54 protein-coding genes are annotated in these 55997 nt (G+C 69.4%); 20 read left to right on the top strand and 34 right to left on the bottom strand.

Annotation, left to right across the window (positions count from 1 at the left end; all coding sequences use genetic code 11):
- Positions 1–173 precede the first annotated feature (173 nt).
- Positions 174–497 carry a hypothetical protein gene (locus tag ACFYR3_RS31660; RefSeq protein ID WP_389285351.1) on the bottom strand — a complete coding sequence of 108 codons (324 nt, stop codon included), beginning with the start codon at positions 495–497 and terminating at the stop codon, positions 174–176.
- 47 nt (positions 498–544) lie between these two features.
- A complete protein-coding gene (locus ACFYR3_RS31655) occupies positions 545–739 on the bottom strand; it encodes a winged helix-turn-helix domain-containing protein (RefSeq protein WP_355843126.1) in 195 nt (64 codons plus the stop codon).
- Positions 740–906: 167 nt separating this feature from the next.
- Here ACFYR3_RS31655 and ACFYR3_RS31650 point away from each other — a divergent pair, with 167 nt between their 5' ends.
- From ACFYR3_RS31650 to ACFYR3_RS31640, 3 genes are all read left to right on the top strand, one after another.
- A complete protein-coding gene (locus tag ACFYR3_RS31650; RefSeq protein WP_355843129.1) occupies positions 907–1218 on the top strand; it encodes a hypothetical protein in 312 nt (103 codons plus the stop codon).
- Entirely contained in the window at positions 1206–1580 is a 375-nt protein-coding gene (locus tag ACFYR3_RS31645) for a hypothetical protein (protein WP_355843132.1), read from the top strand. Before ACFYR3_RS31650 ends, ACFYR3_RS31645 begins: the two co-directional genes overlap by 13 nt.
- Before the next feature lie 478 nt (positions 1581–2058).
- Entirely contained in the window at positions 2059–2553 is a 495-nt protein-coding gene (locus tag ACFYR3_RS31640) for a tetratricopeptide repeat protein (RefSeq protein WP_389285349.1), read from the top strand.
- Positions 2554–2704: 151 nt separating this feature from the next.
- Here the strand turns inward: ACFYR3_RS31640 and ACFYR3_RS31635 are convergent, their stop codons facing one another.
- Together ACFYR3_RS31635 and ACFYR3_RS31630 are read right to left on the bottom strand one after the other, a co-directional pair.
- The gene (locus tag ACFYR3_RS31635) at positions 2705–3448 is read right to left on the bottom strand and encodes a methyltransferase domain-containing protein (protein ID WP_355843138.1); all 744 of its coding nucleotides are present in this window, start codon (positions 3446–3448) and stop codon (positions 2705–2707) included.
- Positions 3449–3768: 320 nt separating this feature from the next.
- Positions 3769–4227, bottom strand: coding sequence for a DUF6924 domain-containing protein (locus tag ACFYR3_RS31630; RefSeq protein WP_389285347.1), 459 nt, complete (start codon positions 4225–4227; stop codon positions 3769–3771).
- A 675-nt stretch (positions 4228–4902) separates the two neighbouring features.
- Here ACFYR3_RS31630 and ACFYR3_RS31625 point away from each other — a divergent pair.
- Positions 4903–5589, top strand: coding sequence for a hypothetical protein (locus ACFYR3_RS31625; protein ID WP_389285345.1), 687 nt, complete (start codon positions 4903–4905; stop codon positions 5587–5589).
- Between the two features lie 167 nt (positions 5590–5756).
- On the opposite strand, the gene ACFYR3_RS31620 is transcribed toward ACFYR3_RS31625, so the two are convergent.
- The 12 genes from ACFYR3_RS31620 to ACFYR3_RS31565 form a co-directional block, all read right to left on the bottom strand.
- Positions 5757–6761 carry a patatin-like phospholipase family protein gene (locus ACFYR3_RS31620; protein ID WP_389285343.1) on the bottom strand — a complete coding sequence of 335 codons (1005 nt, stop codon included), beginning with the start codon at positions 6759–6761 and terminating at the stop codon, positions 5757–5759.
- Positions 6762–7181: 420 nt separating this feature from the next.
- Positions 7182–7784, bottom strand: coding sequence for a TetR family transcriptional regulator (locus ACFYR3_RS31615; RefSeq protein WP_355843150.1), 603 nt, complete (start codon positions 7782–7784; stop codon positions 7182–7184).
- A gap of 759 nt (positions 7785–8543) precedes the next feature.
- Positions 8544–9347, bottom strand: coding sequence for an SAM-dependent methyltransferase (locus tag ACFYR3_RS31610; RefSeq protein ID WP_389285415.1), 804 nt, complete (start codon positions 9345–9347; stop codon positions 8544–8546).
- Between the two features lie 77 nt (positions 9348–9424).
- Entirely contained in the window at positions 9425–9655 is a 231-nt protein-coding gene (locus ACFYR3_RS31605) for a DUF397 domain-containing protein (RefSeq protein ID WP_355843156.1), read from the bottom strand.
- A gap of 623 nt (positions 9656–10278) precedes the next feature.
- Entirely contained in the window at positions 10279–11256 is a 978-nt protein-coding gene (locus ACFYR3_RS31600) for an ACP S-malonyltransferase (protein ID WP_355843159.1), read from the bottom strand.
- A 456-nt stretch (positions 11257–11712) separates the two neighbouring features.
- Complete coding sequence (locus ACFYR3_RS31595; protein ID WP_355843484.1) at positions 11713–12426, bottom strand: alpha/beta hydrolase-fold protein; 714 nt, start codon at positions 12424–12426, stop codon at positions 11713–11715.
- Between the two features lie 5 nt (positions 12427–12431).
- Entirely contained in the window at positions 12432–13745 is a 1314-nt protein-coding gene (locus ACFYR3_RS31590) for a beta-ketoacyl-[acyl-carrier-protein] synthase family protein (RefSeq protein ID WP_356780118.1), read from the bottom strand.
- Positions 13742–15034 carry a beta-ketoacyl synthase N-terminal-like domain-containing protein gene (locus tag ACFYR3_RS31585; protein ID WP_355843165.1) on the bottom strand — a complete coding sequence of 431 codons (1293 nt, stop codon included), beginning with the start codon at positions 15032–15034 and terminating at the stop codon, positions 13742–13744. Before ACFYR3_RS31585 ends, ACFYR3_RS31590 begins: the two co-directional genes overlap by 4 nt.
- On the bottom strand, positions 15024–15830 hold the full coding sequence (locus ACFYR3_RS31580; protein WP_356780116.1) for an SDR family NAD(P)-dependent oxidoreductase: 807 nt from the start codon (positions 15828–15830) through the stop codon (positions 15024–15026). Before ACFYR3_RS31580 ends, ACFYR3_RS31585 begins: the two co-directional genes overlap by 11 nt.
- A complete protein-coding gene (locus ACFYR3_RS31575) occupies positions 15830–16303 on the bottom strand; it encodes a MaoC family dehydratase (RefSeq protein WP_355843171.1) in 474 nt (157 codons plus the stop codon). The genes ACFYR3_RS31580 and ACFYR3_RS31575 overlap by 1 nt, the downstream gene beginning before the upstream one ends.
- A gap of 25 nt (positions 16304–16328) precedes the next feature.
- Positions 16329–17096 carry a 3-oxoacyl-ACP reductase family protein gene (locus ACFYR3_RS31570; protein WP_355843174.1) on the bottom strand — a complete coding sequence of 256 codons (768 nt, stop codon included), beginning with the start codon at positions 17094–17096 and terminating at the stop codon, positions 16329–16331.
- Complete coding sequence (locus ACFYR3_RS31565; protein WP_389285339.1) at positions 17089–17358, bottom strand: phosphopantetheine-binding protein; 270 nt, start codon at positions 17356–17358, stop codon at positions 17089–17091. Before ACFYR3_RS31565 ends, ACFYR3_RS31570 begins: the two co-directional genes overlap by 8 nt.
- 440 nt (positions 17359–17798) lie before the next feature.
- On the opposite strand from ACFYR3_RS31565, the gene ACFYR3_RS31560 reads away from it, so the two are divergent.
- Positions 17799–18413 (top strand): helix-turn-helix domain-containing protein, encoded by a 615-nt coding sequence (locus ACFYR3_RS31560; RefSeq protein WP_389285337.1) that lies wholly within the window; start codon positions 17799–17801, stop codon positions 18411–18413.
- A gap of 201 nt (positions 18414–18614) precedes the next feature.
- Here ACFYR3_RS31560 and ACFYR3_RS31555 read toward each other — a convergent pair whose 3' ends face one another.
- Both ACFYR3_RS31555 and ACFYR3_RS31550 read right to left on the bottom strand, forming a co-directional pair.
- Entirely contained in the window at positions 18615–19931 is a 1317-nt protein-coding gene (locus ACFYR3_RS31555; protein ID WP_389285335.1) for an alpha-amylase family glycosyl hydrolase, read from the bottom strand.
- A gap of 11 nt (positions 19932–19942) precedes the next feature.
- Positions 19943–20446: a MarR family transcriptional regulator gene (locus ACFYR3_RS31550; RefSeq protein ID WP_355843182.1), complete on the bottom strand. Its 504-nt coding sequence runs from the start codon at positions 20444–20446 to the stop codon at positions 19943–19945.
- Between the two features lie 144 nt (positions 20447–20590).
- Here ACFYR3_RS31550 and ACFYR3_RS31545 point away from each other — a divergent pair, with 144 nt between their 5' ends.
- Positions 20591–22159 (top strand): FUSC family protein, encoded by a 1569-nt coding sequence (locus ACFYR3_RS31545; protein WP_355843185.1) that lies wholly within the window; start codon positions 20591–20593, stop codon positions 22157–22159.
- A gap of 346 nt (positions 22160–22505) precedes the next feature.
- On the opposite strand, the gene ACFYR3_RS31540 is transcribed toward ACFYR3_RS31545, so the two are convergent.
- Positions 22506–23585, bottom strand: coding sequence for a protein kinase family protein (locus tag ACFYR3_RS31540; protein WP_389285333.1), 1080 nt, complete (start codon positions 23583–23585; stop codon positions 22506–22508).
- Positions 23586–23955: 370 nt separating this feature from the next.
- Between ACFYR3_RS31540 and ACFYR3_RS31535 the strand changes: the two genes are divergently transcribed.
- From ACFYR3_RS31535 to ACFYR3_RS31525, 3 genes are all read left to right on the top strand, one after another.
- Positions 23956–24630, top strand: coding sequence for an alpha/beta hydrolase family protein (locus tag ACFYR3_RS31535; RefSeq protein WP_355843191.1), 675 nt, complete (start codon positions 23956–23958; stop codon positions 24628–24630).
- A gap of 8 nt (positions 24631–24638) precedes the next feature.
- Entirely contained in the window at positions 24639–24953 is a 315-nt protein-coding gene (locus ACFYR3_RS31530) for a hypothetical protein (protein WP_355843194.1), read from the top strand.
- A gap of 235 nt (positions 24954–25188) precedes the next feature.
- Entirely contained in the window at positions 25189–25908 is a 720-nt protein-coding gene (locus ACFYR3_RS31525) for a hypothetical protein (RefSeq protein ID WP_389285332.1), read from the top strand.
- Positions 25909–26236: 328 nt separating this feature from the next.
- On the opposite strand, the gene ACFYR3_RS31520 is transcribed toward ACFYR3_RS31525, so the two are convergent.
- Both ACFYR3_RS31520 and ACFYR3_RS31515 read right to left on the bottom strand, forming a co-directional pair.
- Positions 26237–28159, bottom strand: a complete 1923-nt coding sequence (locus ACFYR3_RS31520; protein WP_389285331.1) for a glycoside hydrolase family 5 protein — start codon at positions 28157–28159, stop codon at positions 26237–26239.
- Positions 28160–28907: 748 nt separating this feature from the next.
- Complete coding sequence (locus ACFYR3_RS31515; protein ID WP_389285330.1) at positions 28908–29303, bottom strand: TetR/AcrR family transcriptional regulator C-terminal domain-containing protein; 396 nt, start codon at positions 29301–29303, stop codon at positions 28908–28910.
- Between ACFYR3_RS31515 and ACFYR3_RS31510 the strand changes: the two genes are divergently transcribed.
- Positions 29296–30297, top strand: a complete 1002-nt coding sequence (locus tag ACFYR3_RS31510; RefSeq protein ID WP_389285329.1) for a hypothetical protein — start codon at positions 29296–29298, stop codon at positions 30295–30297. The two genes, ACFYR3_RS31515 and ACFYR3_RS31510, sit on opposite strands and share 8 nt — an antisense overlap.
- 224 nt (positions 30298–30521) lie before the next feature.
- On the opposite strand, the gene ACFYR3_RS31505 is transcribed toward ACFYR3_RS31510, so the two are convergent.
- The 3 genes from ACFYR3_RS31505 to ACFYR3_RS31495 all read right to left on the bottom strand — a co-directional run bounded on the left by ACFYR3_RS31505 (position 30522) and on the right by ACFYR3_RS31495 (position 33703).
- The gene (locus ACFYR3_RS31505; protein ID WP_355843206.1) at positions 30522–32108 is read right to left on the bottom strand and encodes a peptidoglycan-binding protein; all 1587 of its coding nucleotides are present in this window, start codon (positions 32106–32108) and stop codon (positions 30522–30524) included.
- Between the two features lie 729 nt (positions 32109–32837).
- The gene (locus ACFYR3_RS31500; RefSeq protein WP_389285328.1) at positions 32838–33101 is read right to left on the bottom strand and encodes a hypothetical protein; all 264 of its coding nucleotides are present in this window, start codon (positions 33099–33101) and stop codon (positions 32838–32840) included.
- 290 nt (positions 33102–33391) lie between these two features.
- Complete coding sequence (locus ACFYR3_RS31495; protein WP_355843212.1) at positions 33392–33703, bottom strand: WhiB family transcriptional regulator; 312 nt, start codon at positions 33701–33703, stop codon at positions 33392–33394.
- Between the two features lie 255 nt (positions 33704–33958).
- Between ACFYR3_RS31495 and ACFYR3_RS31490 the strand changes: the two genes are divergently transcribed.
- Complete coding sequence (locus tag ACFYR3_RS31490) at positions 33959–34324, top strand: nuclear transport factor 2 family protein (protein WP_355843215.1); 366 nt, start codon at positions 33959–33961, stop codon at positions 34322–34324.
- Between the two features lie 58 nt (positions 34325–34382).
- On the opposite strand, the gene ACFYR3_RS31485 is transcribed toward ACFYR3_RS31490, so the two are convergent.
- A complete protein-coding gene (locus tag ACFYR3_RS31485) occupies positions 34383–35282 on the bottom strand; it encodes a LysR substrate-binding domain-containing protein (RefSeq protein WP_355843218.1) in 900 nt (299 codons plus the stop codon).
- A gap of 140 nt (positions 35283–35422) precedes the next feature.
- Between ACFYR3_RS31485 and ACFYR3_RS31480 the strand changes: the two genes are divergently transcribed.
- A complete protein-coding gene (locus tag ACFYR3_RS31480) occupies positions 35423–36433 on the top strand; it encodes an aldo/keto reductase (RefSeq protein ID WP_355843221.1) in 1011 nt (336 codons plus the stop codon).
- Positions 36434–36507: 74 nt separating this feature from the next.
- On the top strand, positions 36508–36939 hold the full coding sequence (locus ACFYR3_RS31475; RefSeq protein WP_389285327.1) for an SRPBCC family protein: 432 nt from the start codon (positions 36508–36510) through the stop codon (positions 36937–36939).
- A 51-nt stretch (positions 36940–36990) separates the two neighbouring features.
- Here the strand turns inward: ACFYR3_RS31475 and ACFYR3_RS31470 are convergent, their stop codons facing one another.
- Positions 36991–38001: an Lrp/AsnC family transcriptional regulator gene (locus tag ACFYR3_RS31470; protein ID WP_389285326.1), complete on the bottom strand. Its 1011-nt coding sequence runs from the start codon at positions 37999–38001 to the stop codon at positions 36991–36993.
- Positions 38002–38173: 172 nt separating this feature from the next.
- Between ACFYR3_RS31470 and ACFYR3_RS31465 the strand changes: the two genes are divergently transcribed.
- Positions 38174–39604: an MFS transporter gene (locus ACFYR3_RS31465; RefSeq protein ID WP_389285325.1), complete on the top strand. Its 1431-nt coding sequence runs from the start codon at positions 38174–38176 to the stop codon at positions 39602–39604.
- A gap of 593 nt (positions 39605–40197) precedes the next feature.
- Here ACFYR3_RS31465 and msrA read toward each other — a convergent pair.
- The gene (msrA, locus tag ACFYR3_RS31460; protein ID WP_351864515.1) at positions 40198–40710 is read right to left on the bottom strand and encodes a peptide-methionine (S)-S-oxide reductase MsrA; all 513 of its coding nucleotides are present in this window, start codon (positions 40708–40710) and stop codon (positions 40198–40200) included.
- A gap of 317 nt (positions 40711–41027) precedes the next feature.
- On the opposite strand from msrA, the gene ACFYR3_RS31455 reads away from it, so the two are divergent.
- A complete protein-coding gene (locus ACFYR3_RS31455; RefSeq protein WP_356780076.1) occupies positions 41028–41993 on the top strand; it encodes an MHYT domain-containing protein in 966 nt (321 codons plus the stop codon).
- Between the two features lie 583 nt (positions 41994–42576).
- Here ACFYR3_RS31455 and ACFYR3_RS31450 read toward each other — a convergent pair.
- Entirely contained in the window at positions 42577–43191 is a 615-nt protein-coding gene (locus tag ACFYR3_RS31450) for an ATP-binding protein (protein WP_389285324.1), read from the bottom strand.
- Positions 43192–43433: 242 nt separating this feature from the next.
- On the opposite strand from ACFYR3_RS31450, the gene ACFYR3_RS31445 reads away from it, so the two are divergent.
- Positions 43434–44030: a TetR/AcrR family transcriptional regulator gene (locus tag ACFYR3_RS31445; protein ID WP_356780072.1), complete on the top strand. Its 597-nt coding sequence runs from the start codon at positions 43434–43436 to the stop codon at positions 44028–44030.
- A gap of 92 nt (positions 44031–44122) precedes the next feature.
- On the opposite strand, the gene ACFYR3_RS31440 is transcribed toward ACFYR3_RS31445, so the two are convergent.
- Positions 44123–45760: a sigma-70 family RNA polymerase sigma factor gene (locus ACFYR3_RS31440; protein ID WP_389285323.1), complete on the bottom strand. Its 1638-nt coding sequence runs from the start codon at positions 45758–45760 to the stop codon at positions 44123–44125.
- A 323-nt stretch (positions 45761–46083) separates the two neighbouring features.
- Between ACFYR3_RS31440 and ACFYR3_RS31435 the strand changes: the two genes are divergently transcribed.
- Entirely contained in the window at positions 46084–47502 is a 1419-nt protein-coding gene (locus ACFYR3_RS31435; RefSeq protein WP_389285322.1) for a DEAD/DEAH box helicase, read from the top strand.
- Positions 47503–47697: 195 nt separating this feature from the next.
- On the opposite strand, the gene ACFYR3_RS31430 is transcribed toward ACFYR3_RS31435, so the two are convergent.
- Positions 47698–48150 (bottom strand): iron chaperone, encoded by a 453-nt coding sequence (locus ACFYR3_RS31430; RefSeq protein ID WP_389285321.1) that lies wholly within the window; start codon positions 48148–48150, stop codon positions 47698–47700.
- A 277-nt stretch (positions 48151–48427) separates the two neighbouring features.
- A complete protein-coding gene (locus ACFYR3_RS31425) occupies positions 48428–49447 on the bottom strand; it encodes an aldo/keto reductase (RefSeq protein ID WP_389285320.1) in 1020 nt (339 codons plus the stop codon).
- A 210-nt stretch (positions 49448–49657) separates the two neighbouring features.
- Between ACFYR3_RS31425 and ACFYR3_RS31420 the strand changes: the two genes are divergently transcribed.
- On the top strand, positions 49658–50251 hold the full coding sequence (locus tag ACFYR3_RS31420; RefSeq protein ID WP_389285319.1) for a TetR/AcrR family transcriptional regulator: 594 nt from the start codon (positions 49658–49660) through the stop codon (positions 50249–50251).
- 75 nt (positions 50252–50326) lie between these two features.
- On the opposite strand, the gene ACFYR3_RS31415 is transcribed toward ACFYR3_RS31420, so the two are convergent.
- A complete protein-coding gene (locus ACFYR3_RS31415) occupies positions 50327–51085 on the bottom strand; it encodes an ABC transporter permease (protein ID WP_389285318.1) in 759 nt (252 codons plus the stop codon).
- Positions 51075–51953 carry an ABC transporter ATP-binding protein gene (locus ACFYR3_RS31410; protein ID WP_389285317.1) on the bottom strand — a complete coding sequence of 293 codons (879 nt, stop codon included), beginning with the start codon at positions 51951–51953 and terminating at the stop codon, positions 51075–51077. Before ACFYR3_RS31410 ends, ACFYR3_RS31415 begins: the two co-directional genes overlap by 11 nt.
- 61 nt (positions 51954–52014) lie before the next feature.
- Here ACFYR3_RS31410 and ACFYR3_RS31405 point away from each other — a divergent pair, with 61 nt between their 5' ends.
- Positions 52015–52647: a TetR/AcrR family transcriptional regulator gene (locus ACFYR3_RS31405; RefSeq protein WP_356780056.1), complete on the top strand. Its 633-nt coding sequence runs from the start codon at positions 52015–52017 to the stop codon at positions 52645–52647.
- A gap of 87 nt (positions 52648–52734) precedes the next feature.
- Here ACFYR3_RS31405 and ACFYR3_RS31400 read toward each other — a convergent pair whose 3' ends face one another.
- Complete coding sequence (locus ACFYR3_RS31400; RefSeq protein ID WP_389285316.1) at positions 52735–54195, bottom strand: PucR family transcriptional regulator; 1461 nt, start codon at positions 54193–54195, stop codon at positions 52735–52737.
- Between the two features lie 100 nt (positions 54196–54295).
- Here ACFYR3_RS31400 and ACFYR3_RS31395 point away from each other — a divergent pair, with 100 nt between their 5' ends.
- On the top strand, positions 54296–55831 hold the full coding sequence (locus ACFYR3_RS31395) for a cytosine permease (RefSeq protein WP_356780052.1): 1536 nt from the start codon (positions 54296–54298) through the stop codon (positions 55829–55831).
- Positions 55832–55997: the final 166 nt, after the last annotated feature.

Here is a 55997-nt window from a genome sequence, read left to right as displayed (position 1 = left end):
TGCCATCCCCCGTCTTGGCCCTGTCCGTGAATCTTTCGATCAGCCGAAGCGTAGGGGGTGATGATCGCTTGCGGCATGAATCCGGCCGCTCGGCGACTGTTCCCCGGTGCGTCCCGGCGTCGTTCCCACGCCCGGAGGTGATCACTGGAGCCGGTACGGTAACTCTCGGAATTTCAGGGGTAGATGACGACCTGACGGGTGGAGTTCGCCATCGAGGTTCTCAAGACGGTTCCGGTCGGCGCTGGTGACCCAGAAGCGTGGACCGTGGTGGCGGTGCGGAACTGGACCGGCACGATGCTGCCCGCGGCCGTGCGGCGGACCAGGTCGTCGAACAGGACACACTGCTTCGGGGTGGCGCGCGCCTTGCCGCAGCGGCGGCGCTTCGGCAAGTGGGCGCGTGAGTCGGCGACCGGAGCGTTCTGTTCCGACGGCGCAGGTGAGGCGGCTGGCCTTGCTGCCGTGGAGACGCGTTTGGTGCCTGCGGCGGTGCCCCGCACGATGGGTGTGTGGTCTCGGCGCCCCCAGGTTCGGCCCTTCGGCGACCTCAGGCCCTGGCCTGCTTCGTCCTCGAAGCAGGCCAGGCGCCCAGGTCCGCCGCCGTCTTTATGACGGGCCACTCCTCGTCCTTCCAAGCGGCGATCTTCGCCTCATCCCGCTCGGCGGCCTTGTGGGAAGAGACCTGCACGCTCCAGCCGATGCGGTGCAGCAGCAGGTCCAGCCCGGCCAGGGTGTACTCCACCGCGAACCAGCGGCGAGCTTGCAGCGGGCGCCGCCAGGGCCCTGGGATTCATGGCCTGCCGACCGCCGGACGCCAACGCCCGCCGCCAGCGGTCCGCCGACATCTGGGTCACCCTGAACCGAACCGCAATCCCAAACGCCCCACCCATTAAAGGAGTTGTCCACAAAATGACACACGAGCAGCACTCCGAGGGCGAATTCCACCTGCTGTGGCACGCCCGGCACCTCGCCGTGGAAGAGGACGGGCGAATCATCCATCAGGACCCTGATGGAAGCATGCACTTGGATGAAGAGGAGTGGAGAGTCATCGGCATCTACACCACCACGGCGGCCGCGGAGACGCAGAGAGAAGCTTCGAAGGATTTGCCTGGGTTCCGACGTGAGCCCGATTGCTTCGAAATCTCTCCCCTGGTTCTCGACGAGGATCTATGGACCGACGGCTTCGTCACAGAATATCCGGACGGAACATGGCAGGACTGAACCATCCCGTTCCCCGTTCAACCGGCAGACGAAAGCTTGAAATGACCCGGACCGTATATCTTCTGGTGCACAGGCACCACTTCTCCATCGAACCCGGCGATGTCGCCGCAGACTTCCTGGAAGACGGGGAACCGCTCTTCTGGGATGACAGCGAGGACAGCTTGATCGTTCTTGGGCTCTATTCGAGCAGACAACTGGCTGAACAACGCGCAGAGCGGGCGCGATCCCTACCCGGGTTCAGACGCTTCCCGGAGGATTTCTTCGTGCACGAATACACGCTGGACGACACTCGTTGGCCCGACGGTTTCCGCGTCGGCGAAGATGCCGAAGCGGGTGAACAGACCGAAGGGCACGACCGGTAGTTCATTGACCCCGGTCATAGAGAGCGAGAGCCGTGTCCGGCGCGGCCCCGGGCCGAACCCGAATCGCGTTCGTAGCGGCGTGAAGCCTGCTGGCTCCTGTGAGCCAGGGACATGGTGCGTGCCAGAACCCAGCGGTGTCGCCCCAGGCTGTCTGGGGTATCGACGCCAGGCGGGCTGCGCGAGGTGCCTTACCCGACTGTCAATGACATCGAACGCGGCACCCCCGAAATCCCGGATGCTGCACAACTACCTGACGGTAGCGTCGCAGGAGTCAACCAGCAGCGGGAGGGACAAACGATGCGGGAGCAGGACCGGATCGAACGGGCGCGGGAAATCTATGAGTTGGCAATGTTCTAGGGTCCTGTTCGAGCGTGCGGCCGAGCTGTACCACTGCCTGGGTGACCCGAGCGGTGGGGCCGACGCCTTGTTCTGGATCGGTTGCTGGCACCAGGTGGTATGCGACGACAGTGCCACTGGCATGCCGTACTTCGAAACGTCGTATGCGCTGGCGCAGTCCGTCGGTGACCGGAAGACCATGTCCTACTCGGTGCGCCATCTCGGCTTCACAGAGAAGGAGGCGGGACGGTTCGACCGAGCCCGCGCACAGCTGACCGAATCGGTGAGCCTGCGACGGGAGATCGGGTTTTTGCCCGGAGTGGCGGCGGGTCTGGTGGCGCTTGGTTACCTGTCAGCTGAGACCGGCGACCGCGAGGCGGCCATCGGATACCTCGACGAGGCGCGGACCACCGCCGAACAGTGCGGCGCCAAGGGCGTGCTGGGATGGGACGAGCGAGCGCGCTCGCAAATCTCAACCGAGTGCCGTCGCAGCGCCGCGCCGCGACGGCATGTCTGCAGTCTTGATCACCAGCCGAGGTCGGCACGAGTATGCGTTGGCGGTGCGCCGTCCTGGTCGAGAGCGACGACGACGCGGGTTCGGAACGCCCGCCTTCGAAGGGGGCTCCAACGGTCGTGATGCAGACGGTGTTGCCGACCACTTCACCGGCCGACCGACCGACGGTAGATGCACCTCGTGCACCCAGAATCCTCGTCCCCCGTGCCTACTGATTGTGGGCTCGTGATGTCCGCACTACGAGCCCGCTCTTCGCCCGAGTCCTGGCGCCAGGTCAGGCGTCTGTCACCAATAGTCGATAGCCGACGTCGATGGTGCCGAGCGCGAGCAGATCAGCGTGACGATGGTTCCAATCGCCGGTCGCGAGGTCCTCGGTGAGTGTTGCCAGGCCGGGAGCGAGGGCGTCTTCTCCGGTCTGGGCGAACATGGAGATTCCGGCGCGCACCTGTGGGTCGAGGTAGGCGTGAGGGCGGCGCCAGTACGCTGCGCCGAACCCGTCCGTGCAGTCGTGCGGAACATGGACAGGCTCCTGGCGGGCCCCGCCAAGGAGAGCGGCCAGCCGGTCGATCGGGATGGCACGGGTGTCGTCGAAAGCTGCGGCCTGGGGGAGGTACTCACGTACGAGCCAGAACGTCTCGCGGAAGATCTGCTGGTCCCAGGTCAGGATCACGATGCGGCGGCGCGCGACCCGGCGGAGTTCGGCAATGCCGGCGGCGAGGTCACTCCAGTGATGGACGGTCAGCAGTGCCATGACGGCGTCGGCAGCGTTGTCGCCCACCGGAAGGTGCTCGGCGACCGCGCGCACGGCGGGCGCGGACCGGCGTGGGCGCTGAGCGATCATGATCTGGCTCGGCTCGACTGCGAGAACCGTCTGTGGTGGCTCGTAGGAACCAGTACCCGCTCCTACATTGATCACATCCGAGGCGTCCCCGAGCGCGGCGTGAATCTGCGCTGCGATACGCGGATCTGGCTGCCGGGTCCGGCCGTACGTCGCGCCGAGCGTGTCATAGATGGCCATGCCTACCAGTATGCGAAGAAGCAGCCACGCCTGGGCCCGGTCCGCGCAGGCGGACCGGTGGCCTTGTAGAGATGGGGAACTGTCCTCTGCGTCGGTGACTGAGGTGAGATCTCCGCGTTGGTAGGTGTACCGGGTGGTGGCACGGAGGGCGTCCGTGAGCCGTCCCGGCTTGGCTTTGGCACCCGGAGGAAACCGTCACTATGCTGCCTTCGAGGCCTACTTCGTACCCCCGTCCACGGGGAAGGCAGCCCTCTCCCCCATCCCGGGCAGCCCTTGCCACACAGACCAGATCACTCAAGTCCCTGTCAGCATCCGGCTGTTCAGAAGGATCGGTAGATTCTCTCCGGATCTTCGTGGGCCCGTGCCGCGTACTCCTCGAAGCCCAGGTTGCCGATACTCAAGTTCGCGTGAACGTCGTGGACTCCTGCGGGGGTGATACGGAACGTGCTTCCGAACTCGGTCAGTTGCTCGTAGTCCTCATCGTCCACGCACTCCTCCCGCGTCAGCGTGGTGACGGCCAGCAGCGCGTGAGATTCGCTTTGCATGGAGGTCCTGTCGGCGAGGAACACAACAGCCAGGTCCTCGTCGGCGCGGACCACCGTCAGCACTTCGTCAACGGACGCCTCTGCCCAAGCCAAATCGTCGATGAAGTGGACGTGAGCCTCGTGCTGCGTCAACGCCGCCGCCACGTGCTGCCATCCTTCGTCGTCCAGGTAATCGGTCCTGACGACCAGTGCGTCGAACTCGTCACGGCCGGTGACAGCGGGCAACACTCTCATGGATCCTCCTCCTCGGTAATGATCGGCAAGCCGTGCCGAGACTGTCCCTCATGGCCTCCGTAGCTCTGCGACCGGGGGGTCGCCGGGTCCACGGGACGCGGAGTTCGTGGTGATCGGCGGGCATTGTCCAGCGACCGCCATCCTCATGGGAGCCGACGACGTTGTACGACTTCCGTCGTATCGGCCACCTTCGGACCGGCGCGATGACCGGTCGGCCGACGGGGACGTGTCGCCGGCGACGGTGACTGTGACGTTGACGGCGGCACGTGAGTACGTGGTGCGGTTGCCGCCTCCGGCCGCCCGGATCCCCCTGCGCATCAGGGCGGTGATCGTCCGCCCGCTCCGCTTGGCCACTCGGCTGGATCCCCGGCCCGGCGGGCCGTTCACGGGAATGGCGAAGTCTCGTGACCGAGTACGACACATACGGCAACGGGCGGGGCCGTTCGTCTTCACACAGTTGTGAGGGGGTTCGGCGGCGTCTGGCTTCGACGGGGAGGCCGGGGCATGCTGCGGATCCGTGCCGCACCGGACAACTTTCGCCCTCGGCCAGTTGAGAGTCGGCCCCGGCCCGTTCCGCAGCCGGGAGTGTCAGTGGGCGGTGCAATGCTGACACCGACAACTACGCTCGTTGTGGCCGAAAGGGATCCCATGTCTGGTGAACGATCAGGGTCCGACTTGTCCTCTGTCGGTTTCGACTCCGCATGGTGCGCCACCGATCTGGGTGAGTACCGGACCTGTCGCCACACCTACGAGTACTACGCTTACGAGAGTCTGCCACCTGTCGACTCCACGCAGTTCACGGGTGCCTTTCAATGGCTCGGTGACAACGGCGAGCCGCTTCCCGAGCAGGTCACGGCGATCAACGGCTTGGCAGCGGACCTGACGGCCAGAAACCTGACGCTGCCGCGGGACTTCGTCACCTTCCAGACCGACTCGAAGCTGCACTACGCGCTGGACGAGGTCTCAGTGACAAGTTGCTGGACTCACGTCTCACAGCCTCTGCCCAGTCCGGTCGAGCCCGGGGCCTTCCTCGTGCGGTTCCTGCGAGACCAACAGGACTGTGTCATCTGGTACCTCTACCTCCGCCCTTCGGGCGAGGTGTTCGTGGTGCAGTCCTATCTCGACTACGAGTACGAGTACGAGGCACGGCGCGATGGCGAGGAGACGGAGACCGATCTCGACGATCTGGAAGAGCAACGGGCCGCGATCGTCTGGTGTGCGCCTACGTTCGAGGAGTTCGCCTATCGGTTCTGGGTCGAGAACCGAATCTGGCGCACCCTCAACAGCGATGATCCGTCCGGACTCGAGCCTCGGTTGCGTGACTATCTGAACCACTACGCACCGGCCGGCATACCCACATGAAGCGTCGCTCGGCAATGAGACGAGCGCGGCGAACGGCACATGGACCCGAGCAGGAGCACGACGCCCGGTTCCCGGCATGAGCAAGTCGCCTTGTCGCGTCGGGCGACTACTGACGGATGCAAGCGAGTTGCGGCAGGCCGTCGCTCCGTCCGGCGAGGGTCCGTGAATCAGTCAGTGGCCGCGCTGGGCGTTCGGGCTCCGTACAGGTGGCCATAGGCGTCGTGCACGGCGGCGCGCCCGGCTTCCAGTGCGGTTTCGAGGAGGTCGCCCTCGCGCGCCAGACGGCCGACCTGCGGCGAGTCGTGGGCGGGGCGGATCGAGACGATGGCCGAGTGGTCGGTCAGGCAGGCGTCGTCCTCGGCCAGACGTGCTTCGCGGTCGAGGAACACCTTGCGCAAGGCTATGGGTTCACGGCGCAGCACCGTCCTGGCGATGAGAGGCGCGGAGCGTGACGGCCGCGCGACGTCGATGGCACGCCGGGATCGCAGCACCATGACATGGGTCGCGCCTTGAGCCAGCGCGGTTCGGTAAGGCACGGATTCGGAGACGCCCGCGTCGTAAAACCGGCGCCCGCGCATCGTCACCGGGTCGCCCGCCAGGAGCGGCAGGGCGGCGCTGGCCCGCAGCGCGAGGCGCAACTCCGCGGCGTCGCCTATGAAGGGCCGCAGGTCGGTGGATTCCCCGGTCTCGGCGTCAGTGGCCAGCGGGTGGTACTCGACATCGCTGGCCAGGATCGAGGCGAAGTCCATCGGCGCACAGTCCTGGTCGCCGTAGCGGTACAGCACCTCGTAGAAGGCGTGCAGGTCCACGAGCGGCCGACCGCGCAGCGGGTTCGAGCGCCGGATCAGCGTTCTGGCGTACTTGGGGACCGCCCAGAAGCGCAGCGATTGCGGGCTCGTGCTCAGGAGCCACGCACCCGAGGCGGCACCGGCCGAGGCGCCGTAGACGGCGTCGAAGCTGTTGGTCAGTCCGAGTTCGTGGAGCGCCAGAGCCATCCCGCCGGCGATGATGCCGCGCATCCCGCCGCCCTCGATGGCCAGTGCGACGCGGTGCCCATCGGCGCGTGCGCCGGGCCGGCTGCCGACCCGCGCGCGCTCGGTCAGCACATTCCAGACCGCGTGCGGCCGCTCGGGCTCGGGCGTCGCGGCAGGGGTGGTGGCGGTCGTCGTCATCGCGGTCAGGGCTCCAGGGGACTGCTCAGGGGTGGTATCTGCGCGCAGGGGTTGAGGGCGGCGCGGCGCGAGCGCCTGCCACCCCGGATCATCGCTTGGCTGCTGGCGGGCGGCGGGGCCGAACCGGGGAGATCGCGGTGCTGAACAAGTACGACCACCATCGCCCTTCCGCCTTTCGATCTCACCGATCCGCCGATCCGCCGATCCGCCGATCCGCCGATCCGCCGATCCGCCGATCACTTTACCAGTGAACAGCCACTCACTAGCCGATGGCTAGCGAAATATGCGCCACGCCGAGGAGGAGATCCAACGACTACAGAGGGTGCCCAGTCGTCGGGTGGGGCGGAAACACCGGGCCAGGCCATTCCCTCTGCCGCGGCCGTCAGCCGTCAGCGGTTGCCGGCCATCACCGGCGTCGGCTTACACCTCGCCGGCCGGCGCCGCGCCCGGCACGGCGAGGAGACCGCGGACGGTCAGGAGAAGCGTGGCCCTCAGCTCGTCGTCCGAGAGGTCGGACAGTTCGCCGAGCCCTTCCAGCATCCACACGCACATCACATAGGCCATGCGTTCCGCCGGCGTGGGCGAGGTGCCGAACAGCACCCGCAGGACGCGTCGCCTTCGTCCGTCGTTCTCGGCGTAGATGCTGGCGGCTCGAATCTCGGGATCGTGCAAGAGCATCGTTCCGAGTTCACGGTTGCGCACCAGGAAGTCGACCCAGCCGACCGCGTACGCGTCCAGCTTCTCCTGGCGTGACGTCATACCCGCCAACTCGTCCAGAAGCACGGTCATTTCCTCCACAGCCGGATCGAGCGAGGCCTGAAGGATCTGCGCCTTGGTTCGGAAGTGGTAGTAGACCGCGGCCTTGGTGAGGCCCATTTCGTTCGCGATGGCCTGCAACGAGGTCACTTGGTAGCCACGGGCAGCGAAGAGTCGCTGGGCCGTCTCGACGATCTGCTGCCGCGTCGCCGCGGCCTGGGCGGATCGACTGACCACCGGAACGTCCGGCTGTCGCTCGCTGGGCACGCTCGCCTGCTCCTGTATCGGTCTTACGTTCATGGGTCCCTGCTAGCCAAATACTGAGCGTCCACTTTACCTGCACTGTCCGTCGCCCAGCCACCGGCTAGTCACTCCGGCCGCCGGTCGTCGGCAGGCAAAGGCCATGCACGGATGGGCGGCTCCGTCGGTGGAGGAGGTGGAGGACGACCTGGCATCGGGCCCCGTCGCCCCGTTTGCCCTCATGGCGTTGCAACACCTGCGCGGCTTCGGCGCCTGCCGGGATCCGGGCCGTCCCGACGTCCTGTGCCATGGGACAACAGGCGAGAGCCCCGGTCCAGGCCTGGTGGCCATCCGCCGTGTGGCCCTTTGTGCAGGCAGGCCCCTCGCTGCAGGTCGTCCGACCACACTCAAATCGGCCCCCTTGCTCCATTCCCTTGCCCGGAGAGGCGCCCTTCACCAAGGATGCCTCGCATGAGCGTCAGCGGTGCTTGGGAGCACATCGAGACGTGGCTGCGGGACAACGCTCCCGTCCGGAGATGGTCGAGCAGTTGCCTTCTCCGTCGGGTTCGGCGATGTCGGGCGGCTCGTCGGTGAGGCGTTGGCGCCGCCATGACGCGGCGGCAGCCGAATGCGTAGAGCGCTGGTTCGACGAACCAGCGGCAGAAGCCGGGGCCGGGTCGTAGAGCGCTGGTTCGACGAACCGGCGGCAGAAGCCGGGGCCGGGTCGTTCACCGCTGCGGCCGTCAACGGGGAACAGCGACCCGGCCCGTCAGTCCGACGTGACCTCTACGGCACCCGCGCCACGCCCACGTACAGGGGGATCTGTTCACCTTCGGCGTGCTGATGCTCTCCCTCGGGGTGCCAGTTCGCGGCGAGTTCGATGCCGGGGTCGAGGAGCTCAAGTCCGTTGAAGAACCTGGTGAATTCACTGCGCGATCGGACTTGCGCCGATGTTCCGCCCTTGCGGTAGACCTCGACAACTCGCTCCCACGCTTCAGGGTCGAAGTCCCCCGTCGCGTGGGAAAGCGCCAAGTGGCTTCCGGGGGCAAGCGACTTGAGCAGTTCCGCCACGATGCCGTAGGGGTTGTCCTCGTCCCCCACCAGGTGCAGAAGGGCCACCATGGAAAGGGCGATCGGCTGATCGAAGTCAAGGGTCTCTCTGGCCGCCGCCAGGATCTTCGCCGGTTCCTGCACGTCGGCCTGGATGTAGGCGGTACGCCCCTGCGGGGTGCTGTGCAGAAGTGCCTCTGCGTGCCTGAGGACGATCGGGTCGTTGTCGGCGTACACCACGCGGGCCGCAGGGGTAATGGTCTGGACGATCTGGTGGAGGTTCGGCTCGGTCGGAATTCCGGTGCCGATGTCGAGGAACTGACGGATGCCCCGCCGTGCCAGCAGACGAGCGGCACGATGCATGAAGTCCCGGTTGGTCCGGGCCATTTCCTTGACAGCGGGGAAGAAGGATATGACCTGTTCGGCAGCCTCCCAGTCGACGCGATAGTTGTCCTTGCCGTCGAGGAAGTAGTCGTACATGCGCGCCGACTGGGGTTTGCTGGTGTCGATGTCGTCGGCACCTGTTCCTGCGTCTGTCAATTCAGCCCTCCGCCGCTGCGGCGTGATCATAGGAGTTGATTCGGTGGTGCTGGAGACTGCCGACAAGGGGCCGCGTCTCAGGTGATGAGGAAGTCGGCCCGTCCCTCCTTGGCGGCGCCGACGAACTCGGCGATGACCGAGGAGGCGCAGATGAGGGCCGGGCCGTCGGGATCCGTCGACTGCCTGACCGCCACGATGCCGCCGCCGAGCTTCTTCATTTCGACGCAACTGCCGTTGTCGCCGGCGCTCCAGGGCTTGCGCCACCCATGGAATCCCAGCTCTTCGGCGGCGTTCATGGCGTGCTTCATCGTTCTGTCTCCTCGCGGACGTCTGCCAGGGACTTCCCTGGTACGTCGTCTGGGCATGGCTCTCGGGCACTCATCCGGTCGAACAGCTCGCGGTACAAAGCGACTTCCCCGCGGGTCCCCACGGTCCTCGCAGCACAAGGAGACATCCCCACAGGCCTCGGGGTGCAGGCGACTTCCCGCGGTCCCACGGTCCTCGTGGTACAGGGCGTTGCGGAGGCTGTCCGTGCCGACGATGTCCGGGAACTGCATGGGGTGCGTAGCCGCGATGCTCCATCCGGATGACCGTGGTGTGCGCCTGCCGCAGCCTTCCACCGACGTCCTGGGCCGAGACGCCCTTCGCCCGCCGCAGTTGCTGCAGCCGTCTGCGCAGCACCATCTAAGGAACGGTCGGAGCAGACCGCGGTGCGCTCACGTCTCACGCCTCATCGACCCCCTGGACGCCGAGCAGTCTGCCATGACCCTCCCCCTCACGGACAGGTTTGGTGATCCCCACAGCGCGCAGGCACGGTGGCGGTATAGGCAAGCAGGCAGGCAGACCCTCCGAGCGGTGACGGTGTTTGTAGTAACGGTGACGTAGTAGACGTCGGTCTCTGCGCGTCCTCGGCGTCGGCCCCGAGGCCCAGTCAGTGCCACCACTCGGCAACAAGGGCCTCCACCTGCACCGGAGTCGCGACGGAGCGGACCGGGATCTCCTCGGGCAGGACTCTTCGGGCGAGGTTGGCCAGCGTGGAGCCGGGGCCGACTTCGACAAGGCGGAGCCGGCCGCGTGCCACGGCGGTGAGGGTGCGCATGGAGCCTGCCCAACGCACCGGCATGACGAGCTGACGGAGCATCATCGCTCGCCATCGCTCGTGATGGTGAAGGTGAGCGCGCGCGTCGACGTTCGCGATCACCGGGCAGTGTGCGGGGTGAAGGGGAGTGCGGTCGATGGCCTCGGCCAGGCGCGGGCCGGCCGGAGCCATCAACGGTGTGTGGAAGGCACCACCGACCGGAATACTGATCGCCCGCGCTCCGCCGCGAGTGGCCTCCGCCGCCAGCGTCGCCACGGCCTCGACGGCTCCGGAGATCACGACCTGTTCGGCGCCGTTGATGTTGGCGACCCACACCTGGGCCCGCCGCACGGCACGCATACGGGCGGCGAGTCTTTGGGCCCGCGGCACGATGTCGGTTCCGACGAGTACCGCCATGGTGCCGGGCGTGAGCCGGTTCGCCTCCTCCATGGCCGCCCCGCGCTCGGCGACCAGCCGTGCGCCGTCCTCCGGGTCGAGTACCCCGGCGGCGGTCAGCGCGGCGTACTCGCCGAGGCTGTGCCCGGCACACGCCGCGGGCCGCAGGTCGCCCACCGCTGTGCGCAAGGCGTCGAGCACCACCATCTCCAGCGCGAAGGTGGCCAGTTGCGCGGTGTCGGTGCGGGTCAGCTGCTCTGCTCCCGTGTGCAGCAACAGCCGGTCGAGGTCCCTTCCACAGACCTCTGAGAGACGCGCGACGACCTTCCAATGCGGGGTGTCGCGCCAAGGCTCGCCCATTCCGGGCCGCTGGGCTCCCTGACCGGGGAAGAGCAGGCCGACGCCGAACGGCTCGGCCTCCGGGTGGTCAGCCACCCTCAGGGGTGACACCTGCGACACCTGCGACACCTTTGACACCGGTGATGCTTGAGAAGCCTGTGGCATCAGTGCAGACAACTTTCCAGTCCCTTCGGGGTGCAGCTACGGGTACGGCCTCGTGTCCACCCGGGCCGCGGCACGGCAGACGGCGAGCCGTCGGCGGCGAGATGACGCACAGGACTCCGCCGGTCTCGATCCATCGACGGCTGTGGGACCGGAGCGGAAACCGTCCGGCGCGAACCGTCTACTCGGGACCGAGCAACGGGGTGCCGACCCGAGCCCGATGACGAGGACGAGGACGAGGACGAGGACGAGGACGAGGACGAACCCCTCAACGGGACCGCGCCGGGTCGGGCCAGTCCCGATATGAACGAGCCCCGGGCTTCCGGAACCGGGAGAGGGATACCGGTTCCGGAAGCCCGGGAGGTGCGGGGCGCTTGCCGGGATCCCCGCTCAACGCGCCCGAGCTGCCGGTCCTGACCCGGGGACCTGCGGCACGTGGACGTCCAGGACGTCACTGAGGTAGGCGGGCAGCGAGGCCCGTACTCCGGCGAACGGCTCGTGTCCGCCGGGATAGCGCTGCCACGTCACCGGGTGTCCCCAGCTGGTGAGCAGGTCTCTCAGTCCCGCACCACTGCGTTCGGGGACGACCCAGTCCCGTGCCCCGTGGCCGATCCACACCGGCAGGCCGCTGTTGGCGGACGACGGCCGGCCGGCCGGGAGCAGTGCGGGCAGATCGGGAGGCATGAAGGGCGCGTAGAGGGCCACGCCCGCCAACCGTTCGGTGTACGTCAGTGCCAGCGTCAGGGCGACCGTGGCACCCTGGGAGAAGCCCGCCAGCACGATCCGACCGGCGCCGATCCGGTCCGCTTCCACCTCCAGCAGCTTCGAGAGCGGCCGGTGCACCGCCAGGAGGCCCTCGACGTCGATCCGGTCGATCGCGAGGAGGTTCTGCGGGAACCAGCACGGCACCGACAGCCCGCTCAGCAGGCTCGGGGCCGCGACGGGCGCGCGCGGGAACACCCCGCGCACCCCCGCCTCGGTGAGCCGGAACCGCTGGGTCACGGCCATCAGATCGCCCGGTGCCTGGCCGATGCCGTGCAGCCACACGACGGTGCCACGGTGCGGTCCGGCGGGGTCGGTCGTCTCGTATTCCAGCCGGTCCATCGCGCTCACACCGGCTGGGGTGCCGGCCGTGGCGTAGCCGGACGGCGGAAGAGCATCGACGCGTACTGGCCGCCGAAGCCGAAGGAGTTCTTCAGCACGGTGCCGACCGGTCGCCGGACCGGGGTGAGGGAGGTGCGCACGGCGCAGGCGGGGTCGGGCTCGGTGCAGGTCGTGACGGGCGGGATGATTCCCCGGCACATCGTGAGGGCCGCCACCGCCGTTTCCACCACACCGGACGCCGCCGATCCGTGCCCGGTCAGCGACTTCACGGCGCTGACGTCGAGGTCCGCCATCCGCTCGCCGAACAGCCGGTGCAACGCGCGGGCCTCGGTGACGTCGTTGAGGCGGGTGGAGGTGCCGTGGGCATTGATGGTGTCGACGTCGTCCGGGTGCGCGTCGGCCTGTTCGAGAGCGGTGCGCATGACCCGCTCGATCATCTCCACGCTGGGAGCGGTCATGTGGCGGGTGTCCACCGCCAGCCCCCAGCCACCGATCACGGCATACGCCTGCGCCATGCCGCGCCGGGCGGCGTGCTCGGCCGTCTCCAGGACGAGCGCGCCCGCCGACTCGTTGATGACCATGCCCGTACGGCGTTTGTCGAAGGGCATGGAGGCCTGGGCGGGGTCGCCCTTCCAGCGCGACAGCGCCATGAGCTGGCCGTACTGGGAGAGGACGTACGGCGTGTTCCGGGAGACGGCCGCCGACACCACCGCGTACTGCGCGCGTCCCGAACGCAGGAGCCGGGCGGCTTCCGCGATGGCACGCAGGCCACCTGAACAGGTGGCTTCCAGTCGTACGGGGATGACGGGCGTCCCGAGACGTTCGGTGATCTCGGTCGGATAGGCGGACAAGTCGCGTGTCTCGGGCGGGAGATGCTTGCCCCGCAGGTGTGCCAGGACGGCCGAGGGTTCGTTGCCGATCCTGTCGTAGCGTTCGGCGAGGTCTTCCATATGCGTGACGTAGTCCTGCGGGAACGATCCTGTGGGGCCCGGCCACACTCGCGCGTAGACCAGGGCGGCCGGACCTTCCTCCGCGGGCAGTTCGCTGAAGCGGGCGTCTCCGAGGGCCTGGTCCACCGCGGCGAGCATGAGGGAGTCGCCCCAGGACCGGTCGGGTGCGCCGTAGTCGGCGGCGACCTTCGCCTTGACGTCTTCCGGGATCAGCCCGGCCGTCCAGCCGCAGGGCAGTCCGCCGGTGTCCATCCGTTCTTCCAGGACCACTCCGGAGCGGCCTTCGAGGTTGGCCGACCAGAAAGTCTCGACGTCTCCGCCGATGGGGGTGATCACCCCCATGCCGGTGATGACGATGTCGCCGCTCATGTGCGTGCCTTCCCGTCGTCGGCCGAAGCCCCGTGCGTCGATGCGATGACGAGGGCTCCCGCCGCCGTCGAGTGGTGTCCCTGGTTGAACGCCGTGATCAGCGCTGTCGGCGCCGGGCCCAGGGGACGGGTCTCCCCCATGACCGGATCGAGACCGCCGAGTCCGGGATCGGGGCGACGCAGCAGGCCCACGGGGGGAAGCTCGCCGCGGCCGAGGCTCTCGACGACCAGTGCGGTGTCGATGAGCGCCGAGCACTCGAAGGCGTTGCCGATGGTGCCCTTCGAGCCGGTGACGGGGAGGCTGCCCGCGCGCGGCAGTACGGCCTGGGTCTCCACGCGGTCGAGGCGGGCCGAGCCGGCGCCGTGGGCCCACCACACGGTGGGCGTGGTGTCCGCGTCGGCGAGCACGGAGTCGACGACGAGTCCCGCCGAGGCAGCGACGTCGGCGGCGACCAGCACCTCACAGCCGACGAGCCGGGCCCGAGCCGTTCCGCGCGCGGTGTCGGCACGCTCCAGCAGGACGGCGGCCGCACCCTGGCCGACCAGGGTCCCGGACCTGTCGGCGTCGAAGGGTCCGGCACCGGCCGTGGCGCGTGTGCCGAGCGGTTCGTCCTGGTCGAAGGCGGCCATCGCGGTGATCGTCAGCGGCGCTCCGACGCCCACGACGAGCATCCGGTCGAGTTCGCCGCTCTCCAACAGCCTTACGGCCAGGGCGAGTGCGCCCGTGCCACCCGCCGCCGCCTCGCCGTAGGCCGCGACGTTCGACCCCCGGAATCCGCTGGCCATGGAGACGAACTGGCCCAGCTGGGAGGGGATTCCGCGTATGTAGGAGTAGTCGGGCACCTCGTCGTGGAGGAACTTCGCGAGGGGCCTGGGGTCGTTGCGGAAGCGGGAGGCGAGCTGGGGGATGACGTCGCTCAGTTCGTCGCTGCTGCTGCCCACGGCCATCACGGTTCCGCCGCGTACGTCCTCCGTGTCACCGGTGATCCCGGCCTGTTCCAGGGCCTGCCGCGCGACGGCGACGGCCCAACGGGCCGACTGGTTGGCGTACTTGCCGGCGTTGGCCCAGTCACGGCCGGCGGGCCAGGTGATCTCCGCGGTGTCGACGGCGGCCGACGGCCACGGCAGCGCGGGGGCCGGTCCGTCCTGGCCGCTGGTGTCGAAGAATGTCTTGCCGGCGGCCATGGCCTCCCACAGCCGGGCCGCGCCGATGCCCGCCGGGGAGATCACACCGATGCCGGTGACCACGATCTCGGGACGGTCCTGCCGCCCGCCGCGTTCACTCGGCACGCCGGCCTCCACCGCTGATGCCGCCCCACAGGCGGTATCCGCCGTCCACCGTGATGGTCTGCCCGGCGATCCAGGACGCCTCCTCCAGGCAGAGCAGGGCCACCACGTCGGCGCTGTTCTCCGGCGTCGTCATGCGGTCGCCCGGCCACGGGGAGACGGACAGTTCCTTGGTGACACCATGGGCGAAGTCGGGACGGACCTTGAAGACACCGGTCTGTACGAGTCCGGGACGCACGCAGTTCGCGACGATGCCGTAGGGCGCCAGTTCGTAGGAGAGGTAGTCGGTCAGCGCTTCGAGTCCCGCCTTGGCCGCGGCGAAGAGACCCGCACGCGGGATGATGCGCGTGGTCGTGGAGTTGGTGATGGTGATGAAGCGGGCTCCCGCTCGGTCCCGCATCAACGGGAGCGCGTACTTGGCGAGCAGCCAGGTGGCCCGGGAGTTGGTGTCCTGCACGAACTGCCAGTCACCGAGGGAGGCTTCCGCGAGCCGGGCGAACTTGGTGGCGGCCGCGTTCTGCACGAGGATGTGGAGGTCCTGGTGGATCTCGCCGATCTCCGTGATCAGGTTCTCGATCTCCGCGGGCTCGCTCAAGTCGGCGCGGTGCAGGGTCACTTCCGTACCTTGCTCGCCGAGTTCCGCGGCGAGTTCCTTGGCCGGGCCCTCCCGGTCGACGTAGTTGATGGCCAGGGTCGCTCCCCAGGCCGCGAGTTTGCGGGTGATGCCCGCGCCGATGCCCCGCGAGCCGCCGGTCACCAGGGCCACCCGCCCCTTGAGCGGCTGATACTGACTGTCCATCACTGAACCCTTCCTGCCGCTGCGGTCCGCTGCGCGGCGTGCCGCAGGAGTACGACGCTCATGCGTCCGATGGCGTACGTCCGGTCGTTCTCGTCGAACACCCGGCGTGTGGTCTCGACCAGGCCGAGCCGGTCGTCGATCTCCTCCGCCCGGTCGGTGGCGGTGGTGAACCAGAACGGGGTGTCGGGGTACAGCGGCCTGACGAAGTCCCAGCTCAGCCTTCGCATACCGACGATGGCGGCCGGGGAGCCGTGCTGGACCACCCAGCCCGAGGTGATGGAGTGGATGAAGCCTCCGGGCACGATGCGCTTCCGGCGGTCGGTGCCCTGGGCGAAGTCGTCGCTGTCGTGCACCGGGTGCTTCTCCCCCATCAGATCGAGGAGTTGGTCAAGGAGCGCGCCGCCGAAAACCACCGGCCCGAACCGGCGCACCGGTGCGTGCGCCAGGTCCTCCCAGTACTTCACTGCCCCCACGGCTGTGCCTCCGTTCGCCCCGGGTTCACCGGGATCGCCGACCCGGGCTGCGCATGATCATGCGGCCGCCGTCCACCGTGAACGTCTGGCCCTGGATGTAGTCCGCCTCGTCACGGGCGAGGAAGGCGATCAGTCCGCTGATGTCCTCGGGGAGCCCCCAGCGGGTGCCGTCACTGTCCGAGCCGAGCTGATCGGCGACGGCCGCGGTCATCTCGGTGCGGACCTTGCCGGGTGCCACGCAGTTGACCCGGATGCCCTTGCGTCCGACCTCCACGGCCAGGGCGCGGGTGAGTGCCTCGATGCCGCCCTTGGACGCCGCGTAGGCGCTCTGCCCCGGGCCGGGGGTACGCGCCGAGTTGGAGGAGATGTTGATGATGCGGCCCCAGCCCTGGTCGAGCATGGCCGGCAGAACCGCCCTGCTGGTCAGGAAGGGGCCGGTGAGATTGGTCCGCAGCACGTTCTCCCAGCGGTCGGTACGGGTCACCGCGAGAAGCTGGTCGTCGATCACCGCCGCGTTGTTGACCAGGACGTGCAGGGCGCCCTCCTGCGCGGTCACCTCCTCCACCAAGTCCTCGACCTGGGCCTCGTCGCCGACATCCGCCTGGTGCAGGACGGCGCGGCCGCCGGCGGCCTCGATCTCCTTCACCACGCGACGTCCGGCGTCGAGGGCGCTGCGGCAGACGAGGTGCACGGTGAGTCCGTCGTCGGCGAGCCGGTGGGAGACAGCGGCACCGATCCCCCGCGAACCACCCGTGACCAGAGCGACGCGCGTGGTCGCAGCCGGCTCAGGCACGGCTGCCGGCGGCTACGAGGGCCACGATCGAGGCGATGCTCCGGTGGTGCTCGTCGGCCTCGGCGTTCCACTGGTCGAGGTCGAACTCGACGCCGAAGTGCCGGTTGATGCGACGGGCGAGCTGCAGCAGGTCCAGCGAGTCGAGGCCCAGGTCCTCGACCACGGAGTGTCCCGGCTCGACCGTCTGATCGGCTATGCCCGGTTTGACTTCCTTGATCAGTTCGATGATTTCACCGAGAGCGGCGTTGGACACGGTTGTCATTGCATTCCTCCGCAGATTCGACAGGAGCAGGAGTGGCCGGCGCCTCTGGCCGGGCAATCCATGTCAGCAGAGCGGCGAATGAGCCAGCAAGGCCGTTATGCAGCAGGATTCTGGACACCCACTGGGGCGCTTAGGCGGCGCCCGCACAAAACCCCATGTGGCCGCACGGATCCCATCACTCCACTTCTCGGACAAAATGAACCAAACATCCACCGAAAGGAAAGGGATCCCCATGCAGAGTAAAGTAAAGTAAAGCCTCCTTGACTCTTCATCGAGGCCGTCCATAGCGTCGATATAAGCGAGCCCAAGTAAAGACCAAAACGGGCCCTCCTGGCGGTACGCAATCCTCGGGCCCCGGCATCGACCGAATCAGCGGGCGGCGTCGATCGACATACCATCGGACGCATCACGCATCCGGCAGTCTCGACATCCAGGGGGCAGTGGTGGGGCGGAGCAGAACGCCGATCCCGCAATCCGCGCAGTGCTACGAACTGGCTCAATGGCTACGCTCGCTGCGCCACCGGTCCGGACTCACCTACCGGCAGATGGCGGAGCTGACCGAGGGGCTCCGGATCGCGGATCCGGCGTGTTCGGCCGTCACCCTGTCCCGGGCCGACCGCGGCACCTTCCTGCCCCGTCGCCATGTCGTGGAAGCGTATGCGCAGGTCTGCGGTGCCACACGACGCGAGGCCCGACTGCGCTGGGAGCAGGCGGCGCGGCAATCCGGCCACACTCCCGACGGCCGCGAGGTTCCCTCCGCACCACGCGCCGGGCGCAAGCTCGAACTCGTATACCACCCGGCTCATCTGCTGGAGGCGATGCACCAGGCACGTCTCGCCGCCGGCCAGCCGTCCCTGCGCGAGATGGAGAAGAAGGCCCGCGACCTCGGGGCGGGACCATTGCCGCGCAGCACGGTTGCCGACATTCTGGCCGGTTTCCGCATGCCGTCGGAGGAACTCCTCGTCGCCTATGTTCAAGCATGCGGACAGCACGGGCGCCGGCTTACGCTCTGGCGCAATGCATGGGCTCGCGCATTCAGTGCCGACGCCGCGTGATCCGGGTGTCTTGAATCGACTTCCGAGAGAATTTCAACAATGTGAAAATTACCAGTCCATTAACACGTCGGAAGCGTTTTCCGACAGTACAGATTTGGTACATCGACAGTTTCCGCGCGCCCTGACGTCATGGCGAAATCACCGCCCTCGGCCCTTGCCCCGGCCAATGTCCGGAAAATCGAGGGCGGGGGCGGCGAGGAATCAATTGTGACCGCCGGATGTCGTGGCAATGAACCAGCCCATCGGTGGAAGCGAGACGGAACCGGTGCCGGAATCCATGCAAGCGTCACCCGCGACAGGTACCCAGGGAGCGGCCGGAAGGCCGGCGGTGGCCGGGGCGGGCCCGAAGTTGAGGGCGACCGCGAGGGTGGAGCCGGCGTCGGGCGCGACCAGGGTGTAGCTGAGGACGGTGTTGTCGAGCGAGTGGATCCGGGTCTGGGCGCGTACGAGCCAGGGGTGGCGGCGACGCATACCCACCAGGGTCTGGTGAAGCCGCTGGACGGCGAGCCCGTCGGGGCCGAGGTCCGACGGGCAGACGGGAAACGCGGGACGGACGGCATCGTCCCCGCCCGCGCGGTCCTCCTTGACGCCCTCCCGGGCACGCTCGTCTCCCGCGTAGATGGAAGGTGTCCCCCCGACGGTGAACAGCACGGTGAGCGCGTGCGCCAGGTGACGGGGCTCGCCCAGCCGGCTGGCGACGCGCGTCACGTCGTGGTTGCCGACGAATGTCTGTGGCGCAAAGGTGTCGATCATGGCGTTGTGGCGTTTGAGTGCCCAGGCCAGTTCGTGCGGGTTGCTGTCGTTCAGCGAGCTCCAGATCGCCTTCCACAGTTCGTACTGCGTCACGGTGTCCAGGCCGCCCTCGATGACGTACGCCGCGTAGTCACCATGGATCACCTCACCGCTGAACCACACGCCGGGGTGGCGGGCCCTGACCCGGTCCGTGACGGTACGCCAGAAGGGCCGCGGAACCGCGTAGGCGGCATCCAGCCGCCAGCCGGCGATGCCGCGGTCGAGCCAGTGGTCGAGGACCTCGACGACATGGTCGGCGACCGCGGGGGACGCGTGGTTCAGGGCGACGAGGTGACGGTGGCCCTCGAAAGTCCGGAAGTCGTCACCCTCGGGGACGAACCAGTCCGCGTACGGGGAGGCGGTGCCGCGCCTCGCCACATCGGCGAAGGGGGCGAAGGACCTGCCGACATGGTTGAAGACGCCGTCGAGCAGGACGCGGACCCCTCGCGACGCGGCACGGTCGACCAGTTCGAGCAGGTCTTCCTCGGTGCCCAGGCGGGGATCGACGCGGAAGTAGTCGGTCGTGTCGTAGCCGTGGGTCTCGGCGGCGAAGACCGGCCCCAGCGCGAGGCCGTTGCAGCCGAGCCCGACCAGATGGTCCAGCCAGTCGACGAGGACCGGCAGGCGGTGCCGCGCGGGTGCACCGGCGGGCAAGGCGGTCGGCTCCGCGCCAAGGAAGCTCAAGGGGTGGACGTGCCACCAGATGGCGTGGTCGGGCCAGGACACGGGAGCCTCCGTCAGTGGGGTCGGGTCGTGGAGCCGGGCGCGGTGGTCGAGGAGTCGGCAAGGCGGTTCATCAGGCGGGCGGCGAGCAGCAGTACCTGACGCTCCGTCTCGGTGAGGTCGACGAGGGCGATGTCGAGCCATGCGTCGCGCTGCGCCATGTCACGGGCGAGGGCCTCACGGCCCGCTTCGGTCAGTTGCACCACGCGCTGTCGCCCGTCGTGCGTGTCGCGCGTCCGGCTGATCAGGCCCTCTTGTTCCAGGTCGGCGAAGACCCGCGTCAGGGACTGCGGCTGCTGGTGGTCGGCGGCGGCCAGCGCACCGGCCGGCATGGGGCCGTTGCGCCGCAGGTGGCCGAGGACACTGCTCTTGTTGAGGCTGAGCCCGTCCGCGGGGCGCTCCGCGCTCAGCCTGCGGGCGAGCCGGATGACGCCCTGCCGGATCTCGGCGGACGCCCGGCTGTCGCGCCGCCCGGACTCAGATCGTTCCGCGTCCTCGTGCTCTGTTCGCTCTCCCATCACATTGCTAAGGTATCACTTACGATACGGCCGGGGGGTGATTCTCCAGATGGCTTGTTCCAGGGGTTTTCTTGGCGGTGGTTCTACGTGTTGCGTAGCTTTTTGAGGTCGACGCGTCGTGCGCTGCACTTCGATCCACGAGGGATGTACCTGCGTACGACGGTCGTGACCATGGCCACCGTGCTGGGCACCTACGGCTGGGCGCTGCTCGTCGAGCACGAGGCGGGACTGCACGTGGACAGCGTGGTGCAGGCGGTGGTGATCGCCTCGGCGCTCGGTCGCGCGCAACGCCTCTTCGACCGGACCGATCGGCTGCTGGCCTGCGTCGTACTGCCCTGCGCGGCGGCGGCGGGCACGGAGCTGAGCACCTTGCTCCAGCGGCACCCCGACGCGGGTGACGCGGCGTTCGTCCTGGGAGTCGCGGCGGCGATCTGGGTGCGCCGGTTCGGAGCGCGCGCCACCCGGGCGGGCACGCTCGTCGTTCTGCCACTGATCGCGGTCCTGGTGGTGCCCGCCGGAACGGTGCCGGTGAGCGGGCACGAGCACACGGCCTGGGCGGCCGTGACGGCGCTGGCGGCGGTCGCCTGGGGAACCGTGGTGACGTGGACGGCGCAGCACACTGGTCTCGTACCGCGACCACCCTCCGCGAAGGTGACCGCGGCACCCCGCGCCACGCGCCGGCGGCTGCCCGCCAGTACCCGGATGGCTCTGCAGATGGCTGCGGCGTTGACCGCCGCGTTCGCGATCGGCCGGAATGTGTGGCCGGACCACTGGGCGTGGGTGGTGCTCACGGCGTTCCTGGTGTGCAGCGGTGCGCGCAGCCGCGGCGACGTCCTGGTCAAGGGGGCCTGGCGCACGCTCGGCGCGGCGGCCGGCACGGTGGTGGCCACCGCTGTCTCCGGACAGTTCGGACCGCGGTCGGACACCGCGGTCGTCGTGATCTTCGTTGTGCTGGCGGTGGCCACATGGCTGCGCGAACTCAGCTACGCCTACTGGGCGGCCTGCGTGACGGCCGTACTCTCGCTGCTCTACGACTGGTTCGGGCAGAGCCCCGGAGACCTTCTGCACACCCGGTTGGCGGGAATCGCGGTCGGCGCGGTTCTCGGCGTGGCGGCTTCCTGGCTGGTTCTGCCCATTCGTACCGAGACGGTGATACGGGCCCGTACCGCGGCGGCACTGTCCGGTCTGGGCGAGTTGATGGAGGCCGACTGGCGCGACGGCACGGCCGTACGCATGGCGCAGGCTCGATTCGCCTACCGCGTCGAGCAGTTGGGAGTCGTGACGGCTCCGTTGCGGTTCCTGGCCGCTGTGCCCACGCCCCGGGTACTGTCCGCTCGGCGGCACCCGGACCACTTCACGCTCGGGTCCGTGATGGCACTGCGGCGCTGCGGGGATCCCGTCGACGACCTCGCGGGCGCCGTCGGGGCGGCACCGGACGCGCTCACCGCCGACCCGACCGTGCTGCAGCGGCGTACTCAGGTCGCGGCGCACGCACTCACCGTGCGCCGGGCGATCGGCCGCCGCCCGACCCCGCCCCCCGCAACGGGAGCGGCGCCGTCGGAACAGGTGCGAACCCCTGGAACAGCGGCACCTCCGATTGGATCGGCCCTCGCCGCCCTCGACGCGATCGACACCCAACTCGGCGCGCTCGGCGCGTTGTTCGGCCTGTCCGCCGCGCCCACAGCCGGCACGACCACAGCCGCAGCCAACTGACCGGACAGGGACGGCGATCTCAGCGCAGGACAGCTCCGCACCGTCCGGGTTGACGGCCGACGGTCGGGGCGGGCCGGGCGAGATGGGCGATGCACGCCTGGGCACCCGAGCAGGCCAGGGGCCGTTTCCAACCATTATTTAACTCTCATATACCTTTCCCGTGCATCGCATACATGCATGATGCACGGATGAAGTGAGAGGGCAAGGCATTGAGACGTCGTGGGTGGGGTGCGGCCGTTCTGGTGGTCGCAGCGACCTCCGGAACGTTGGTCGTCCAGGGGGGACGCCCTACGGCTCTCTCGTTTCCCGCCGCGTCGAACGCGCGAAGACCCCCGGGGCCCGGGTCTCAGCCCGTGCGCGATGCGAAGATCCGCTCGATGGCCCCCTGCGGGTATGCGATCTCCCGGCTCTCGTGCCGGAGCCTTTCGTGGAAGTCCGTCACGACTGCCGCGAGAGGAGCGTGACGAGCAAGGACCGCCGTGGCCTCCGGCGGGCCCGCGGGAGGCCGTGCCCCTTCGGCACACGCGCGGATCAGCGCCACCCGTTCCGCCCGCCCGTGGCCGTACAGGCCGGTGATCAGCCAGTTCACCAAGTAACTGAGCGTGTACGCGCGATCGTATGTTCTATGCCGCTCGAGGAACTCGGCCTCGGCGGCGGACAGGTCGAAGCGGGACGACAGAGCCAGGCCGTAGTCGGCGAGGTAGAGGCGTCGGCCGTCGGTGAGGATGTTCTCGAAGTGGGCGTCGAAGTGCAGGAGGCCGCGGTCGTTCATGAACGACGTAACGGCCGCCAGTTCCCGCTCCACCAGGGCGCAGGCCCGGTCCACGGCCTCCTCGCCGGCCCGTACCTGCTCGTTGAGCCAGTCGTGCAGCGTCCGAGGGATGTACTCGAGGAACAGCACGAGGCTCGCCGGGGACTCTCCGAGGGCCTCGATACGACGACGTATTTCCGGCCCACCTCCCCAATAGGCCACGGCCTGATCCACGTCGGCAAGCTCGTCCGGAAGAGCCGGTGCCGTGTCCGGCAGCACCCGCCAGTGGTACATCAGCGGAAATCCCTGATGCTGCCCCGCGAGCACCCAGTTGGTGGTCATGGTGTGGACGGCCACTTCCCGCCACGCCCCGAACCCCGGCCCACCTATGCCGTACTGGCAGAAGAGCGGTAGTCCGAACACGTTCGCCGTGGACCGCGTGTGGTCGGGCCGCAGCTCGACCTCGGTGAGGGGGACCCGCTTGACGAACACCGGCGTACCGTCGACTTCCAGGAGCGCGGACCGCCCGCCGATACCGGAGCCGAGCGGTGCGGCGGCGTCCACGAGTTCGCTGAGCACTCGATCACTGTGCAGGGCCAGAGAGGTGGAAACGACGCTGTACGCGGCCGGCCGAGCACCAGGCAGCGTTCCCGCGCCCTCGCCCAAGTCCCGCATCCGAATGCCTGCCTCGTCTCTCGTCGCGGACCACGAGCTTCCAGGAGGCAACAGTCGATGCCGAAGGGCGGGTCCTGACCGGACTGTATGTGACGCATGCGGCCTGCGCGGGTGGAGAAGCGGCGCTGAGTGCAAGGCGGGTTCGATCGCCCCGCCGGGCTCACCCACCAGGTCGTGTTCCGTCGTTGTGTGTCATGCCAAGAGGTCAATGTCGTGCGCGAGGACGACTTCGTCTGCGTGTTCCGCGATCAAGCCCCGCCGTCCCTCTGGAACATTGATCGACAACGGTGCCAGGTCGTCACCGCGACCGATGAGTTTCGTCGCTCCCGATGGTCTGTACGGCTTGAGGGTGAAACGGACGGAGGCGAGGATGAGCGTGTTTGTCTTGGTTCCCGGGGCCGGGGGTTCGGCCTGGTACTGGCATCGTGTGGTGTCGGAGTTGCGCGCGAGGCGGCACGAGGTGGTCTCGGTCGATCTGCCCGGCGCCGACGAGTCCTCGGGGCTGCCCGAATACACCGACACGGTGGTTGCGGCGATCGACGGTCACGACGATGTCGTGCTGGTGGCCCAGTCGATGGGCGGCTTCACGGCACCGATGGTCTGCGCCCACGTTCCCGTCGGGCTGCTGGTGCTCGTCAACGCGATGGTGCCGCTGCCGGGCGAGACACCCGGGCAGTGGTGGGGCAACACCGGATCGGAGGCGGCCCGCCTCGCCGCGGCCGAAGCGGGCGGATACGGCGCCGAATTCGACCTGGACACCTACTTCCTGCACGACGTACCGGCCGAGGTCGCCGCCGCCGGAGCGGAGCATGAGCGGCCCGAGGCCGACATCGCCTTCAACCAGCCCTGCGACATCAAACGATGGCCCGACGTGACCACGCGTGTGCTCGCAGGCGCCGAAGACCGGTTCTTCCCGCTGGAGTTCCAGCGCCGAGTGGCCCACGACCGCCTCGGGATCGAGGCCGAGACCGTTCCGGGCGGACACCTGGCCGCACTGTCACACCCGGCCCCGCTCGTCGACCGCCTGGTCGATCGGCTGCCGTGAGTCGCCCCTTGACACCTACCCGGTGGCTCTACGACGGCGTCCACGACCCGGTGGTGATGGCGCAGTTGTGCGCGCTCATGCGCGGGGAGACAGTGCCGCCGCTTCAGAGCAGGAGCGACGCTCCTGACCCGACCGTCACCGTGCACGGTACTGGCCCCGGCGACGCGCTTGACGTTCAGGTCAACCGCGTCCTGCGGCCGGAGGAGGTCGCACAGAGTTCGCCCGGACGCCTCGTCGCCGGGTGGGCCTGGCCGAACGGAACGGGCGCTCGGGGAGCACTCGCGACCGCCGCGCCGCGGCAAGACGCCGCGCGGATGCGGTAGGTGTGGTCATGGTCGGCGGTGCAGGCGCTCCTCGCGCGGCGGATCGTATCCCTCGGGCACGAAGCTCGTTGAAGTGGTCATCGCGCAAACGCCCCCGACGGATGCGCGGCACGTGAGGGCCCGAATCCCTGCCCGGTCTCGGGCCCTCACCCCAATCCATCGCCCTCCGGGCGAGGCGTCCCCCGGTGAACCGGGAAAGGGGGCGCGCAGCCGGCCCGTGCCATGATCCGCACTCATGAAGACGTCGATCCCATCGCTGGTCCGGGCCGCAGCCCGAAACAACGCCGAGTGGTGCGCGGCAATGAGCCGATCGCACGGTGTGGCAAGCGAGTTCGGGGAGCAGGCATGGGCCGCCCCGGCCCGAACCCCGCTGTACTACCCGGACTCGGTGACACTGATACCTGGTGCCGACCCGGCCGCACTGGTGAGCCGGATCGACACCGCCGTGCCTGGCGCCTCCGTCAAGGACAGTTTCGCCGATCTGGACCTGACGGAGGCCGGCTTCCAGGTTCTGTTCGACGCTCAGTGGGTCCACCGCCCGGCGAACAAGGCCGTCGGCCCTTCGGGTCTTTCCTGGGACGTGGCAGGTGACACGGACGCGCTGCGCGACTGGGCGCTGGCCTGGGACGAGGGGAATGGCAACGCGGATCTGTTCCGGCCCGAACTGCTCGACGATCCAGCCGACTTCGTACTCGCCGGGCACTCCGCCGACGGTCGGGTGATCGCCGGAGCGGTGGCGAGCCGCAGCGACCAGGTGGTCGGAATCTCCAACGTCTTCGCACTCGACGGTGGGCCCGACACGGCCTGGCCGTTCGTCTTGGACGCGGTCCACTCGCTGTTTCCCACCCTGCCGGTGGTCGGTTACGAGCACGGCGACGACCTGGCGGCCGCCGTGCGCCACGGCTTCGAGCCGGTCGGCCCCCTGCGGATCTGGACCCACGTGGGGCAGGACTGACCCAGGCGCGTCGGTTCAGCCTTCTGGTCGGAGCCGGTCGGCTGCTCGCGCGACATCAAAGGGGGCAGGTCGCGGTGGCGGTCGCGGTCGCGGTGGCGGAAGGTGCGGTCCGTTCCCCCAACTTGGGGTGTGAACCCGCCGACGGGACCCGGTTGGCCTGTGTGCGTGGGGCTTGGTCGGCCGGGTCCCGGCCGCGAGGGCTTTCGTGCGGCAGTACGTCACTCACGGCGCGGCACGTCTTGGGCGCCCTGCGCGCCGGGCTCCAGCGCCTTGTGTGGGATGCGAGTGCCCCGGCGTGCGGACCGCGTCCGTGCCGGGGCACTGGTGATCAGTTCAGTTTGCGGCACAGCAGGGCCGCCGGGCCCTGGCCGGCGCCCAGGCGGGTCGTGAAGGCGATCCCGTCGGCGTACTCGTCATCGGCGCACTGGCCTTTGTAGTCGCCGTTCGCGAAGTCGCCGCCGGCCGCGTCAGCGGGCCGGTTGTCGGAACGGTCGAACCACACGGTTCGCCCGGCACCCGCCAGCGAGGAGGCGGCAGGAACGCACAGGCCCGCCGACGTCCGGCCGCCTCGGCGGCTGTAGCCGATGAGGAAGCTCCCCGCGGGACACTGCAACTTGGTGTATCCGGAGGCCCAGTCGCCGCCCGCGGGAACGTAGCGCTCGTCGGTGACGACGGTCTGGGTGTTGTCCGTGGAACGAAGGTCGCCGGTGGAGACGTCGGTGCACAGCGCACGGACGCCGCTGTGGCCGAGACCGATCAGCCGCTGGCCGTCGGGGCAAGTGGCCTTGGACGCACCCGAATTCCAGTCACCGCCGGCCCGCACCCGGAGCGACTGCACGTAGTCGCCGTGATCGGTGGCGAGCACGTGCCAGCCGGGGACCGCGGCGACCGACCCGGTGCGCGTAGGGGCGGTCATGAGCCGGTTCCACGCGGTCCCGCGCCAGTCGGACTGGTCGAGGATGCCGTACCGGTTGCCCGAGGTGTCGTAGCGCAGCAGGGACCAGTCGTCGTGGCCCTCCCAGCCGACGAGCGGCCAGTAGGCGAAGTCGACGTCGTGGTCGGCGAAGTAGTCGGTGATGTTGCCGAACCAGGTACGGGCGGCCGTGTTCGTCTCGCCGGCTCCAATGCCGAACTCGCTGATCCAAACTGGCGCGGTGAAGTGCTGGTTCTCCTCCGAGGAGACGAAGAAGGCCTGGTCGTTGAGGACTTGGTAGAGCTGGTCGCGCATGAGGTCCTGGTAGCGGGCGTCGTGGGTTTCGCCGACCCCGGTGGCGCCGCTGTGGTTGGGGCCGGTGTATCCGTAGAAGTGGGCGGAGTACACCAGTTTGTGGGCGGCGACGAGGGTGTGCGAGAGCATCCGCGCCGGGGTGAGGGTGGGGCGGCCGTGCGGCAGCCCATCGACCGGCAGACCGGTCCAGTTGATCCCCTCGATGACGATGAGGAGGTTGGGATTGGCCTCGGAGAGGATGCGGTCCCCGGCGAGCTGGGCGGCCGCGTACCAGTCGTGGGCGTCACCCAGGCCCCAGTTGGGGTCGTCCAGTACGTCACGGCGTACCTCGTTGTAGAGGTCGGCGCCCACCACCCGTGGATCACCGGCGTAACGGCGGGCCATGAAGACCCAGTCGTCCGCCCACTGCTGAGTCGACTGACCGCTGTTCCAGCGTTCGTTGCCGTCGACGCCGCAGCACCATCGCGAGGTGTTGGTGTGGTTGTTGAGTATGACCGCGAACCCGTCCTGGGTGAGGGCTGCGACCACGGCGTCGTAGACCTGCAGGGGTGTCCTGCCGCGCAGCCCCGGATTGGCCGTGACGGCGACGTCCGGGACCGGCGTCGTCGTATGGATCATCGCGTTGGAGAAGGGCAGCCGGATGCTGTTGATACCCAACCGGTGGAAGTCGCCGAGCAGTTGGGGCAGGGACGCGCGGTCCAGGCCGAGGGGGATGCCGTAGGAGTCCTGGCCGGCGTGGTGGTTGGCCGGGTCGTCGATGCTGCCGCTGCCCGTCCAGGAGCCCTGCGCGCCGTCCCAGTTGGCCGACTTCAGCCGGAAACGGCTTCCGTTGGCGTCCACGATGTACCGCCCGCGAGTGGACAACGGCGGTTGCCACGTCTCGGTCGCCGGAGCGGCGGCGGAAACTGTCTGCGCGCTGCCCACAGGATCCGCGGTGGCGGCGACCGCCCCGGGAGCGGTGGCCAGCAGCAGGAGGGCCGCAGTCGCTAATGTCAGGTACTTGCCAAATCTGAGGGTGGGCATCGGACCTCTGTGAGTTGGGTGCTGGTACGCGGACGTGAGTATCTGCCGGTCGCCGCTCAAGTAACAGTGCGGGCCGGCGTGTTCCGGCGCGACGGGCGAGTCGGCTCTTGTTCGGGCGGCGGCGGCCGGTCTGCGGAAGCCCGGACGCCGCCTCGACGGACGGGTCGCGCTGCCGTGCTCTGAACGAGGCGTTGATGGACAAGGCGCTCATGACCGGAAGTCGGCTGCGCCACCGGCGTTTCGTCCTTCCCGCTGACCACAGGTATGCACCTGAGCCTAGCGGGAAGGCCGATCCCGGGCGAAGGTTCCGGTCAGGCGTGACACTCGGCACGCGAAGGCATGTCCGCCGGTGGTCGGTACGTGGTGCGAAAGGCGTGTCCGGCCCCGGTCGGTACGTCAACGCGTCCGGGGGGCGCCCTTCGCGGCCACTTCACCGCCGCGCGGAACCGCCACCACAGTTTGCGTACCTCAGGGGTCTCGGTGGAGTAGGTGACCGGCGCCTTGGACTCGAGGTCGGGACCGCGTCCCAGGGACTTGCCCTCGGGCGGGTATTTCTCGTGAGGAGTCTGCGCCATTCGCCCTCCTACGATGGTTACGCGCCGCAGTTCATGCGCAAGCCGTTACTGGACCGGCCGTCGGATGGGAACCGAGGCGGGTCAGAACCACCATGCCAGGCCAGTAGACCGCATGGGACCCTGCGGCCCTGACCCGGTCGGACGCATGCGGCGGCTCTCGTTGCCAGGGAACCTCAGCGGTTCAACTCGGTCTCGATGCCGTCGAGCAGAAAGGTCAGACTGATTTCGAACTGCTCGTCCATGTCGGGCCCGGTCGGTGCCCTCATCCACCGGGCGAGCAGCTCATGGCCTCCTTGTTCCGCGAGCCCTTGGGCCGCGGTGACGGCCTCGATGAGCCACTGGGGGGTGTCGAGGCCGAGCCGACGCCGCATCGCGTGCTCCTCGGCCACCTGTTGCGCGCTGCCCAGGACATGGCGGTCGAGGAGTGCCGCGTAGGCGACGGCCCGGCCGAGGTCCGCACCCTGCTCCAGGAGGACGCCGAGCTGGAACTCGGTCCGCCGCATCGCGCATGGACCCAACGGAGGCAGGGTCGGGGCGAGTTGGGCATACCAGAGGTGCCGTTTGGCCATCGCCCAGGCCGTACGGGAGGCCGACCCTGCTGCCCGTATCGTCCTCGGCGGCTGCGGTTACGACGTGCTGTCCAGTCCTCGGGGCAGCCCCGCCAGGGAGTTCTTCGGCCATGTGGTGGACCGGGCCCGCGACGACTACGACCTGTTCTGCGTGAACCTGTACGGCGACCCGCAAGACATCCCGGCGTACGTCGACGACGCCCGCGCCTTGATGCGCGCGCACGGCTACGAGCGGCCCGTGGTGGCGGGCGAGTACAACGGCCCTACATTGTTCGAGTTCCCCGAGGCGCAGGCGGCGTTCCAGCAGGAGATGACCGCGGTCTTCACCGCCCCGGACCCGGGTCCGGAGGCGGAGCCGCCGGACCGCCGCACCATGCGCGCGTTGTACGACCGCTCGGCCGAACTCCCGGACACCCTGCGGATGTTCATGGAGGACTGCCCGCCGGGACTGAGCGCGCGGCGGGACCGGATCAACTGCCGGCAGATCGTGACGCGCAACGTCCTCGCCCTGGCCGCCGGTATCCGCCGCACGGTGTGCTGGAACCTCGCCCCGGAGATCCCCGGTTACCGCGATCGGCTCAACCTGATGGGATTCCTCTTCGGCAAGCTGGCGCTGCTCGACTACGACGGAACCGAGCTGGCCGTCCGCCACCCATCGGCGGACACGTTCGTGCTCCTGGCCGCGCAACTCGAAGGTGCCGATCAGGTCCGCCGGGTCGCCGTCGAGCACCGTCCCGACCTGTACGTCTTCGAGGTGGAGCGGCACGGGCGCGGCGCCCTGGAGGTCATCTGGACCGCCGGTGACGTGTTCGCCGGCGAGGAAGAGGCCGCGACGCGCATCGAGCGCCCGTGGCCTCACGCGGAGGCGCACGTCGTCGACGCCTTCGGCACACCCGTGCCGGTGGAACGCGATGGCGGAGTTGTCGGCCTGCCGGTCTCGGTGACACCGGTGTTCCTGTCCGCCGAGCCGACACCCGGGCGGGCCACGGCGTGACGGGACGGTCGGTGCGGATGCGCCGAGGGCAGGCCGGCCGTGATCCATCGGGTGGTGACTGATGGATCACGGCCGGCCGCCGCGCCGACGAGGCCGCCTCTGACTGCGGGACCCGGCATCACGGGCTCGCACTCCGGACCGGGGATGAAACGGCCCGGACGAACACTCTCGGCCAGGCACCTGATCAGTTGGTCAGCCGGTCATCCGGTCAACCGACACACCAGTCAGCGGACTCGGATGAACAGCACGTCGTATCCGCTGTTCGTACCGCGGGTCTTGACGTAGACGCCGTCCGAACCGCCATTGGGGTTGCCCGTGTTGCCTTCGACGGTGGTGAAGCTGGAGCCGCCGCTCACCGTTCTCACGATGCCTATGTGTTCATGCCCGCCGGTGTAGTCGTTGCCGCCGTTCCAGTCGAAGGCCACGATGTCGCCCGGCTGCGGGTTCGTCGTCACCGACAGATGGTAGTTACCGGCCCGAGCCTGCTTGACCCAGCCCGAGACGTAGGTGTTGCGGTACGAGGAGGCTCCGGTCTGCTTGGCCACCCAGCTCACGAAGGTCGCGCACCAGGCGTAGTTGCTGGTGGACAGCGACAAGCCCACGGCCGACCCGTAGCTGTTCGCCCGAGCGCTGCCCTCGACCGTGCCGACCTCGGCCGCGGCCACATCGAGGATCTTGCTGTACCCGCCGCCGGGCGGGGGCGACGACGGCGGGGTGACCGCGCCGTACAGAGCGGCCTTGGTGTTCGGGCCCACCTGGCCGTCGACCGACAGGCCCTTCTCGGCCTGGAAGTCCCGCACCGCGCTGTCGGTCATCGGCCCGAAGTCGCCGTCGACGGCGAGATCGGCGCCGTGGTGGTTGAGCAGGCTCTGCAACTCGGTGACGCAGCCGCTCTTCTGGCCCTTCACGATGTTGCTCGGGCACGAGCCGGAGTTCAGGTTGATCGGCGCCGGTGCGCCACTGCCGCCGCCCGTGCTGATGTTCGCGTACAGGGCGGTCTTGGTGTTCGGGCCGACCTCGCCATCGACGGAAAGGCCCGCCGCGGACTGGAACGACTTCACGGCAGTCAGGGTCAGGGGCCCGAACTGGCCGTCCACATCAAGATGTTGGCCCTTGCCGTTGAGCAGGGCCTGCAGCGTCGCGACGCAACCGCCGCTCTGTCCCTCCACGATGTTCGACGGGCAGGACGCCGATCGCAGGTCCAAAGCCGTCGACGGCGATTCGTCGGTGTTGTAGAGCTCCCGCTTGGTGTTCGTGCCGACCTGACCGTCGACCGACAGGCCGTTCGCGGACTGGAAACTTCGGACCGCGCTGTCCGTCGCCGGTCCGAAATCGCCGTCCACGTCGATCGCGTAGCCGAAGTGGCGGAGCAGGCGCTGCAGTTCGGTGACACAGCCGCCCTTGTTGCCCTGGACGACGTTCGCCGGGCACGACGACGACATGAGATTGATCGGTGCGGGCGCCGAGCCCCCGGTCGCGTACAGCTTGCTCTTGGTCTGGGGGCCCACCTGCCCGTCCACGGCGATCGCGACGGAGGACTGGTACTCGCGCACCGCGTAGAGCGTGTTCGCCCCGAAGTTGCCGTCCACCACCAGACCGGCGCCGTGGGCGTTGAGCAGGTTCTGCAACTCCGTGACGCAGCCGCTCACCTGGCCCTGCAGGATCACGCCGGGACAGGACGAGGAGGTCAGCTTGATCGCCGCGGGCGCCGCCGACGCCGGATTGGCACCGAGCAGGGTGCCGGCCGAGAGAAGCGCCGTCGTGGCGGCGAAAACCCCGATGCGGACCCTCCACCCCGGTCTCGCGGTCATGATGCCCCGCTCCCGGATGCGCGCTTTGTCGGCGTGAACGCGAAATGAACTCTTTCTCATGACTGCGAAACATCTCCTTCGATGGATCTGCGGATTACCGTCGGACTGGTTGGCCGACCGAAACCGCACAGTGCTGGGATTTGTCGCTCATGGAAGGTGTCGCCCGCCCGGCACACGGCTGCCTCAGGCCTGGATCCGGTAAATGGAGGAGAAATTGGCATTTTGGCCGAGTCGGCGCATTTGCGAACCAACGGCCTTACACAGCAACGTAGTTGAGGCCGTCGAAGGGTCATGATCGGGCTGTCATTCCGCGCACGACGGTGACAGTTCACGCCCGTGCGCACAATGTCGCGCCACACAACTGGCTGGATTTAATCGCCAGTGACGGCCGATAAAAACACATGCGTGACAGCCTTTGAGAATTTGCTCTATTTCAGCGGTCTGTCTCATTGAGCCGTTTCCAACCTCATTTTGTGCGGGCCGAGCGGGCGGTGAAGATCGCCTGGCCGAGGTCGGCAATGCGTGCGGTGCCGCGGCGGAGATCGCGGAGGATTCGTAGCGGATATTGCGGATGATTCATGGCGCTTTGAGGGCAGCCATGACATGGCGTGCTCGCCTTTGGCCCTCGTCGTGCGTGGGTGGCGTCGACGGCCCTCGGGCCCAGCACCGTTGCCCAGGGCCGGAGTCGGACCATGGGGACGTGTTCTCCGCCTGGTCAGGCGTCCCGGCTCAGATCCCAGGCGAAGGACCGGGTGTCCCACGTCGTGGGCGAACACCGGCGCGCCCTGGGGCCAGATGAGGCAGCAGCGGCTCCAGCAGCCGGGCGTACCCGGACTTGCGCGGGCCCGGCTCGTCGACGTCGACGAGCAACAGGTCCCAGCGCTCCTGCCGGCCCGGGTCGACGAGGATGTTCTCCCAAGCGGCCTTGTCGCGCCACTGTATGTAGCCGCTGCCAGGGTTGCCGTCGTGGCTCAGGTGCGCGTCGATTGACACGGTCAGGTCCGCTCGTCCGTCAACTCCCGCAGGCCGCAAGCCTTGAGGAGGCAGCCGTCCGCCCCTGCCTCAAGGACGAGTACCTGGTCCCCTAACGGCGGCGACATGAACGAGCCCGGTCGGCCCGACCCGAAGCGCTGCACCAGCCGTCGTCGCCCGTTGGCGTGGGCCTCCACTACTGGGGCGGCGTCCGCCCGGGAGAAGGGAAGGGGGCGGCAAGCGTGGTGACGAGGCGAGCCGCGCCGGTCATGGGTTCGCCGGAGCCTTGTGTGTGCGGATGTGCGCAGAGCTCAGCTCGCCCTGTGCGCGACAGCCGTGGCGTCGTGGGTGCGTTCGTGCTCCACTCGGGCCGTTTCCAGGAGGTGCAGCCAGGAGGTGACCGTCGGACGGCGGCGCAGCAGGGCCCGGCGCTCGCGCTCGGTCATACCTCCCCAAACGCCGTGCTCGATGCGATGGTCCAGCGCATAGGCGAGGCACTCGGTGAGCACGGGGCAGCCGATGCACAGTATTTTGGCCCGGTTCTGCGCGGCGCCCTCGACGAACAGGTCGTCAGGATCGGCCGTGCGGCACAATCCTCGGTCGCTCCAGTCGGTGCTCGTCATCTCGTGATGCCGTCCTCTCCCCTGGCCCCCGCCTGCGAGTTACCCACCTGCCCTGGGCAACAGGCATATGACACTACGCCTTTCGGGGACCGTCACTCTATCTGCCGTACGGACCACACCTTCGAGTGAGCGCCGCTTGCCTCCCGCACCCAGCAGCGCTATGGAGGTACCTCAACGGTCTACGGTCCGGTTCAGGACCTCCGGAGAGCGATGCAGCCGTCCTCGCACCCTTCCCCTCGCGCGAAAGTAGGAGCCATGTCCCGGAACAAGCAGACCGTCGAGACCTATCTGGACGGCTTCCGCAAGAACGATCACGCACAGATCCTGAGTTGCCTGACCGATGACATCGAGTGGACGGTCTTCGGCGGCTTCCATCTGACCGGAAAGGAGGCGTACGACGCCGCCATCGAGGGCCCCGGCTTCGTCTCGCCTCCCCAGCTGGAGGTGGTACGCATGGTCGAGGAGGACGACGTGGTCATGGCCGAACTCACCGGAACGGTGATGCGTGACACGGGAGAGGTGATGCGCATGTCGATGGCCGAGGTGTTCCGCATGCGCGACGGGAAGATCTGCGAACGCCGCGCGTGGGTGATCGAGCTCAAGCAGAACGACTACCTCTGAGGTCGTCGGGGGCGGCCTGCCGAGCCCTCTGTGCCTGCGCGCGGGCCGCTGCCTCCGCTCACGGCGTGGCCCGGTCCGCGAGCACCGTTTCACGGAACGCGGCCACCACCGGCCGCAGATCAACCCGGTGCCAGGCGGCCCACAACTGAACGGACCCTTCGTACCAGGGCAGTTCGCGTACCGCGACGCCTTCGGAGGTGCCGCGCAGCATGCTCTTCTGGATGAGCGCGAGACCCAGACCGGACGCGACCAGACCCAGCGCGGTGAGGGGGTCGGCCGCGTCGAGACGGATGTCCGGCGTGAAGCCGGAGGCGACACAGGACGCGACGAACGTGTCACGCCACACCGGATCCTGGGCGTCGCCCACCGCGATCCACGGCTGCCCGTCGAGTACCTCGGGCGTCAACTCCTCCGTCAGGGCGAGGGGATGCTTTTCGGGCAGCGCGAGCAACAGCGGGTCCCGCAGCAATGACGCCGCGTCCAGGTCCGGGTCGTCCTCGGGCGGCGGCGTGCGCACCAACGCGATGTCCAGGCTGCGCTGGCGCAGGCCCTCGAACTGCTCGGCCGACTCCTGGTCGTACAGCGCCACGTGGATTCCCGGGCGCTGATCGCGCAGGGTGCGCAGGGCCGAGGGCAGGACACCCGTATGCATGGCATCGGCCACGTATCCGATGCACAGGCCGCCCTCCTCCCCGCGGCCGAGCCGTCGGCCGAGGTTCTCCAGCCGGTCGGCGTGGCGCAGCAGAGCCTGCGCCTCGATCAGGAACACCCGGCCGTCGGAAGTCAGCCGGATGCGTTGCTGACTGCGTTCGAAGAGGGTGAGCCCCAGGTTCTTCTCGAGCTGGGCGATCTGCCGGCTGAGGGGCGACTGGGAGATGTGCAGGCGCTCGGCGGCGCGGCCGACGTGCTCGGCCTCGGCGACGGCGACGAAATAGCGAAGTTGACGCAGGTCAAGCATGTAGGACCTCGGAGGACTCAACTATGTCCAAGCAAGTCTTGGACAGTCTCATGTAGGGATCCTAGCCTCGACCACGCAAGCCCGACGGATCGCGCATTCGGCAATGTATCCGTCCGAACCACCATCACGAGGACTCCTTCATGAGCATCAAGTCCCTCCTGCCCGGCGCACTCGGCTTCGGCACCGCGCCGCTCGGCAACATGTTCCGCGCCATCCCCGACGAGGAGGCCGCGGCCACCGTAGAGGCGGCCTGGGACCAGGGCATCCGCTACTTCGACACCGCTCCCTTCTACGGCGCGGGCCTCTCCGAGATCCGGCTCGGCGACGTCCTGGCACAGCATCCGCGCGAGGAGTTCGTCCTCAGCACGAAGGTCGGCCGCGTCGTCCTCGACGAGATCGAGGACCCGACCGCCCGCGACCTCGGCGAGAAGGTTGGCCTGTTCGAACACGGGCGCCCGAACAAGATGGTCAACGACTACACCGCCGATGCCACCCTGCGCTCGATCGAGGACAGTCTCAAGCGGCTGCGGACCGACCGACTCGACATTGTGTGGGTGCACGACGTCGCGCAGGACTTCTACGGGGACGAGTGGCTGGCCTCCTACGAGAATGCCCGCACGGGCGCCTTCCGAGTGCTGCAGAAGTTGCGCGAGGAAGGGGTGATCAAGGCCTGGGGCCTTGGCGTCAACCGCGTGGAACCCCTGGAGCTCACCCTGGACCTGGACGAGCCGAAGCCCGACGCGTTCCTCCTCGCGGGCCGCTACACGCTTCTCGACCACGACCGGGCCCTGCAGCGGCTGCTGCCGGCCGCCGCCGCGCAGGACGTCGACATCGTGGTCGGCGGCCCGTACAGCTCGGGCATCCTCGCCGGAGGTACCCACTTCGAGTACCAGAAGGCGCCCGCGCACATCGTGGACAAGGTCGAAAGGATCAAGGCGCTCGCCGAGCGGCACGGAGTCGGTATCAAGTCCGCCGCGCTGCAGTTCTCCCTCGCCCATCCGGCGACGGCGGCCGCGATCCCCGGTGCCACCAGGCCCAGTCGCATCGCCGAGGACGTCGCCGCTCTCGGCGAGCGGATCCCGGCCGCGTTCTGGACCGACCTGCGCGACGAGCGGCTGATGGCGCAGGACGCCCCCGTCCCCGCCGCCTGACCCCCGTCCCCGCCGCCCGGCCCTCGTCACCGCCGCCCGGCCCTCGTCACCCCGCACACTCCCAGGAGAATCCCGTGGCCACGACCACCGCATCCATCGACATCGCCGCGTCACCCGACCGCGTCTGGCAGCTCATCGGCGGCTTCCACTCGCTGCCCGACTGGCTCCCCTACATTCCCGCCAGCGAACTCGGCGACGGCGGACGCCGGCGCCGTCTGGTGAACGAGGAGGGCGACGTGATCATCGAGCGGCTCGAAGCCTTCGACAACGAGGCCCGAACCTACAGCTACTCGATCCTGCAGGCCCCGTTCCCCGTCACCGGATACCGCTCCACGCTCAGCGTGCACGAGACGCCCCGCCAGGACACGGCCCGCGTGGAATGGTCCGGCACCTTCACGCCCGACGGCATCAGCGACGACGACGCCATCACCCTGTTCCACGGCATCTACACACAGGGCCTGACCGCGCTGATCCACACCCTCACCCCGCCCCCCGCCTCGGTCTAGATCCGGGCAGCGCCCACGCGCATCCGTCCGCCCGCCGTTTCGGCGCCGGAGTCAGCCCGCGCGCAGTGTCGCCGCCGCCTTGTAGGTGCGCAGTACCGGCGCCGTCTCGATCCTCGTGACGGCGTCCCAGGCCACCCGCCGCGTCAGGTAGTGGTGCAGCGCCTCCGCGTCACGGCACAGCGCGTGGGCGACGAGGTTCGTCGGGCCGGTCGTCGCCGCGACCACCGCGAGTTCGTCGTGACGGGCCAGCGCCGTCGCCACCGTATCCAGGTGTGCGGGGGCCACCTGCATCCACAGCAGCGCGGACACCGTCACGCCCAGCAGCCCCGGATCGATGTCGATGTCGAAGAACAGCGCGCCGCGTGCCCGCAGTTCGGCCAGTCGACGGGCGGCGGTGGACGCGCTGGTGCCGGTGACGGTGGCCAGTTCCGCGTAGCTGAGGCGCGCGTCCTCGCGCAGCGCGGACAGCAGCAGGCGGTCCGCGTCCGTGAGGAGGTGGGCGGGGTCGTCGGAGGCTGCCAGGTCAGTGGGGTTCGCGGTGTTCGGCGCGCTCGTCGTGCCGGTCTCGGCGCGCAGCCGCGCCTCCTGGTCCGCGTCCAGGGCGTCGACCCGGCCGCGCCACGCCGTCGGCCCACCCAGATAGGTGTGCAGCAGGTAGTGCGCCGACACGGCTGTGATCCCGGCGGTGCGGGGGATGTCGCGCAGCAGCAACGCGTGCGCGTCCGGACCCGCGGGCGCGGTGTGGATGATCGCGACGATCTCCGTGCCTCCGGAGGTCAGTCGTACCCAGGAGGTGTCGGGGCGCCGGGCGAGCGCCAGCGCGATGTCGTGCGCGCTCCGCGTCGCGGCGGTCAGCCGTACGAACCACTGGTGCGTGCCGGAGCTGCGGGGCTTGGGCAGAGCGACCACGCGCAGCCCCGCCTGCGCGTACAGCCGGCGGTAGCGGCGGACCACTGTCTGCGTCGAGGAACCGAGGATGTCGGCGACGAGGGTGAACGGCGCCCGCGCGTCCACATGCAGGGCGTGGATCAAACCCCGGTCCAGCTCATCCAGTACGAGCACACTCACCAAATTAGCCGACCACGATGGAAGTAATCACCGATGGCCGTTGAAAAAATGGAAGTGCGTGGAGGGTGGGCGGCACGGTGGTCACCGGCCGACTGCCGTGCGGCGGCTGTCTCGTCCACGGCCCGGTCACCACCGACGCACCCGTGCAGTTCCCGGGGGGAGACCCATGTCCCGCACCACGAAACACGCCGTCGGCCCCGGCCGGCCCACCGTCGCCCCACCGTCCTCCGGCCGCCGTGGGCTCGCTCTGGCCGCGGTGCTGACCGCCGAGGCGATGAACCTCCTCGACGCCACGATCGTCCAGGTCGCCGGCCCGGTCATCCACACCGACCTCGGCGGGGCACGGGGCACGATCCCGTGGTTCAGCGCCGCCTATACCCTCGCGTTCGCCCTCGGCCTGCTGACCGGCGCCCGGCTCGGCGACATCGCCGGCCGCAGGCGGGTCTTCCGCGTCGGCGTCGTCGTGTTCGCCGCCACCTCCCTGGCCTGCGCGCTCGCTCCGGGCGCCGCGACACTGATCGCGCTGCGTGCTGTGCAGGGTGCGGCGGCGGCCGCGATCATTCCGCAGACCTTCGGACTGATCCGCGCCATGTACGACGGCGACGAACTCACCCGGGCTCTCGGCATGATCGGTCCGGTCATGGGCCTGTCCGCGGTCCTCGGCCCGGTTCTCGGCGGCGTCCTGACCCATGCCGACCTGTTCGGCTCCTCGTGGCGCGCGGTGTTCCTCGTCAACCTCCCGCCGACCGTCGCGGTCCTGGCCGCGTCCCCGTACCTGACCGAGGACCGCGCGCCGACACGGCCTCGCCTCGACCCGGCCGGCACCGTCCTCGCCATGCTCGGCACCGCTCTGGTCGTAGGCCCGCTGGCCTCGGGCAGCCCCGGGCCCGCGAGGTGGGCCGTCGCCGTCGCGGGAGCCGTGGTTCTGGGGGTGTTCGTCGTCCATCAGCGCCGCACCGGCCGTCGCGGCCACGCCCCGCTGATCGAGCCGGCTCTGCTGCGCGGCCGGGCGTTTCCCGCCGCGCTCGCCACGTCGACCCTGTTCTTCGCCGTCATGAACGGCGTCATGATCACCGTCGTCCTGCACCTCGAACTCGGCCTGCACGACGGCCCGCTCACCGCGGGACTCACCCTGCTGCCGTGGTCCGCCGGACTCGCGATCGGCTCCTGGGCGGCCGGCACGCATCTGGTCACGCGGTACGGAACGCGCGTCATGCACACCGGCATCGCGGTCCTCGCGATCGGCCTGGCAGCCGCCGTCCTCGCGTACCGCGGTACGGACAGCGGCAGCTATCCGGCCGCGCTGCCGGCCGCGCTCGCCGTCGCCGGGCTGGGCACGGGCCTGTTCACCCCGCCGTTCTTCAGTACGGCGCTCGGCGGAGTCGGCCCACAGGAGACCGGTTCGGCCGCGGGCCTGCTCAACGCCGTACAGCAACTCGGCGGCACACTCGGTGTCGCGGTCATCGGCGGCATCTATCTGGAGACGGCCGGCGACGCGCGCGGCGCGGCCCAGCACGCGTTGGGGGCCACGGCGGTGATCCTGACCGCGACGGCGGTGGCGGCCATGGTCATGACCGCACGCCCTGCCGCCCGCTGACGGCCAACTGCCGCGGCCCCGCCGCCGACCGACGGCCAACTGCCGCGGCCCCGCCGCCGACCCGCGAACGGCGTGGGCAGCCGGGAGCAGTCACGGACGACCGGCCGGGCCGCCACCACTGCGTGAGAACGGCCCGGCCGGCAACAGCGGCGTGCGAACGAAAAACCCGCGCCCGCAGCCGGCACACGCGTGAGGCACCGGCCCCGCAACCCGCCCAGCCGCGCGGGGCACCGGCCCGCAGCCGGCGCACACGCGCGGGACACCCGCCCACAACCGGCACAACCGCGCTAGGCACCGGCCCGCAGCCGGTGCAGACGCGCGGGGAGCCCGCCCGCAACCGGCAGGCTGCGGGACACCCGCTCCCACCGGCACGGCTGCGGGACTCCCGCCCACTCCGGCATGTCTGCGGGACTCCCGCCCACTCCGGCATGTCTGCGGGTGTCCCGCCCCCACCGGCACGGGCTCATGGCGGCCCGACCGCGACCGGCGCAGGCGCGACACCACCGCCCCGTGGCGGCGCAGGCCGCAGGTCCGTCAGGGCCGTCAGAGCCGTCAGAGCCGTCAAGTCCGTCAGGTCCGTCGGAGCCGCCGGCTCAGGATTCCGCGCGCCTCGGCAGCCGCCAGTTCGGACGTACGAAGTGGCAGGTGTAGCCGTCGGGGTAGCGCTGGAGGTAGTCCTGGTGCTCCGGCTCCGCCTCCCAGAACGGACCGGCCGGCGCCACCTCGGTCACGACCTTCCCGGGCCACAGCCCGGAGGCGTCGACATCCGCGATGGTCTCCTCGGCGACACGCTTCTGCTCGTCGTCGACGTAGAAGATGGCGGACCGGTAGCTGAGACCGATGTCGTTGCCCTGCCGGTTCTTCGTCGACGGGTCATGGATCTGGAAGAAGTACTCCAGGATCGTCCGGTAGTCGGTCTTCGTGGGATCGAACGTGATCTCGATCGCCTCGGCATGCGTGCCATGGTTGCGATACGTCGCGTTGGCCACGTCGCCACCGCTGTATCCCACCCGTGTGTCCAGCACGCCCGGAAACGTCCTGATCAGATCCTGCACGCCCCAGAAGCAGCCGCCCGCCAGCAGCGCCTTCTCCTCGTTCCGGCTCATCGCACGCACCCTTCTTCCTCGTCTTCTTCGGACTCGCACAGGCGCCACCGAACGCGCTCCCGGCGTCCGCCTCCCCCGCCGTCGCAGCAACGTGGCACCGAACTGCACAAAGCCGAAAGGGCCGGTCGAAATTCCCGGTCCGGCCCCTGGGACGTGAGAGAGCTCGAACCCCGTCCCGACCGGCCGGGACGGACGCCCGCACGGCACCGATAACAATCCTGCAAGTTTCAATCAACATCGGCGTGAGAATTTGCTATCGCTACCAGGAAAAGGGCTCAATGTCCTTGCTATGTCAGCAGAAAAGCGTTAGGGAGCGGATGAACGGCACGATCGACGGCTTCAGCTACGGGCTGGTCACACCGGTGGCCGCCTACGTCATGGCCTGTGTGGGCTCGGCGTTGGGGCTGCGCTGTGTGGTGCGGACGGTGCACCACGAGCCCGGCTGGCGGCTGGGTTGGCTCGCACTGGGAGCCAGCGCTCTCGGCTGTGGCATCTGGACGATGCACTTCATCGCCATGACCGGCTTTTCCGTGGCGGAGACGCCCATAACTTACGACGTCCCGTTGACCGTGCTCAGTCTGGTCGTGGCGATCGTGATGGTCTCCGCGGGCGTGTTCATCGTCGGGCACCGCGGCGCCACGCGAACCGCCCTCACCGTGGGCGGCAGCATCACCGGCCTCGGTGTCGCGATGATGCACTACCTCGGCATGTTCGCGATGCAGCTCGACGGAGACCTCCGCTACAACGCGTTCACCGTGACCCTGTCCGTGGTCATCGCCCTCGTCGCGGCGACCGCCGCGCTGTGGGCCGCGGTCTCCGTGCAGGGCTTCCTTCGCACCCTCGGCGCCAGCCTCGTCATGGGCCTGGCTGTCACCGGCATGCACTACACGGGCATGGCCGCCGTAAGCGTCCACCTCCACAACGGTATGCAACAGGCCGTCGGCGGCCAGGAGGGCACCTCGCTCCTGCTGCCGATGCTTCTGGGCCCGATCATCTTCCTCATCCTCGCCGCGGCCATCGTCATGTTCGACCCGGTCCTGATCCTCGGAGCCGGCGAGTGGAACAAGTCGCCCCAGGGACGCTCCACGGTCGTGGCACGCGGAACCCGGATTCCGGTGCAGGTGCCCGGCATCGAGGACTCGCCTGCGCCGACGGCACCCAGCCGGCAGGCCGACGGCTGGCCGTCGTCATCGACCCCGTGGCCCGCCAACGATGGGCGCGCCTCCCAGTACAGCGACGCGGGAGCCGGTGACTCCTACGGAGCCCGGTACGAGGCGGAGTAGTCCCGTCCCTTCCGAGTCGATGGCCCGGCCGGCGCGTTCGACCTCGCGCTCCTGCCGGGCCATCGCCGCATCTGACGGACGGTTCGGCGTGGCACCCGGCCGAGCGTGCCGGGCAAGCGGTGCGGCCGTACCCGTACCCGAGCAGTCCGACCGGCTCGTCGCCGGGTACACCGGAGCGGAGCCGCCGAGGTGGTCGTCGAATTCGGTGTGCCTTGGGCTCGTACGGGGATACTCCTCGTCGTGACTTCAACGAGATCTTTAACTACAGAGCCCTCCAGATGGTGGTTCGCGCTGCGCGGCGGGGCCTTCTTCCTCCTGGGAGGGGGCCTCGGCCTCGTCGCGTACGCATGGGTCCGCCACCGCCCGCTCGAGGGCGCGCCCTGGGGTGGGCTGCTGCTCGGGACGGCCGTGGCGGCTCTCGGCGCCTTGTTCTCGCGGCGGCGGAAACGTCGGCGTTAGGCGGTCGCTGCCCGCCACCCGACCGACGGGGCTGGAGCGGTCACAGCAGGAGAGGCGCGGCAGGAGGTCGGGAGCGGGGCCGGTCGCGGCAGTTCGATTCTCGCCGGGGACGGCACAGCAGGAATTACGACGGGGTCTGTGTCGGCATCTCGAACCACATGGTCTTGCCGGTGGGCGTACACGTGCTGCCCCAGCTCTCGGCGAGCAGGTCGAGCAGTTCGGTACCGCGTCCGCCTTCCGCGTCGGCGTCGGCCTCGCGGCGTACGGGGCGGGCCGGTTCCGTGTCCTCGACCTCGCACAGCAAGCGGTCGCCGCGCACGCACAAGTTGAGCCGCAGCGGGCCGCGCGTGTGGCACAGGGCGTTGGTGACCAGTTCGCTGACCAGGAGTTCGGCGGTGTCGGCCAGGTCTTCCAGGCTCCACTCGTCCAGCTGGGCCGTCACCAGGCGGCGGGCCCGGCGGGCCGAGGTCAGCTCCCGTGACAAGGGCCAGGAGGCGTCCCAGGGGGTGACACGGGCGCGGGGTGCGTCGAACGGCCGAATGGGTTCCAGCGCGCGCGACCAGAGGGCCCGGTTCCGGGCGAGCCACGAGGTGGGTGCGGCCTCCGCGGATCCGTCCTTCTCCTGCTCCTGATCGCGTTTCGCGGCGTCTTTGCGCCCCGATCCCTCAGGCCGACGGTAGAGCCGGGCAAAGCGCCCCCGGCGAGATATCGCCGGGAGGTCGATGGCCCCCGGGGCCATGGAAATCAGTCCCTTCCGCACTGCTGGCGACCCGACTGCCGGAGCGGCGCGGACCCGTCGACGACCGGTCCGGGCATGTGCCAGATCACGCGTTCACGTAACGCCCGTCACGATAACAAATATACATGTAGCACTCGCTACGGTAAGAATTCTTTCCAAGAGTACCCATCCGGACATATGGGATGTGTTCGGTGTCACGTAACCACACCGTAGCCACGCCCCTACCCCTGTGGGGAGCCCCCATGTCACGGCCGCCCGACCAGGCCAAGCGACTCGATCTGATCAACCGGGTCCGCGCGTATTTGATTCGCAACGGCCTCGCCGACCTGTCCCTGCGCCCTCTCGCCCGAGCGCTGGGTACCAGCGACCGCATGCTCCTGTACTACTTCGGGACCAAGGAAGGCATGGTCGCCGAGGCGCTCGCCCTCGACGAGAGGCGACCGCTCCTGCGGGCCCGGGACATGCTCGAAGCGACGGACTCCACCCGGGACCCGGCGGGAGTCCGCCGTTTCATGGAGGAGACCTGGCAGCAGTTCCGCGCACCCGGCCTGCGACCCGCGCTCCGCCTCTACGTCGAGATCATGGCCGCCAGCCTGATCCACTCCGACCGGTACGGGCCTGTCATGCACGACACGCTGACCGAGTGGACGGACCTGCTCACCTCCGCCTTCCGCGACCTCGGCATGACGGAGGTCCGAGCCCGAACGGAGGCCACCCTGCTGGTCGACGCGACCTTCGGCCTGGTCATCGCCTCCCTGGCCGAGGACGACCGGGACCGGACCGACGCGGCCTTCCACGCTCTCCTCGACCGCCTCGAACCCGGCTGGCACGTCAGCTGAGGCGGGTCCTGACCCGAGCCATCTCCGGCCCCGAGGAGCGTCCGGCAAAACCGTGACCAGCGAATTTCCCGTTCGAGAAGGACCACCCGGCGTCACGGCTTCGCCCCGAAGTCCTGCGTCCACCACGGGCCGCCCGACCCCTTGTGGACACCCACGCCTATGTTCTTGAACGAACGGTTGAGGATGTTCGCGCGGTGCCCCGGGCTGTTCATCCAGGAGTCCATCACCGCCTGCGGGGTCTGCTGGCCCATGGCTATGTTCTCGCCGTACGTGGACCAGCGGTAGCCGGCGGCGGTGATGCGCTGGCCGGGATTGGTGTGGTCGAAGAAGTCGCGGGCGGCCATGTCGTCGGAGTGGGCCCGGGCGGCCTCCTCCAGCTGCGTGTCCTCCGTGAGAGGACCGCAACCGGCGGCCGCGCGCTCCTTGTTCACCAGCACGACCACCTGCGCCACGGTGGTCGTCGGGGCCGACTGCGCCTGGGGTACGGCGGACACCCGCCGGGTCGGCCGAGCCGAGGACGCGGCTGCCGACGCACTCGGCTCGGCGGGGCGGGGTGTCTTGGAGGCTTTCGGCCTTGCCGTTTCCGACCCGGACACCGACGGGGACGGAGATGCCGTGGCGGTGGCCGGGGAAGAAGTGCCGGTGGCGCCGGGTGCCGAGAGGTCCATGACGGGGTCGCCCGCGGTCCGCGAGGGGGCCGCGCCATCGGTTCGTGTTCCGGGCCCGACACCGAGGTACCAGAGGCCGCCGCCCGCCACACAGGCCGCCACGAGCACGCCGCCCAGGGCCCGGCGCCGGACCCGTCGGCGTCGGCGAGCCTCGCCGCGTGAGGCCGCTCTGCCGCCGGGCGCACGATGCCCGGCGCCCGCCGAGTCCGCTGCTCCGTGGCCCGCGACGGCCGCGGTCTGTGACACCGAGCCTGTGGCGGCCATCCCGCCGCGGGCGGTCCGCAGTGCCGCGATCAGCCCAGGTGCTACGGCGATCAGCGCCAGGCCGGCCAGCAGCCCCTCCGCGGGCACCAGTCCGCTCCACAGGCCGGAGCAGCGGACACAGTCGCGGGCGTGCCGGGCGATTCGCTTGCGCCACAGCGCCGAGGGCCGGCCGTTCCAGGAGGCGAGGACACCACGCAGCTCCCCGCAGGGCGGGCGCGCGTCGAGGGCCCGTACCACCACGCGGGCCGTCTCCAACTGCGCCTTCATCCGCTGCACTTGGACCGCGGTGTGCTGCGGCGACAGCTCCAGGGCCTCGGACACCTCGGTCCGGGTCAGTTCGCCGGCGCATTCCAGCCACCACAGCGAGAGCACGCTTCGGTCGTCGGGTTCGAGCCAGCGGGTCGCCAGCGCGGTCTCCCGGCGCTGGCCGGAGAGCTGGAGCCGCATCATGGTCAGGTCCGCGAAGTCCGCGCCGGGGTCCGCGAGGTCCTCGGCCTCCTCCACGGCGCCAGGGGCGAGCTGCCGGTCCCGCCAGTGCGCCCGGACCTGGTTCATCGCGATCGCGACGAGCCAGGAGCGGAAGCTCTCCGGAGTACGCAATCCGTCCAGGCCGTCCAGGGCGCGGAGCATGGTGTTCTGAACGACGTCGTCGACATCGACGGAGCCGTTCAGGGCGCGCCCGACGATGTTGTAGACCAACGGGAGAAACGCGCTGACCAGGGCGTCCTGAGCCGCCGAGTCGCCCCCTCGGGCGGCAGTCACCAGTGCCGCCGGCTCCACCGCGTGCTGTCTCCTCATGAAAACTTCCCCGTCCTCGACTCCGAGCCATGCTGCCGTTGCATGGGAGACCGCCCGCGGAACCCCTGATAACAGTTCTTCGGAGACTCGTCGCGGAGAGACTGGCCACACCGGCCCGCCGATCGCAAGGTCGTAGGTCACATGGGGGTCCGTCTCCGGACCCGCCCGTCCCCTTTCACCGGACCGACGGGCGCCGACCACCGGACCGGCGGGCGCCCGTGTGCCCGCTGGTAAAATGGGCGCACGCTTCGAAGTCGCCGGGGCCCGTGCCAAGAGGTACGGGCCCCGGGGCGTTCCGGGCGTCAGACTGAGGAAGGTTCCCCATGAACGCGAAGCCGCCGGCCCCTGGACTCTCCGATGCCGGCGAGCGCCGGCCGACGACAGCGCCGGAGGGCGACATCTCGACACCACAGCCCCCGTCCACCGACCTGCCGCCGGCCGCGTCGTTCGACGCACTGGGCCTGCCGCCGGAGTTGGTGAACAAGATGACCGGCCTCGGGGTGACGGAGCCCTTCCCGATCCAGGCCGCGACGCTGCCCAACGCGCTGGCCGGGCACGACGTCCTCGGCCGGGCAAAGACCGGTTCCGGCAAGACGCTGGCGTTCGGACTGGCCCTGCTCGCCCGCACGGCAGGCCGCCGGGCCGAGTCGAAGCGGCCGCTGGCGCTGGTTCTGGTACCGACCCGGGAGCTCGCCCAGCAGGTGAGCGACGCGCTGGAACCGTACGCGCAGACCTTGAATGTGCGACTGGCGACGGTGGTGGGTGGCCTGTCGATCAACCGACAGCAGGCGCTCCTGCGGACCGGCGTCGAAGTGCTCATCGCGACGCCGGGGCGGCTGACCGACCTGGTGTCACGCAGGGACTGCGTCCTGAACCACGTGCGGATCACGGTGCTGGACGAGGCGGACCAGATGTGCGATCTGGGCTTCCTGCCGCAGGTCTCGGAGCTCCTTGACCAGATCCCGGCCGACGGCCAGCGGCTGCTCTTCTCGGCCACGCTCGACCGCAACGTCGACCAGCTCGTACAGAACTACCTTCACGACCCGGTTCTCGCCTCCGTCGACCGGGTGGCGGGCTCGGTCACCACGATGGAACACCACGTGCTGACCATTCACGCCGCCGACAAGTACGCGACGGCGACCGAGATCGCCGCCCGGGACGGCCGGGTGCTGATGTTCCTGGACACCAAGGCCGGCGTGGACCAGTTCACCCGTCATCTGCGTGGCAGCGGCATTCGGGCCTCCGCCCTGCACAGTGGGAAGTCGCAGCCGCAGCGCATGCACACGCTCGCCCAGTTCAAGAACGGCGAGATCAACGTGCTGGTGGCCACCAACGTCGCCGCCCGGGGCATTCACATCGAAGCCCTCGACCTCGTCGTCAATGTCGACCCGCCCGCCGACGCCAAGGACTACCTGCACCGGGGCGGGCGCACGGCGCGCGCCGGGGAGTCCGGGAGCGTGGTCACCCTGGTCACGCCCAACCAGCGGCGCGATGTGAACCGGCTGATGTCCGACGCCGGCATCCGGCCGACCGTCACACAGGTGCGCTCGGGCGAGGCGGCACTGACCGACATCACCGGGGCCAAGCGCCCGCCGACCGGGCCGAAGACCAGCACCGGCAACGCGCCCTTCCGCGGCATCGGCACCCATCCGGGGCGCGCCGCGAAGGAGTCGCGCAAGACGGCGGACGCCCGAAAGGCCGCGGAGGCCCGTGCGGCGGCCCGGGTACGCAAGAGCCGCTGACGTCGGCCGGAACCGTCCTGGGCCCACGTCGGGATCCGCGGCGCTCGCGGGCGGGCATCGTCGAGGCGTCCGCCCAGGTGTGACCAACCGCGGATGGGTACGAAAAGGCCCGGGGCGTCAGCTTGGCCGACGCCCCGGCCGCGGACCGGGGCGCCCCGGACCCGGCCGGCACGGTGACGCGCCTCCGCGTGCGCCTCAGCTCACCGCCTGCTTCACGAGCGCGCTGATCCGCGCCTCCGCCTCGGCCGTCAACTCGGTCAGGGCGAACGCGGTGGACCACATCGTGCCCTCGTCCAGCTTCGCCTGATCGCTGAACCCGAGGGTCGCGTAACGCGCCTTGAACTTCTCCGCGCACTGGAAGAAGCAGACGACCTTCCCGTCCAGCGCGTAGGCGGGCATGCCGTACCAGAGCTTCGGCGCGAGGACCGGAGCACCTGCTGTGATGACGGCATGGACGCGCTCGGCCATGATCCGGTCGGAGTCCTGCATCTCCGCGATCTTCGCGAGGACATCCCGCTCGGCCTCGGCCGCCTTGTCCGCGCGCGAGCTGCGGCGGGCCTCCTTCTTCAGCTCCTGGGCATGGTCCTTCATCGCGGCCCGCTCCTCGGCCGTGAATCCCTCGTGCTTACCGCTTTCCGTGCTGCTCATGACAGAGCTCCCCTTGAGGATCCGATGGACGGAATCTTGGTCCGCCTCGCGCCAGACCCGTAGGACGTCGTGGTAGTCGACCTGCGAGGGAGCGGTCATGATTCCGAAACTGGGCCAGGGTGTGTGCGGCATGGGGTCGCAGATCCTTTCGGCACCGGCGACGCCGACGGGGGCGCACCGGCGGGATGGAGAAGGAGCAGTCCCTCGTCGGGCACCCGCGCGATTCCCGCGGTCTCGGGAGCTGCCGGCGCGGATGGGAGGTCCGGTCTCCGGACGGTCAGCGGCGTCGCAGTGACGGGTCGAGGAGCGCGGGCGGAGTGTCGAACTTTTCGTGGGCGGCGAGGTCCGTGCCTGGGGCGACGATCGCGTCGATCGCGTCGAGTACGTCGGCTGGGAGCACGGTGTCGGCCGCGGCGAGCTGCGCGTCCAGGTGGTCCGTCGTGCGGGGGCCGACGAGCGCGCTCGTGACGGCGGGATGCGCCGTCACGAAGCCGAGCGCGAGCTGGATCATGGTGAGGCCGGCCCCGTCGGCGACTTCGGCCAATTTCTCGACGGCGTCGAGCCTGGCCCGGTTGGCGGGGATGGTGGTGTCGAAGCGTTGTGGCATGAACTTTGAGCGGCTGGTGGTGATCTCCCGGCCCGCACGGACGGCGCCCGACAGCCAGCCCGAGGCCAGCGGACTCCACACGAGGACACCGAGCCCGTACTCCTCGGTCACGGGCAGGACATGGGTCTCGATCCCCCGTTGCAGGATCGAGTAGCTGGGCTGTTCGGTGACGTAGGGCCTCAAGTGATTTTCGCGGGCGGCCCATTGGGCCTGCACGATGCGGTGGGCGGGGAAGGTCGAGGAGCCGAAGGCGCGGATCTTTCCCGCGCGTTGCAGGTCGGTCAGGGCCGACAGGGTCTCCTCGTCGCTGGTGCTCGGGTCCCAGCGGTGGATCTGGTAGAGGTCGACGTGGTCGACACCGAGCCGGCGCAGGCTGTTGTCCAGTTCGGTGACCAGCCAGCGGCGCGAAGCACCCCGATGGTTGCGCTCGTCGCCCATGGGCATGGCCGCCTTCGTGGCCAGCACGATGTCGTCGCGGCGGCCGGCGATGGCCTTGCCGACCATCTCCTCCGACTCGCCGTCGCCGTACATGTCGGCGGTGTCGATGAGGTTGATCCCGCCGTCGAGGGCTGCGTCGACGATGGCGGTGGCCTCGTCCTGGGTGGTACGCCCGATCCTGCCGAAGTTCATCGCGCCGAGCGCGAGAGTGCTGACCTGCACACCGGTGCGGCCCAAGGTGCGGTACTGCATGACCTGTCTCCTCCATTGCGGGCGCAGCGTGGTGGCAGCGCGGATTGGTTGTCGGGTCCCCGATCTGCCATCATGAACAAACGGGACGCCGTCCCGTTTGACGATACGGAACACCGTCCCGCTTAGCAAGGCGATACGGAACGATGTTCCGTTTGACGTCCCGATCGCGGCGAGAGTCCCGGTGACGGCGAGAACGGAGAGAAGGGCACGATGAGCGACAGCGACGAGACCACCGCCAGGCAGGCCGCCCGGCCCAGACGGGCCGACGCCCGGCGCAACCAGGAGACGCTGCTCGACGCGGCCGCCGCGGTCTTCGCCACGTCAGGCGTGGAAGCGCCCGTACGCGGCATCGCGGCCCGGGCCGGCGTCGGAACGGCCACGATCTACCGGCACTTCCCGACACGGGCGGACCTCATCGTCGCCGTCTACCGGCACCAGGTCGAAGCCTGCGCCGAGGCGGGACCGGCCCTGCTGAGGGACTGCGCGTCCCCTCATGCCGCGCTGGCCCAATGGATCGACCTCTTCGTCGACTTCCTCGTCACCAAGCACGGACTCGCCGCCGTACTCCAGCCCGACAACACAGCCTTCGACACCCTGCACACCTACTTCCTCGACCGCCTCCTCCCGGTGTGCGCCCAACTCCTCGACGCCGCGGCCGACTCCGGTGAGATCCGACCCGGCCTGACGGCGTACGAACTGATGCGCGGCATCGGCAACCTCTGCATCGGCGCCCACAACGACCCCCGCTACGACGCACGACGCCTGGTCGAGCTCCTCATCGCGGGCCTGCGCCAACCCCGTTGACCGCCCGCCCGACCCGATCCCCTCGGGTCAACTTGAACTCCCCATCCAGACAGGGGAGTTCAAGGAGTCGATCAGCTACAGCGCCACCAGCCGACCACTGCGGCCCCGCAGCCGGACCGAGGCCACGGAGCCGCAGACCACGGCCACGCCGAGGAGCGTGGCGCAGGCCGTCGCCGCGGTGGACGTGTCACCGGAGAGAGCGGCGCGCATGCCGTGAGCGGCCCAGTAGCCGGGCGAGGCCGGGGCCACGTCCGAGACCCACACCGGCAGTGCGGCGAGCGGGACGAGTGCGCCCCCGACACTGCTCAGCAGCATGCCGCCGATGTCGTAGGCGGCCGAGAGCGCACCCATGCTGCGCACCAGCACGCCGAGCAGCGTGCCGAGTCCGAGCAGCGTGCAGCTCCAGCTGAGCAGAACACCCAGCAGCAGGAACGGGTGCGGAACACGCAGGCCGAAGACGCACACGCCGAAGCCGACGATCAGGAACTGCTGGGCGAGCAGGACCACGAAGACCGGGACGGCCTTCCCGGCGAGCAGCTCCGCGGGATGCAGAGCGGTTCCGCGCAGGCGGTCCCAGGTGCGGCCGAGCCGTTCGGTCAGGATCGCGCTGCCGCAGATGCCGAGGGCGAGCAGCGAGAAGGTGACCAGCGTGCCGACGACCGCTTGTTCCGTGCCGGCCCTACGGCCCTGCCCGGCCACATAGAGCGGGCGCAGCAGCGTGACGAAGACGAGCGGCAGGATCATCCGGCTCAGTACCGGGCCGGGTTCGCGCGCCATCAGCAGCACGTTGTGGCGCACCAGCACGCCCAGGCGCCCGGCGGACTCACGCGGCATCACGGACCTCCGTCCCCGCCTCGGTCGCCGCGATCGCCATGGACCGGTAGAGGTCGTCCAGGCCGGGGCGGCGTACGTCGACGGACACGGGTGTACGACCGGACGCGAGCAGGGCCGCCAGATCGGCACCGGGGTCCGTGGTCGGCCGGCGCAGCTCGGGTTCGGCCGGGTCGGCGAACGTGACCCTGAGTTCGCCGGGCAGGTGGCGGGTGAGCTCTTCCTGGGTGCCGCGCGCGTTGATCCGCCCGGCCCGCGCGAGGGCCAGCGTGGCGTCGAGATCGACGAGTTCCGGCAGGTAGTGGGTCGTGTAGACGACGGCGGCGCCCGCTTCCGCCCGAGCCCTGACGGCGCTCAGCAGGGCCGAGCGGGTTTCCGGATCGGCTCCGGCGGTCGGCTCGTCCAACAACAGGAGCGGCGGTGAGCCGACCAGGGCGGTGGCCGCCTGGACCCGGCGGCGCTGACCACCGGACAAGGCACCTACGCGCCGGTCCGCCACGGCTGTCAGGAGAAGCTCCTCCAGGACCTGGGCGATCTCCACGTCCCGGCGCCGTCCCCTCAGCCCCGCCAGTCCCGCGAACAGCCGCACGTTCTCCCGAACGGTGGCAGTGCCGTACAGGCCGAGCTCCTGCGGAGCCACGCCCAGGAACCGCCGTGCGGCCCGGCGGGCAAGCCGCGCGTCGAGCGTCGCGATGCTGATCCGGCCCGCGTCGGGACGTACGAGACCGGCGACGATCTCGACGAAAGTGGTCTTGCCGGCACCGTTGTGACCGATCAGGCCCACAATCTCCCCGGCCGGGACGGTCAGGTCGAACCCGTCGAGCGCGCGACACAGGCCGTAGCGCTTCACCAGTCCCTCTGCGATCAGCATCCATCCTCCACCAGGTCTACGCCGTGCACGTATACGCCGTACACGTATACACTGTAGACCCATGAGTGGCAGGCGGGAAGAGATCCTGGACGCGGCACTGGCCATCGCCGACGAGCACGGCGTCGACGCGGTCTCGATGCGCACGGTGGCGGATCGCGTCGGCGTGACGCCGATGGCGTTGTACCGGCACGTCAAGGACAAGGCGGCGCTGTTGGACGGCATGGTCGGGCGTCTCCTCGCTGCGCTGCTGCCGCCGGAGCCGGCCGTGGATCAGGCCTGGGACGCACGGCTCGACGCCCTCGCGCACGCCTGCCGAAAGGTGACCCAGCAGCACCCCTGGGCCGCACACCTGCTCTTCTCTCGGCCCGCTGTCACTCCGGACGCCGTGCGAGCGGTCGACATCATCTACACCGCCCTCATCGAAGCCGGGGTTCCCGCACCCGAGGTTCCCCGGCTGGAACGCCTGATCAGCACGTTCGTCATCGGATTCGCCGCCTCCGAGGCCGCGGGGCGCTTCACCCCCGGTGACCTCGACCCGCGCAGCCGTCGCGGTCACCTCCCGGACAGCGAACTCCCCGGACACCGCGCGCTCGGGCCATGGCTGGACCTGCCCGTCGACCTCACCGCCGAGTTCGAGGCCGATCTCGCCGACATCCGGCGACTGGTCGAGGCCGCCGCGCGGCGACGGGAGTGAGCGGCGCACCCGGTGCGCGTTGCCGCCGGGTTCCACGAGCGGGTGCCGGAGCGGGAGGGGGCCGGTCCCGGGCGCTCAGGGGCCCGGTCAGTCGGTGAGGCCCAGCGCTCCCGCTGCCTGGATCGCCAGCCAGACCTCGGCCAGGGCCCCCGTCGACGTCAGATCGCGGTCGGCGAGAGCGCCGAAGCGGCGGAGCCGGTAGGCGAGCGTGTTGGGGTGGATGTGGAGCGCCGCCGCGGCCGTCTCGGTGCGGCGGTCGCGCTCCATCCATGTGCGGGCGGAGACCAGCAGCCGCGAGTCATGGCTCTCGTCGTAGCGCAGGACGTCGCCGAGCACATGCTCGACCAGCGCGGTCAGGACGGCGGGATCGTCGGGCAGCCAGCGGCCCGCCCCGTCGTCGCCGTAGTGCACGACGGGACGGCCGGACTCGACGGCTTTGGACACCGCCCAGAGCGCCTCGCGCTGGGCGACCTTCAGTGCGGCGCCCGGCAGGAAGGGGCGGCTGGCCCCGGCTGCCACGGCCGGGAGCTCACCGACGGCCGCCGCCAGCTCCGGTGCCCCGAGGACGTAACGGTCCTCGCCCCGGGTGAGCAGCAGATGAGGCCGGTCCTCCAGGCAGCGCAGCAGCACCTCGTCGGTGGTGCGGCGCACGATGAGGAGAACGGTGTCGCCCTCGATCGCGTGCCGCGCGAGCCGGCGGCGCGCCGCCTCCGGGTCGAGCACCTCCTGCAGCAGTTCGGCGAACGTCTCCGCTCCCTCGCGGCGCAGCGTCTCGCGTTGGTTGCGGACCATCGCCAACCGCAGCGCCGCCACGGTGGCGATGTGCTGGACCACTGCGAGTCCCGCGGGCCGGGCGCCCGCACGCTCGTACGCGACGAGAAAGCCCGCGGGGCCGCCGGGCGCGGGCACCGGGAGGACGAATCCGCCGGGGATCGTCGGCGGGGCGTCGACGGACGCCGGCAGGACGGCGGGATCCGGCACGGGCACTCCGGGCAGGAGCGGGCGGCCCTGGGGTGTGCAGAGGAACACGTCGTAGCCCGACAGGCCTTCGAGGCGGCGCAGGAGTGTCGGTGTGTCGAGGTTCTCGGTGACCAGCCAGCGCAGCGCGCCGAAGACCTGGAGCTGCGCACCCAGCCGGTGCCGGGAGTCCTCCTGGGCCGCGGCCGCGACCTCCTGGGCGACCGCGATGAAGGGGACCGCGAGCGGCACCTCGAGGACCGGGAAGCCCCGCTCCTCCGCCGCCTCGAAGAACGCGTCGTGCAGCGGCGGCATGTGCAGCTGCGCGGAGAGCGCGAGACCGGACGCCCCTGCGTCGTCCAGCCGCTCCAGGTACGCGCGCTGTTCGGCGGCGGAACGGGGTATCGCCAGGCCCGCGGTCATGATCACCTCGGCTCCCAGGAGCCACGGCGTCGGGTCGACGAGCTCGCTGGCGTGCGCCCAGGACACGGACCGCTCCAGACCCCCGCCGCCGGCCTTCAGCGAGAGCTGGAGTGCAGGGGAGGACAGCAGATGCCCGATGGTGAGTTTGTCGCTGGCCACAAAAGACATCGTACGCATCTGTGATGGAGACCATTGTCGCAGGTCACCGCGGGCCACACACTGTGGAGGCCACCGTTTGAACGGTGCACTAACAGACATTGGAGGGCCCGTGACGACCTCGGTCACCGAAATCGAGACATATGGCGTCGAGCGAATCCCGGACGAGGACCGTACGGCCCGGCCGATCGACTTGTTCCGGCTCGCCTTCGGCGGCGCCAACACCTTCGCGACCTGTGTGCTGGGCGCCTTCCCGATCCTCTTCGGCCTCTCCTTCTGGCAGGGGCTCGCGGCGACCGTCCTCGGCCTGGTCGCGGGTGCGCTGCTGCTGGCCCCGATGGCACTGTTCGGCCCCGCCAACGGCACGAACAACGCGGTCTCCTCCTCCGCGCACCTGGGCGTGCACGGTCGGGTCGTCGGCTCCTTCCTCTCCCTGCTCACCGCCATCGCGTTCTTCTCGATCTCGGTGTGGTCCTCGGGTGACGCGCTCGTCGGTGGCGCCCATCGGCTCGTGCACGTCCCCGAGTCGGACGTCACCTACGGCATCGCGTACGCGATCTTCGGCGGACTCGTGCTCGTCGTCTGCATCTACGGCTTCCGCTTCATGCTGCTGGTCAACAAGATCGCGGTGCTGGCGGCCTCGGCCCTGTTCGTGCTCGGTGCCTTCGCCTTCGCGGGTGACTTCGACCCTGGTTACGCGGGCGCCTTCGCCTCGACGCACGACGCGCTGTTCTGGCCGTCGTTCATCGGCGCCGCGCTGATCGTGCTCTCCAACCCGGTCTCCTTCGGCGCGTTCCTCGGTGACTGGTCCCGCTACATCCCCGCGAACACCCCGCGCCGCCGCGTGATGGGCGCCGCGTTCCTCGCCCAGATCGCCACCCTGCTGCCCTTCGTCTTCGGCCTGGCCACGGCGTCGATCATCGCGACGAAGGCCGCGAAGTACGTCGACCCGGCCGCCCCGAACTACGTCGGCGGACTGCTGGCAATCTCTCCCGGCTGGTACTTCCTGCCGCTCTGCCTGATCGCCCTGATCGGCGGCCTGTCGACCGGCACGACGTCCCTCTACGGAACGGGGCTGGACTTCGCCAGCGTCTTCCCGCGCTTCAACCGCGTCCAGGCCACCTTCTTCATCGGTGTCCTGTCCATCGGATTCATCTTCCTCGGCCGCTTCGCGCTCAACCTCACGCAGTCCATCTCCACCTTCGCCACGCTGATCATCACCTGCACCGCGCCGTGGATGGTCGTCATGGCGCTCGGCTACGTCACACGGCGCGGCTGGTACGACCCCGAGGCGCTGCAGGTCTTCAACCGGCGTCAGCGCGGTGGCCGCTACTGGTTCGCGCACGGCTGGAACTGGCGCGGCATGGGCACCTGGGTCATCAGCGCCGTCGTGGCTCTCCTCTTCACCAACCTGCCGGGCCAGTTCGTCGGCCCGCTGGGCAACCTCGCGAGCGGCGCGGACATCTCGCTGCCGGTCGGGCTCGGTCTGGCGGTCGTGCTCTACCTCGCCTCACTCGCCCTGTTCCCCGAACCGCGCGCCGTGTTCGGTCCGGCCGGACCCCGCTTCGTCCGGGCGTCCGACGCCGAGATCGCACCGATCACCGGTGGCACCGAGGAGAAGACCCCCGAGCCCGCCGCGGCTCTCTGAGTCCTCGGCGTCACCGACACCCCGACTGGGCGTCCGGCCCTGAACACCGGGCGCCCCTGACCAGGAGCCGCGCATGAGTTTCCTGAGTCAACCTCTATGCCGCCAAGGGTTCCTCAGCGGCTGCGCTGACCTTGCCGTTGGCTTGGTGGATGGCGGGGTCGTAGCA

It is taken from the genome of Streptomyces sp. NPDC005784 (assembly GCF_042871525.1).
In the GTDB taxonomy this organism is placed as follows: Bacteria; Actinomycetota; Actinomycetes; order Streptomycetales; family Streptomycetaceae; genus Streptomyces.
The sequence above is the reverse complement of the archived record's forward strand: the minus strand, read 5'-3'. Positions and strand labels throughout refer to the sequence as shown.

Coding starts and splice junctions, on each gene's coding strand:
- ACFYR3_RS31650 (WP_355843129.1), top strand. CDS start 907: ATGACACACGAGCAGCACTCCGAGGGCGAATTCCACCTGCTGTGGCAC.
- ACFYR3_RS31645 (WP_355843132.1), top strand. CDS start 1,206: ATGGCAGGACTGAACCATCCCGTTCCCCGTTCAACCGGCAGACGAAAG.
- ACFYR3_RS31640 (WP_389285349.1), top strand. CDS start 2,059: ATGCCGTACTTCGAAACGTCGTATGCGCTGGCGCAGTCCGTCGGTGAC.
- ACFYR3_RS31635 (WP_355843138.1), bottom strand. CDS start 3,448: ATGGCCATCTATGACACGCTCGGCGCGACGTACGGCCGGACCCGGCAG.
- ACFYR3_RS31630 (WP_389285347.1), bottom strand. CDS start 4,227: ATGAGAGTGTTGCCCGCTGTCACCGGCCGTGACGAGTTCGACGCACTG.
- ACFYR3_RS31620 (WP_389285343.1), bottom strand. CDS start 6,761: ATGACGACGACCGCCACCACCCCTGCCGCGACGCCCGAGCCCGAGCGG.
- ACFYR3_RS31605 (WP_355843156.1), bottom strand. CDS start 9,655: ATGAAGCACGCCATGAACGCCGCCGAAGAGCTGGGATTCCATGGGTGG.
- ACFYR3_RS31595 (WP_355843484.1), bottom strand. CDS start 12,426: ATGGACCGGCTGGAATACGAGACGACCGACCCCGCCGGACCGCACCGT.
- ACFYR3_RS31590 (WP_356780118.1), bottom strand. CDS start 13,745: ATGAGCGGCGACATCGTCATCACCGGCATGGGGGTGATCACCCCCATC.
- ACFYR3_RS31580 (WP_356780116.1), bottom strand. CDS start 15,830: ATGGACAGTCAGTATCAGCCGCTCAAGGGGCGGGTGGCCCTGGTGACC.
- ACFYR3_RS31565 (WP_389285339.1), bottom strand. CDS start 17,358: ATGACAACCGTGTCCAACGCCGCTCTCGGTGAAATCATCGAACTGATC.
- ACFYR3_RS31550 (WP_355843182.1), bottom strand. CDS start 20,446: ATGGGAGAGCGAACAGAGCACGAGGACGCGGAACGATCTGAGTCCGGG.
- ACFYR3_RS31545 (WP_355843185.1), top strand. CDS start 20,591: ATGTACCTGCGTACGACGGTCGTGACCATGGCCACCGTGCTGGGCACC.
- ACFYR3_RS31540 (WP_389285333.1), bottom strand. CDS start 23,585: ATGCGGGACTTGGGCGAGGGCGCGGGAACGCTGCCTGGTGCTCGGCCG.
- ACFYR3_RS31535 (WP_355843191.1), top strand. CDS start 23,956: ATGAGCGTGTTTGTCTTGGTTCCCGGGGCCGGGGGTTCGGCCTGGTAC.
- ACFYR3_RS31525 (WP_389285332.1), top strand. CDS start 25,189: ATGAAGACGTCGATCCCATCGCTGGTCCGGGCCGCAGCCCGAAACAAC.
- ACFYR3_RS31520 (WP_389285331.1), bottom strand. CDS start 28,159: ATGCCCACCCTCAGATTTGGCAAGTACCTGACATTAGCGACTGCGGCC.
- ACFYR3_RS31515 (WP_389285330.1), bottom strand. CDS start 29,303: ATGGCCAAACGGCACCTCTGGTATGCCCAACTCGCCCCGACCCTGCCT.
- ACFYR3_RS31505 (WP_355843206.1), bottom strand. CDS start 32,108: ATGACCGCGAGACCGGGGTGGAGGGTCCGCATCGGGGTTTTCGCCGCC.
- ACFYR3_RS31495 (WP_355843212.1), bottom strand. CDS start 33,703: ATGACGAGCACCGACTGGAGCGACCGAGGATTGTGCCGCACGGCCGAT.
- ACFYR3_RS31490 (WP_355843215.1), top strand. CDS start 33,959: ATGTCCCGGAACAAGCAGACCGTCGAGACCTATCTGGACGGCTTCCGC.
- ACFYR3_RS31485 (WP_355843218.1), bottom strand. CDS start 35,282: ATGCTTGACCTGCGTCAACTTCGCTATTTCGTCGCCGTCGCCGAGGCC.
- ACFYR3_RS31480 (WP_355843221.1), top strand. CDS start 35,423: ATGAGCATCAAGTCCCTCCTGCCCGGCGCACTCGGCTTCGGCACCGCG.
- ACFYR3_RS31465 (WP_389285325.1), top strand. CDS start 38,174: ATGTCCCGCACCACGAAACACGCCGTCGGCCCCGGCCGGCCCACCGTC.
- msrA (WP_351864515.1), bottom strand. CDS start 40,710: ATGAGCCGGAACGAGGAGAAGGCGCTGCTGGCGGGCGGCTGCTTCTGG.
- ACFYR3_RS31455 (WP_356780076.1), top strand. CDS start 41,028: ATGAACGGCACGATCGACGGCTTCAGCTACGGGCTGGTCACACCGGTG.
- ACFYR3_RS31450 (WP_389285324.1), bottom strand. CDS start 43,191: ATGGCCCCGGGGGCCATCGACCTCCCGGCGATATCTCGCCGGGGGCGC.
- ACFYR3_RS31445 (WP_356780072.1), top strand. CDS start 43,434: ATGTCACGGCCGCCCGACCAGGCCAAGCGACTCGATCTGATCAACCGG.
- ACFYR3_RS31440 (WP_389285323.1), bottom strand. CDS start 45,760: ATGAGGAGACAGCACGCGGTGGAGCCGGCGGCACTGGTGACTGCCGCC.
- ACFYR3_RS31435 (WP_389285322.1), top strand. CDS start 46,084: ATGAACGCGAAGCCGCCGGCCCCTGGACTCTCCGATGCCGGCGAGCGC.
- ACFYR3_RS31430 (WP_389285321.1), bottom strand. CDS start 48,150: ATGAGCAGCACGGAAAGCGGTAAGCACGAGGGATTCACGGCCGAGGAG.
- ACFYR3_RS31425 (WP_389285320.1), bottom strand. CDS start 49,447: ATGCAGTACCGCACCTTGGGCCGCACCGGTGTGCAGGTCAGCACTCTC.
- ACFYR3_RS31420 (WP_389285319.1), top strand. CDS start 49,658: ATGAGCGACAGCGACGAGACCACCGCCAGGCAGGCCGCCCGGCCCAGA.
- ACFYR3_RS31415 (WP_389285318.1), bottom strand. CDS start 51,085: ATGCCGCGTGAGTCCGCCGGGCGCCTGGGCGTGCTGGTGCGCCACAAC.
- ACFYR3_RS31410 (WP_389285317.1), bottom strand. CDS start 51,953: ATGCTGATCGCAGAGGGACTGGTGAAGCGCTACGGCCTGTGTCGCGCG.
- ACFYR3_RS31405 (WP_356780056.1), top strand. CDS start 52,015: ATGAGTGGCAGGCGGGAAGAGATCCTGGACGCGGCACTGGCCATCGCC.
- ACFYR3_RS31400 (WP_389285316.1), bottom strand. CDS start 54,195: ATGTCTTTTGTGGCCAGCGACAAACTCACCATCGGGCATCTGCTGTCC.